The organism is Streptomyces sp. a15 (assembly GCF_059026085.1).
Window position 1 is genome coordinate 170,630 of sequence record NZ_JBWLKM010000006.1, and the last position, 57,119, is coordinate 227,748.

Annotated in this window: 51 protein-coding genes, 3 tRNA genes and 1 pseudogene (2 of these 55 running past the window's edge); 25 read left to right on the forward strand and 30 right to left on the reverse strand. The window is 68.9% G+C overall.

Annotated features, from left to right (window positions below; translation table 11 throughout):
- On the forward strand, positions 1-826 hold the 3' portion of the coding sequence (locus AC5P09_RS09765) for a hypothetical protein (RefSeq protein ID WP_493873451.1). It extends 23 nt beyond the left edge of the window; the window shows 826 of its 849 coding nt (coding positions 24-849); its start codon lies beyond the left edge, outside the window; its stop codon occupies positions 824-826.
- Between the two features lie 95 nt (positions 827-921).
- Here AC5P09_RS09765 and AC5P09_RS09770 read toward each other — a convergent pair whose 3' ends face one another.
- A complete protein-coding gene (locus AC5P09_RS09770; protein ID WP_493873452.1) occupies positions 922-2,460 on the reverse strand; it encodes a terminase large subunit domain-containing protein in 1,539 nt (512 codons plus the stop codon).
- Complete coding sequence (locus tag AC5P09_RS09775; RefSeq protein WP_493873453.1) at positions 2,457-2,993, reverse strand: hypothetical protein; 537 nt, start codon at positions 2,991-2,993, stop codon at positions 2,457-2,459. The genes AC5P09_RS09770 and AC5P09_RS09775 overlap by 4 nt, the downstream gene beginning before the upstream one ends.
- Positions 2,994-3,349: 356 nt before the next feature.
- Between AC5P09_RS09775 and AC5P09_RS09780 the strand changes: the two genes are divergently transcribed.
- From AC5P09_RS09780 to AC5P09_RS09800, 5 genes are all read left to right on the forward strand, one after another.
- Entirely contained in the window at positions 3,350-4,828 is a 1,479-nt protein-coding gene (locus AC5P09_RS09780) for an ATP-binding protein (protein ID WP_493873454.1), read from the forward strand.
- A 78-nt stretch (positions 4,829-4,906) separates the two neighbouring features.
- Positions 4,907-7,681 (forward strand): Z1 domain-containing protein, encoded by a 2,775-nt coding sequence (locus AC5P09_RS09785; protein ID WP_493873455.1) that lies wholly within the window; start codon positions 4,907-4,909, stop codon positions 7,679-7,681.
- The gene (locus AC5P09_RS09790) at positions 7,678-8,688 is read left to right on the forward strand and encodes a PD-(D/E)XK motif protein (protein WP_493873456.1); all 1,011 of its coding nucleotides are present in this window, start codon (positions 7,678-7,680) and stop codon (positions 8,686-8,688) included. Before AC5P09_RS09785 ends, AC5P09_RS09790 begins: the two co-directional genes overlap by 4 nt.
- On the forward strand, positions 8,681-10,690 hold the full coding sequence (locus AC5P09_RS09795; RefSeq protein ID WP_493873457.1) for an AIPR family protein: 2,010 nt from the start codon (positions 8,681-8,683) through the stop codon (positions 10,688-10,690). Before AC5P09_RS09790 ends, AC5P09_RS09795 begins: the two co-directional genes overlap by 8 nt.
- 65 nt (positions 10,691-10,755) lie before the next feature.
- Positions 10,756-11,388, forward strand: a complete 633-nt coding sequence (locus AC5P09_RS09800; protein WP_493873458.1) for a hypothetical protein — start codon at positions 10,756-10,758, stop codon at positions 11,386-11,388.
- 137 nt (positions 11,389-11,525) lie between these two features.
- Here the strand turns inward: AC5P09_RS09800 and AC5P09_RS09805 are convergent, their stop codons facing one another.
- Positions 11,526-11,714, reverse strand: coding sequence for a hypothetical protein (locus AC5P09_RS09805; RefSeq protein WP_493873459.1), 189 nt, complete (start codon positions 11,712-11,714; stop codon positions 11,526-11,528).
- Positions 11,715-11,769: 55 nt separating this feature from the next.
- Between AC5P09_RS09805 and AC5P09_RS09810 the strand changes: the two genes are divergently transcribed.
- On the forward strand, positions 11,770-12,243 hold the full coding sequence (locus AC5P09_RS09810) for a very short patch repair endonuclease (protein ID WP_493873519.1): 474 nt from the start codon (positions 11,770-11,772) through the stop codon (positions 12,241-12,243).
- Here AC5P09_RS09810 and AC5P09_RS09815 read toward each other — a convergent pair.
- The 4 genes from AC5P09_RS09815 to AC5P09_RS09830 form a co-directional block, all read right to left on the reverse strand.
- The gene (locus tag AC5P09_RS09815; RefSeq protein ID WP_493873460.1) at positions 12,230-14,164 is read right to left on the reverse strand and encodes a DNA cytosine methyltransferase; all 1,935 of its coding nucleotides are present in this window, start codon (positions 14,162-14,164) and stop codon (positions 12,230-12,232) included. The genes AC5P09_RS09810 and AC5P09_RS09815 overlap by 14 nt on opposite strands.
- Before the next feature lie 483 nt (positions 14,165-14,647).
- Positions 14,648-15,109, reverse strand: coding sequence for a hypothetical protein (locus tag AC5P09_RS09820; protein ID WP_493873461.1), 462 nt, complete (start codon positions 15,107-15,109; stop codon positions 14,648-14,650).
- A 71-nt stretch (positions 15,110-15,180) separates the two neighbouring features.
- Positions 15,181-16,626: a methyltransferase domain-containing protein gene (locus AC5P09_RS09825; RefSeq protein WP_493873462.1), complete on the reverse strand. Its 1,446-nt coding sequence runs from the start codon at positions 16,624-16,626 to the stop codon at positions 15,181-15,183.
- A complete protein-coding gene (locus AC5P09_RS09830; RefSeq protein WP_493873463.1) occupies positions 16,623-17,285 on the reverse strand; it encodes a ParB N-terminal domain-containing protein in 663 nt (220 codons plus the stop codon). The genes AC5P09_RS09825 and AC5P09_RS09830 overlap by 4 nt, the downstream gene beginning before the upstream one ends.
- 129 nt (positions 17,286-17,414) lie before the next feature.
- Between AC5P09_RS09830 and AC5P09_RS09835 the strand changes: the two genes are divergently transcribed.
- Positions 17,415-17,756, forward strand: a complete 342-nt coding sequence (locus tag AC5P09_RS09835; protein ID WP_493873464.1) for a hypothetical protein — start codon at positions 17,415-17,417, stop codon at positions 17,754-17,756.
- Between the two features lie 399 nt (positions 17,757-18,155).
- On the opposite strand, the gene AC5P09_RS09840 is transcribed toward AC5P09_RS09835, so the two are convergent.
- The 4 genes from AC5P09_RS09840 to AC5P09_RS09855 all read right to left on the reverse strand — a co-directional run bounded on the left by AC5P09_RS09840 (position 18,156) and on the right by AC5P09_RS09855 (position 20,965).
- Positions 18,156-19,073, reverse strand: coding sequence for a methyltransferase (locus AC5P09_RS09840; RefSeq protein WP_493873465.1), 918 nt, complete (start codon positions 19,071-19,073; stop codon positions 18,156-18,158).
- Between the two features lie 10 nt (positions 19,074-19,083).
- Positions 19,084-19,401: a hypothetical protein gene (locus tag AC5P09_RS09845; RefSeq protein WP_493873466.1), complete on the reverse strand. Its 318-nt coding sequence runs from the start codon at positions 19,399-19,401 to the stop codon at positions 19,084-19,086.
- A gap of 60 nt (positions 19,402-19,461) precedes the next feature.
- Positions 19,462-20,631, reverse strand: a complete 1,170-nt coding sequence (locus AC5P09_RS09850; protein ID WP_493873467.1) for a ParB/RepB/Spo0J family partition protein — start codon at positions 20,629-20,631, stop codon at positions 19,462-19,464.
- Between the two features lie 163 nt (positions 20,632-20,794).
- On the reverse strand, positions 20,795-20,965 hold the full coding sequence (locus AC5P09_RS09855) for a hypothetical protein (protein WP_493873468.1): 171 nt from the start codon (positions 20,963-20,965) through the stop codon (positions 20,795-20,797).
- 336 nt (positions 20,966-21,301) lie between these two features.
- Between AC5P09_RS09855 and AC5P09_RS09860 the strand changes: the two genes are divergently transcribed.
- Both AC5P09_RS09860 and AC5P09_RS09865 read left to right on the forward strand, forming a co-directional pair.
- Positions 21,302-21,829: a hypothetical protein gene (locus AC5P09_RS09860; protein WP_493873469.1), complete on the forward strand. Its 528-nt coding sequence runs from the start codon at positions 21,302-21,304 to the stop codon at positions 21,827-21,829.
- A 5-nt stretch (positions 21,830-21,834) separates the two neighbouring features.
- Positions 21,835-22,605, forward strand: a complete 771-nt coding sequence (locus AC5P09_RS09865) for a hypothetical protein (protein ID WP_493873470.1) — start codon at positions 21,835-21,837, stop codon at positions 22,603-22,605.
- Here the strand turns inward: AC5P09_RS09865 and AC5P09_RS09870 are convergent.
- Entirely contained in the window at positions 22,594-23,553 is a 960-nt protein-coding gene (locus AC5P09_RS09870; RefSeq protein ID WP_493873471.1) for a recombinase family protein, read from the reverse strand. The genes AC5P09_RS09865 and AC5P09_RS09870 overlap by 12 nt on opposite strands.
- 489 nt (positions 23,554-24,042) lie before the next feature.
- Between AC5P09_RS09870 and AC5P09_RS09875 the strand changes: the two genes are divergently transcribed.
- A complete protein-coding gene (locus AC5P09_RS09875; protein WP_493873472.1) occupies positions 24,043-25,626 on the forward strand; it encodes a site-specific integrase in 1,584 nt (527 codons plus the stop codon).
- A gap of 127 nt (positions 25,627-25,753) precedes the next feature.
- Here the strand turns inward: AC5P09_RS09875 and AC5P09_RS09880 are convergent.
- The 3 genes from AC5P09_RS09880 to AC5P09_RS09890 all read right to left on the reverse strand — a co-directional run bounded on the left by AC5P09_RS09880 (position 25,754) and on the right by AC5P09_RS09890 (position 26,157).
- Positions 25,754-25,827 (reverse strand) — tRNA-Ile (locus tag AC5P09_RS09880).
- A 178-nt stretch (positions 25,828-26,005) separates the two neighbouring features.
- Positions 26,006-26,078, reverse strand: a tRNA-Asn gene (locus AC5P09_RS09885).
- Between the two features lie 6 nt (positions 26,079-26,084).
- Positions 26,085-26,157: transfer RNA gene (locus tag AC5P09_RS09890), tRNA-Asn, on the reverse strand.
- Positions 26,158-26,316: 159 nt separating this feature from the next.
- Between AC5P09_RS09890 and AC5P09_RS09895 the strand changes: the two genes are divergently transcribed.
- From AC5P09_RS09895 to AC5P09_RS09910, 4 genes are all read left to right on the forward strand, one after another.
- A complete protein-coding gene (locus tag AC5P09_RS09895) occupies positions 26,317-26,622 on the forward strand; it encodes a YtxH domain-containing protein (protein WP_266439867.1) in 306 nt (101 codons plus the stop codon).
- 118 nt (positions 26,623-26,740) lie between these two features.
- Positions 26,741-28,195, forward strand: a complete 1,455-nt coding sequence (locus AC5P09_RS09900; protein WP_493873473.1) for an FGGY family carbohydrate kinase — start codon at positions 26,741-26,743, stop codon at positions 28,193-28,195.
- A 167-nt stretch (positions 28,196-28,362) separates the two neighbouring features.
- Positions 28,363-30,096 (forward strand): ABC transporter ATP-binding protein, encoded by a 1,734-nt coding sequence (locus tag AC5P09_RS09905; protein WP_493873474.1) that lies wholly within the window; start codon positions 28,363-28,365, stop codon positions 30,094-30,096.
- Positions 30,096-32,024 carry an ABC transporter ATP-binding protein gene (locus AC5P09_RS09910; protein WP_493873475.1) on the forward strand — a complete coding sequence of 643 codons (1,929 nt, stop codon included), beginning with the start codon at positions 30,096-30,098 and terminating at the stop codon, positions 32,022-32,024. Before AC5P09_RS09905 ends, AC5P09_RS09910 begins: the two co-directional genes overlap by 1 nt.
- Before the next feature lie 99 nt (positions 32,025-32,123).
- On the opposite strand, the gene AC5P09_RS09915 is transcribed toward AC5P09_RS09910, so the two are convergent.
- The 5 genes from AC5P09_RS09915 to AC5P09_RS09935 all read right to left on the reverse strand — a co-directional run bounded on the left by AC5P09_RS09915 (position 32,124) and on the right by AC5P09_RS09935 (position 39,113).
- Positions 32,124-33,413, reverse strand: a complete 1,290-nt coding sequence (locus AC5P09_RS09915) for an RNA polymerase sigma factor (protein WP_493873476.1) — start codon at positions 33,411-33,413, stop codon at positions 32,124-32,126.
- Positions 33,414-33,520: 107 nt separating this feature from the next.
- Entirely contained in the window at positions 33,521-35,422 is a 1,902-nt protein-coding gene (gene dnaG / locus AC5P09_RS09920; RefSeq protein ID WP_493873477.1) for a DNA primase, read from the reverse strand.
- Positions 35,423-35,469: 47 nt separating this feature from the next.
- Entirely contained in the window at positions 35,470-36,735 is a 1,266-nt protein-coding gene (locus AC5P09_RS09925; RefSeq protein ID WP_493873478.1) for an NAD(P)/FAD-dependent oxidoreductase, read from the reverse strand.
- 135 nt (positions 36,736-36,870) lie between these two features.
- Positions 36,871-38,166 (reverse strand): deoxyguanosinetriphosphate triphosphohydrolase, encoded by a 1,296-nt coding sequence (locus AC5P09_RS09930; protein ID WP_493873479.1) that lies wholly within the window; start codon positions 38,164-38,166, stop codon positions 36,871-36,873.
- Between the two features lie 140 nt (positions 38,167-38,306).
- On the reverse strand, positions 38,307-39,113 hold the full coding sequence (locus tag AC5P09_RS09935; RefSeq protein WP_493873520.1) for a sirohydrochlorin chelatase: 807 nt from the start codon (positions 39,111-39,113) through the stop codon (positions 38,307-38,309).
- 341 nt (positions 39,114-39,454) lie between these two features.
- Between AC5P09_RS09935 and AC5P09_RS09940 the strand changes: the two genes are divergently transcribed.
- Entirely contained in the window at positions 39,455-40,177 is a 723-nt protein-coding gene (locus AC5P09_RS09940; RefSeq protein ID WP_493873480.1) for a SanA/YdcF family protein, read from the forward strand.
- A 103-nt stretch (positions 40,178-40,280) separates the two neighbouring features.
- Positions 40,281-42,440 (forward strand): molybdopterin oxidoreductase family protein, encoded by a 2,160-nt coding sequence (locus AC5P09_RS09945; protein WP_493873481.1) that lies wholly within the window; start codon positions 40,281-40,283, stop codon positions 42,438-42,440.
- Positions 42,441-42,446: 6 nt separating this feature from the next.
- Here AC5P09_RS09945 and AC5P09_RS09950 read toward each other — a convergent pair whose 3' ends face one another.
- From AC5P09_RS09950 to AC5P09_RS09980, 7 genes are read right to left on the reverse strand one after another with little or no spacing between them, the layout of a single operon-like run.
- Positions 42,447-42,926, reverse strand: a complete 480-nt coding sequence (locus tag AC5P09_RS09950) for a GAF domain-containing protein (protein WP_493873482.1) — start codon at positions 42,924-42,926, stop codon at positions 42,447-42,449.
- A 19-nt stretch (positions 42,927-42,945) separates the two neighbouring features.
- Positions 42,946-44,358 carry an alkaline phosphatase family protein gene (locus AC5P09_RS09955; RefSeq protein WP_493873483.1) on the reverse strand — a complete coding sequence of 471 codons (1,413 nt, stop codon included), beginning with the start codon at positions 44,356-44,358 and terminating at the stop codon, positions 42,946-42,948.
- Complete coding sequence (gene eboE / locus AC5P09_RS09960) at positions 44,355-45,512, reverse strand: metabolite traffic protein EboE (protein WP_493873484.1); 1,158 nt, start codon at positions 45,510-45,512, stop codon at positions 44,355-44,357. Before eboE ends, AC5P09_RS09955 begins: the two co-directional genes overlap by 4 nt.
- Positions 45,513-45,519: 7 nt before the next feature.
- Positions 45,520-46,374 (reverse strand): TatD family hydrolase, encoded by an 855-nt coding sequence (locus AC5P09_RS09965; protein WP_493873485.1) that lies wholly within the window; start codon positions 46,372-46,374, stop codon positions 45,520-45,522.
- A gap of 2 nt (positions 46,375-46,376) precedes the next feature.
- Entirely contained in the window at positions 46,377-46,970 is a 594-nt protein-coding gene (locus AC5P09_RS09970) for an EboA domain-containing protein (protein ID WP_493873486.1), read from the reverse strand.
- A gap of 58 nt (positions 46,971-47,028) precedes the next feature.
- On the reverse strand, positions 47,029-47,874 hold the full coding sequence (locus AC5P09_RS09975) for a sugar phosphate isomerase/epimerase family protein (protein ID WP_493873487.1): 846 nt from the start codon (positions 47,872-47,874) through the stop codon (positions 47,029-47,031).
- Positions 47,871-48,836: an SCO3242 family prenyltransferase gene (locus tag AC5P09_RS09980; protein WP_493873488.1), complete on the reverse strand. Its 966-nt coding sequence runs from the start codon at positions 48,834-48,836 to the stop codon at positions 47,871-47,873. The genes AC5P09_RS09975 and AC5P09_RS09980 overlap by 4 nt, the downstream gene beginning before the upstream one ends.
- A gap of 241 nt (positions 48,837-49,077) precedes the next feature.
- Between AC5P09_RS09980 and AC5P09_RS09985 the strand changes: the two genes are divergently transcribed.
- Entirely contained in the window at positions 49,078-49,398 is a 321-nt protein-coding gene (locus AC5P09_RS09985) for a hypothetical protein (protein WP_493873489.1), read from the forward strand.
- A gap of 15 nt (positions 49,399-49,413) precedes the next feature.
- Here the strand turns inward: AC5P09_RS09985 and AC5P09_RS09990 are convergent, their stop codons facing one another.
- Positions 49,414-49,848, reverse strand: a complete 435-nt coding sequence (locus tag AC5P09_RS09990; protein WP_493873490.1) for a gamma-glutamylcyclotransferase family protein — start codon at positions 49,846-49,848, stop codon at positions 49,414-49,416.
- A gap of 178 nt (positions 49,849-50,026) precedes the next feature.
- Between AC5P09_RS09990 and AC5P09_RS09995 the strand changes: the two genes are divergently transcribed.
- Complete coding sequence (locus AC5P09_RS09995) at positions 50,027-51,676, forward strand: M4 family metallopeptidase (RefSeq protein ID WP_493873491.1); 1,650 nt, start codon at positions 50,027-50,029, stop codon at positions 51,674-51,676.
- A 70-nt stretch (positions 51,677-51,746) separates the two neighbouring features.
- Here AC5P09_RS09995 and AC5P09_RS10000 read toward each other — a convergent pair whose 3' ends face one another.
- Positions 51,747-51,995, reverse strand: coding sequence for a hypothetical protein (locus AC5P09_RS10000; RefSeq protein WP_493873521.1), 249 nt, complete (start codon positions 51,993-51,995; stop codon positions 51,747-51,749).
- Positions 51,996-52,124: 129 nt separating this feature from the next.
- Positions 52,125-52,499 (reverse strand): annotated as a pseudogene (locus tag AC5P09_RS10005) (ATP-binding protein); the annotation flags it as partial.
- 155 nt (positions 52,500-52,654) lie between these two features.
- Between AC5P09_RS10005 and AC5P09_RS10010 the strand changes: the two are divergent.
- The 6 genes from AC5P09_RS10010 to AC5P09_RS10035 form a co-directional block, all read left to right on the forward strand.
- The gene (locus AC5P09_RS10010) at positions 52,655-53,542 is read left to right on the forward strand and encodes a helix-turn-helix domain-containing protein (RefSeq protein ID WP_493873492.1); all 888 of its coding nucleotides are present in this window, start codon (positions 52,655-52,657) and stop codon (positions 53,540-53,542) included.
- Between the two features lie 3 nt (positions 53,543-53,545).
- The gene (locus AC5P09_RS10015; RefSeq protein WP_493873493.1) at positions 53,546-53,752 is read left to right on the forward strand and encodes a DUF397 domain-containing protein; all 207 of its coding nucleotides are present in this window, start codon (positions 53,546-53,548) and stop codon (positions 53,750-53,752) included.
- A 78-nt stretch (positions 53,753-53,830) separates the two neighbouring features.
- Entirely contained in the window at positions 53,831-54,280 is a 450-nt protein-coding gene (locus tag AC5P09_RS10020; RefSeq protein ID WP_493873494.1) for a hypothetical protein, read from the forward strand.
- Positions 54,281-55,095: 815 nt separating this feature from the next.
- Positions 55,096-55,917, forward strand: coding sequence for a YhjD/YihY/BrkB family envelope integrity protein (locus AC5P09_RS10025; protein ID WP_493873522.1), 822 nt, complete (start codon positions 55,096-55,098; stop codon positions 55,915-55,917).
- Positions 55,918-56,348: 431 nt separating this feature from the next.
- Positions 56,349-56,879, forward strand: coding sequence for a hypothetical protein (locus tag AC5P09_RS10030; RefSeq protein WP_493873495.1), 531 nt, complete (start codon positions 56,349-56,351; stop codon positions 56,877-56,879).
- Between the two features lie 114 nt (positions 56,880-56,993).
- Positions 56,994-57,119, forward strand: the beginning of a protein-coding gene (locus AC5P09_RS10035) for a class F sortase (protein WP_493873496.1). The gene runs 495 nt beyond the window's last position; only the first 126 of its 621 coding nucleotides appear in the window; its start codon is at positions 56,994-56,996; its stop codon lies off the right edge, out of view.

Consider the following 57,119-nt stretch of genomic DNA (forward strand, 5'->3'; position numbering starts at 1 on the left):
TTGGTCCCCAGCGGACAATCCGTACTCGATCGCGCTCTCGGAATCGAGCTGGCTGCGTGCCACGGTCGCTTTGACCGTGGCACGCATGCACGGTGACGACGTCCCAGTCGGCTGGTTCAGCTCCCGGCAGATCGACGCGCGAACACTGGTCGTCGCCCTGCGGCAGCTCCTCGCCGCGGCCAAGCTCGAACGGCTCGCCCTCACAGACCTCGGCATGGATCCCGCGGTGATCAGCGCACTCGATGACGCCGAGCAGGACTTCCTTGACGCCCTGCCGAACATCAAGCACGTCCGTGACGGCCTCACTCACTTCGAAGACTGGGCCCTCGGCAAGGGTGGTGGGCCGCAGAAAGACGCCCGTAAGACCGCTGATCCACGCGACGTAGCCCGCGACTTCTGGAGCTTCGGCTACGACCCGGTCACCGACACCGTCGCCATGGGGCCGTTCACCATCTCCGTCAGCGCGGCAGTCCCCGCCGCCAACGCACTGTTCGATGCGATCTACGCCGCCACACGCGCGGTCGACCAGCGAAGCGCGGCCGAGCTACGGGACCAAGTCGTCCGGGCGCTGACCGACGCGACGATTTCCTGCACTCCTCCGCAGGGCCCGGTCCTCGTCTCGCAGGGCCACGACATGCGAGTCTGGCTCTCCCTCAACCTCAGCAGCGTTCCGGAGGCAGAACACAAGGAACTGGCGGAGCGCGTTGCCGCGGTGATGGCTAACGCCGGGCTGCGGCTGACGTCCTCTGCGTTCCCGGAAGCCCAGGACGTCGCTGCCCGCCTGGTTGTTGACGAGCCGCTGCGCGTGGAGAGGAACGGCCCGTAGATCGGCAAGTCCCCAGGTAGGCCACCGGGGGCCATATCCTCCTGGGCAGTTTCCTCTTGGGGCCGTTTTTCGGTCGTGCGCCTACTCTCGCCAGTTCAGCGGCGGCCGTCGAAGCGGTCGTCATCGGTGTCAGTGGACAGGGTGTCGAGCTGGTCGGGGTCGGCCAGTTCGGTCAGTCCGTGGACAGCGGCGTCCATGCGATCGGGGCTGTCCATACCCTCGACCCAGGTGACCATCTGACCTTCCAGCTCGGGGTATTCGCCAACGTGGTGCACGAGCTGCTGTTCGTACAGCTGTGCCACGGGAGCCGCCCGCAGGCGTTTGCCGACCTTGGCGGTGACCTCCAGGATCATGGGCATGAGGAGCCCCTTGGTGACACCTTCGCGGCGCAGCTGCTCCCACGCCTGGGTGACGATCTGCCGCGCCATGTCGCCGCCGTAGTTCTTTTCGACCACGATCGCGTCGGCCTTGAGTTCAAGGGCGAGACGGCATGCGGCCAGGCCCCAGTCGTTGGCGCCCATGGAGCCGGATCGGTCGGCGAGGACGTACAGCTGCCGGTCGAAGTCGCGGCCGACGCCGATGACGCCCGTCTCGTCGCCAACCGTGGACTCTCCGCCGGCGGGGTCGACGGCGACGACGATGCGCGCCATGTCGAGGCCGGAGAACTGGACGGCGTTGATACGGGCGGTCTCGATCCACTCCCGCCTCCAGACGCCTCCCTCCGGCGGCCGGGGCTTCTGCAAGTAGAGGGCGGCCCAGACGCGTTCGCCAACTCGCTTGCGCGTCTTGGCGTGGTGGGTGACGTCGAAGCGTTCGGGCCACAGCGCCTCGCCAGGAGCGCGGCCGAGCGGGTCGTCGAGGCTGTCGGCGATGGCGGGCAGGTCGATGACCCGCCAGGCGTCGCGCTCGGTGGCGAGGATGCGTCCGGCGAGGTCGTCTTCGTGCCACCGGGTCTGGATGAGGCAGATAGCGCCGACTGGTTCGAGTCGGGTCTGCAGTACCGAAGTCCACCAGTCCCAGGCGCGCTTGCGCATGGTGGGGCTGTCGGCGTCGGCCATGTCCTTGACCGGGTCGTCGACGATGGCGATGTGTGCGCCGCGTCCGGTGAGGCCGCCGCCGATACCGGCCGCGAGGAGGCCGCCTTCGCCGCCGACGATGTCGAAGCGGTTAGCGGCCTGGCTGCCTGCCTTGAGCTGGATGCCGAGGTCGTCGCCCCAGGTGTTGATGGCGTCCCTGATCCACCGGCCGTGATCGTCGGCCAGGTCAGCGGAGTAGCTGGCGATCATCATGCGGTGGCCGGGGTTGCGCCGCAGGTACCAGAGCGGCGCCCACCGGGAGGCCCGCCGGCTCTTGCCGTGCCGCGGGGGCATGGTCAGCATCACGCGGTCGCATCGGCCTGCGGCCATGTCGATGAACGCGCGGTCGATGAGATCCAGGTGCGGGGCCTGCATCTCGCGCCCGCCGGTGAGGACGGCGGCGAGTGCACCTGGCGAGCGGTCCATGGCGAGTTGGCGTTCGACGCGCATCAACTCGGCGCGCAGCGTGGGAGATGCGGCCCGTGCGATGGTGCGGCGCTGCGCCGGTGGAAGGGTCGCGTAGTGGGCGATGACGCTTTCGTGATCGCGCGGGGTCATGCGCCGTCCGGATCGGTGAGCGCGATCAGGGCGTCGAGTTCGTCGACGGTCACGTTTTCGACCTGGACCGGTCCGCTGTCCGGGCCGGGCAGTTCCGTGCGGACGGGCATGTCGAGGCCGAGCAGCCGTGCGCGGCGCTCCATGATCCGCAGGGTGCGGTCGATGGCGGCGAGGTCCTGGTCCCGGACGGCTTTCTTGTAGGCGACGAAGAACAGCCGGTCGAGGCGGTCGGCTTCCAGTGCGCGCAACTCGTCTACGTCGTCGTTGAGTTCAGCACGGCGGTCGGCGAGTGCGGTGCGGACGTCCCGACAGGCGGCATGAATCAGGGCCTCGTTGGTGGGCGGGTCCTGGTCCTTGCGGTACCGCTCGACTCCGTAGCCCTGCGGGTAGGCGATGCCGTCGGAGTTGACGGTCGGGTCGGCGGCGAGCTTGCGGGCGATCGTCAACCAGTCCACGCCAGCGAGGCGCAGATCGATGGCGTCCGAGCGGCGGCGCGCGATGGCCGCACGCGCGGCTTTGTCGGGGCGTCCCACGGCGGGGGTCCTCCACAGCTCCGGTGCGCCCCCGCGCCCGCCACCATGATCGCACCGTGCGCTTGCCTTCTACACCCGCGGCCGGGCGCAAAACTGAACACTCGGGTGCGGGGCTCCCGTCGTCTGCGCTCCATCGTTTTGCCTCCGCGGCATGGGGTTGTCCAGGAGCACCCGGGTCCTACGCCGATAGCTCCAGTACCATCGGTTTTGGGTGGGGGCCTGTCGTGTGCGACGGACTGAGTACGTGGTGGGGCGTCCCCCGAATCTGGGGTGCTCGCCGCTCGGTTCCGCTGGATCTCCGGGACGACTGCACTCCAAGGAATGCTCGTAACGGGGAAGCAGGGCTGGATCCACTCATGACGTACGACATCGCGGCTCCCGAGCCCGCGGGAATGGTGGCTTCGCTCAGCTCCCTGGGGTACTCGCTGCCGGCGGCGATCGCGGACCTCGTGGACAACAGCATCTCGGTGGAAGCCCGAAACATCGACGTCGAGTTCGCCTGGGCAGGACGGGACTCATGGATCGCGGTGGTCGATGACGGATGGGGCATGACCGCTGAGGAACTCATCACGGCAATGACCGTGGCTGCTCGGGGGCCCGCGACATTGCGCTCCTCTACGGACCTGGGCCGCTTCGGCGTCGGTCTGAAGTCGGCCTCGTTCTCGCAGTCGAGGCAGCTCACCGTGGCCACCGCCAAGGCCGGTGGGGAATGGCACACACGCACCTGGGACCTCGACGTCGTCGAGGAGACCGGCGAGTGGCGGCTGCTCCACGGAGCCGACGACGCCACGACTGCCGTGCTGGACAGGGTCCGGCGTGCCGCCAGCCACGGCACGATCGTGCTCTGGCGACGGCTCAACGGCTACCACGGCGGTGACGTCAGCGAGGACGACGAGCGCACCCAGAAGCAGTTCTACGCCGAGGCTGCCCGCACGGAGTCGCACCTCGGAATGGTCTTCGCCCGCTTCCTCACCGGGAGTCGGCGCCGGAATCTGCGAGTGTCCGGAACCTCCGTGGAACCCTGGGATCCTTTCCTGGGCAACCACCCTTCGGTCCAGCGGCTCCCCACCGAGGAGCTCCCTCTAGGTGGCAGTTCTGTACGAGTCGAGGCGTTCATCCTCCCGAGCGCGCACAGGCTCACGCAGGAGGAGTACGACAGAGCCGCAGGACCACAAGGGTGGCTTGACCAGCAGGGTTTCTACGTCTACCGCCGTAACCGCCTGATCCTGGCGGGCGACTGGCTGGGGCAGAGAGGCATGCGCCGTGAAGAGAAGTACAACCTGGCGCGCATCGCCGTCGACATCCCGACCGAGACGGACGCCGAGTGGGGCGTCGACGTAAGGAAGTCGAGTGTCGTCCCGCCCGTCGGACTGCGTCCCCACCTTCACCGCATCGCACGGCAGGCCCGGGCGAGGGCTGCGGATGTGCTACGGCACCGTGGTCAGGTTGCCGCGCGTACCCACGGTGATCCTTTGTCGTACGCCTGGAACGTGCGCCGACCGGACGGCAAGGTCACCTGCAAGATCAACCGCAGCCACCCACTGGTACAGGCTGCTCTGAGACATGGCGGCAACAGCACGGCAGACGTACGGGCGTTGATCCGGCTCTTGGAGGAGACGGTGCCCGTGGCTGCTCTCCGTGTGATGCACGAGACGGACACCAGCGACGACCCGGAACCGTTCGGCGGACCCGGGCCCGCCGACGAGGCGGCGACCGAGGTCGCCCAGCGAATCTACGAGTCGCTCGTCTCGGGGGGCCGCTCGCCCGCTGCCGCGCGCGAGAGGTTGCGGACCATGCCTCCCTTCGACCAACTGAAGGGCTTCTGGAGCGGATGAGCCGGACGAGCCCCCAGGCTGTTGTCGGTGCTCGCCCCTACCCTGCTCGTACCATCTACGTCCCGCTGGAGGTCCCACGTGAGCACCGTTCCTGACGACCCCATGGCCAAGGCCAAGCGCCTGGTTCTCGGGTTTCTGCCACAGGACCGTCAGCCGAAGACAGAGGAGGTACAGAACGCGGTCAACGTCATCTTCGGAATGCTGGCCGCACAGGGAGAATCCCTTGACCGGGACCAGCTGGCCAAGGAGATCGAGGCCATGACCGCCGTGTTCCAGGAGCGGTCCTCGGGCCTCACGGACTCCAAGGGCCACGAGCCGTGGCTGCCGGAGGCGAAGAACGACCGCGACTGGGACTTCTGGGAGCGATACCGGCGCTACCTCGAGGACGTGGTGAGCCTTCCGCCGTGGGTTGTGAGGCGGCTGGACCAGAGCTCCGACGAGGTGTTGAGCCAGCTGGAGGATCCACGCCGCCCTGGTTCCTGGAGCCGCAAGGGACTCGTGATCGGCCAGGTGCAGTCAGGCAAGACCGGTCAGTACATCGGGCTCGCCGCAAAGGCGGTGGACGCCGGCTACCGACTCATCGTGGTGCTTGCCGGCATCCACGACGACCTCCGCAGCCAGACACAGCTGCGGATCGACGAGGGACTCCTGGGTTTCGACACCCAGCACTACAGGCGGTCCAACGAGGTCGGAAAGTCCCGGCTCATCGGCGCAGGCCGGATGCCACTCGCGAAGAAGCTCGACATCGCCTCACCGACGAACAGCACCGCGAAGGGGGACTTCGGCAAAAAGACGGCGTCCCACACCAACTTCCCTCTGGGCAGCTTCCCTGTCGTTCTCGTCGTGAAGAAGCACTGGAAGCTTCTTGAATACGTGCGTAACTGGGTGATCGACGTTCACGGGACCGAGGACGAGAACGGCAAGAAGGTCGTGAAGGATCTTCCCTTGCTCGTCATCGACGACGAGGCTGACAACGCCTCGATCGACACGACCAAGGACGACGACGCGGACCCGACGAAGACCAACGCCGCGATCCGCGACCTCGTCAACGTCTTCGACCAGTCCGCGTACGTCGGATACACAGCCACGCCGTTCGCCAACATCTACATCAACCCTGACGGGAACAACGAGAAGGTCGGGGAGGACCTCTTCCCTGCGAGCTTCATCCGCAGTCTCCCCTCGCCGTCCAACTACCTTGGGCCCGAGCGCGTTTTCGGCCTCCAGGTTGACGACGATGACGAGGAGGACACACCGCCTCTGCCGCTGGTGCGCCACGTGAGGGACGCCGAGGTCTGGCTCCCCGACAAGCACAAGTCGGGCCAGGTTCCGGGCGCAGAGCTGCCTCGATCCCTACGCGAAGCAATCTCCTCGTTCGTGCTCGCGTGTGCGGCCCGACGCGCCAGGGGGCAGACGAGGGTGCACAACTCGATGTTGGTGCATGTCACTCGTTTCACCTCGGTGCAAGGGCTGGTCCGGGACCAGGTCGACGACCACGTGCGTCTCTTGGTCGACACGCTCCGGGACCGCTACGGCAGGGGCCCCGCGCTGCGTGAAGAACTCCGAGCTCTCTGGGAGCGGGACTTCACCCCCACCACGGAGCACTTCCCGACCGACGAAGCCGAGCGCCTCACCTGGGATCAGGTTTCGGCCGAACTCCTGGATGCCATCCGAAAGATCCAGGTCAAAGCGATCAACGGCACGTCCAAGGACGCCCTCGACTACTACGAGAGCCGCAGGAGTGGACTCTCCGTGATCGCTGTGGGCGGACAGAAGCTTTCCCGTGGCCTCACCTTGGAGGGTCTGACTGTCAGTTACTACCTGCGCTGGTCGAAGTCGTACGACGCCCTGCTCCAGATGGGGCGTTGGTTCGGGTACCGACCGAAGCACGAGGACCTGTGTCGTCTCTACACGACCCCAGAACTCCAGTCCGCCTACGTGGAGGTGACCGCCGCGACCGACGAACTGCGCCGGGAAGTCGAGGAGATGGCCACGCTCGGCCTCGAACCGACAGAGTTCGGGCTGAAGGTGCGGTCCTCATCTCTGGGGCTGACAGTGACCACACCCAACAAGATGCGCAAGAGCACGAAGATACTTCTCAGCTACTCCGGTGAGGGGCCGGAAACCGTGATCTTCAAGCTCGCTGACCGGACCGTCGCCCACAACTTCAGGACTCTTGAAGACTTCGTCCGACGACTCGACAGCACCACCGAGCCCAAGCCGACGGCCAAGGGCGACAACCTGCAGTGGGAGGGAGTTTCTCCTGAGCTGGTCTCCGAGTTCCTCTCCGACTACGAGACCGACCCCATGGCTCAGCGGGTCCGGCCGAGGCTCATCGCGAAGTACATCGACCAGTGCGCGAAGGTGGGAGAGCTGGCCGACTGGACGGTGGTTCTGGTCAGCAGCACGACGTCGAAGTGGCCGAAGGAGATCGCTGGACACACCGTCGGCGCTGTGAAGCGAGCCGCGCTCAAGGATGACTTCGAGATCGAGGGCAGGTACACGATTCGCCGGGTCATCAGCCCTCAGGACGAGCTGATCGGTCTCGACGAGATCCAGACGGAGAGGGCACGCGAGGCCGCGCGAAAGGCTGCGGAGGAGGCGGGAAAGGCGGCGCCCCCGCAAAACCCGTCGGGCACGTACATCCGGCGGCAGCGCCGCCCCGATCAAGGCTTGCTGCTGATCTACCCCGTCATGCCCGTCAACAGGGACGGCGTCGCGGTGTCGACCACACCTCTCGTGGGCTTCCAGGTGAGCTTCCCACACTCGAAACACCAGTCAAAGACCGAGTACGTTGCCAACTCCGTCTGGCTCCAGGAGGACGTTTTCTCGATCGTCGAGGAGGACGAGGCGTGACCGTCACGGAGGACGCGTGGCGCGAACTGGAGAGCCCCCAGGACGCGCCGGGGCGTTCCAGCCTCCGTCTGTATCCGGAGTCCCCGCTCGACATCTTCCTCTCCGTCTCCCACCCAGGCCGACAGCGCATGTTGGTCCTCCGAGCGGACGCCCGCTCCGCAGACCCGATCGTGCGGTCGGTGGGTCGCCTTCCCAAGGCTGCCGGAATCGAGATGAACCTGAGCGCGGTGTCCCGGGTCGAGTACGAGCTCCAAGTGATCCTCACCACGGACGAACTCCGTGAAGTCTTCAACCCTCTTGTCAGCGACGTCGCCGACACGGTGAGGGTCGCTCCGGCCGCTGCCGATGCCCTGGCTGCAGCGGTGGACAGGTTCGGGAGGTGGCAGGACCTCCTCCGTGCCGTCAGCAGGGACGGACTGAGCGCCGAGGTACGCCGAGGGCTTTACGGCGAACTACTGGTTCTGGGCGACGTCCTCCTTGCCTCGCTGGCCCAGACCTCGGCCGTGGAAGCATGGACCGGTCCCACGGGAGCCAACCAGGACTTCCAGCTCCCCGAGGTGGCAATCGAGACTAAGGCCAGCGTCGCGAAGCGTCCTGGGAGTATCCGGATCGCCAGCGAGCGACAGCTGGACGGGGCCGCGACCCCGGCCCTGCTTCTCGCCTTCGCGCAGCTCGACGAACGACGCGGTGGATCGGGAGAGAGCCTGAACAGGAGAGTGGAGGGTATACGACAGCAGCTCACGAGTCCCGCCGCTCGAACCCGGTTCGAGGGTCTGCTCATTCAGGCCGGCTACCTCCCCGGACACCGCGACCTCTATGAAGAACCCCGCTACACCCTCCGCGAGCTTCGGTTCTGGCATGTACGGGAAGGCTTCCCCAGGCTGGTCGAGTCGGACCTGCCCGAGGGAGTCGGCGACTGCACGTACAACGTGAGCACCTCGGGTCTGGGCGCCTACCGCGCCACGGCCGACGAGGTGAGGGAACTGATCGGGGGATCCCATGACTGAGCTCGACTTGGCCGAGTTCTCGCGGAGCCTCGTCGCCGACATTCAGGCGACGGCTGACGCCGAGGGGACGACCACCCCGGAGGCGTTCACACGGCGGGTCTTCGAGGACCTTGAGCAGGCCGGCATCGTGTCCAACACCTTCACCGCCTACCACAAGATGCACGGGCACGAGGTTCACGGCTACGGCATCGGCGAGTCAGGCGAGTCCCTGGACCTGTTCGTGACCGACTTCCAGCTGGCGCCGCTGGAGACCAAGCTCACGAAAGCGCAGACCGAGACGTCCTTCAGACGGCTTCTGGCGTTCGTACAGCGTTGCCGGGACGGGCTGCAGCAGCACATCGACGAGTCCTTCGACGTGTACGACATGTGTGCGGCGGTCGAGAAGGCCCTAACCGAGGTGCAGCGGATCAGGCTCTTCCTGCTCAGCAACCGGGTGAGCACCTCGACCGAGGTCCCGGTCTCGCACTTCGACGGCCTGCCGGTGACCCACGAGGTGTGGGATCTGGCGCGCCTGCACCGTCACGCGACGTCGGGCGCCCTCGGCGAGCCCATCATGGTGCCCTTCAGCCCCCCGCTTCCCTGTGTCTCCGCCCCGAGTTCGGAAGAGGACCACTCCGTGGTCCTGGCGGTCATACCCGGAGAGTTGCTCGCCGAGTTGTACTCGGAGTACGGCACCCGGCTCCTCGAACTCAACGTCCGTTCCTTCCTCCAGACACGCGGAGCGGTCAACCGGGGTATCCGGGAGACCCTGCTGCACGCACCAGGCAGATTCCTGGCCTACAACAACGGGATCACCGCGACCGCGTCGCAGGTCGACTTCGTGAGGGGCCCGGACGGCGAGCCGTCCCACATCTCCGGAGTACACGGACTCCAGATCGTGAACGGCGGTCAGACGACAGCCTCGCTTCACTACGCCCGGAGCCGCGACAAGGCCGATCTGTCCCACGCCCGGGTCCAGATGAAGCTCACGGAGGTGGCACCCGAGCGGCTCGCGGAGATCGTTCCGAAGATCTCGGAGTACTCCAACACGCAGAACCGAGTGACGCAGGTCGACTTCAGCTCCAACCACGACTACCACGTGGACATGCAGCGCATCACCCGCTCCCTGTGGGCTCCCGCGACGGACGGCAGCGGCCAGGAGACCCACTGGTTCTACGAGCGGGCGCGCGGCCAGTACACGGACGAGCTGGCGAAGGCCCGCACCCCCGCCAGGCAACGGCAGTTCAAGAAGCTGAACCCCACGAAGCAGAAGTTCACGAAGGCGGACCTCGCCAAGTTCGTCCACTCCTGGAACCAACTGCCGTACCACGTGAGCCGCGGAGCACAGAAGAACTTCGTCGAGTTCATGGTCAACCTCGACGAAGCGCCGCCCCGCGTCGACGTCCAGTACTGCCAGCGGGTGATCGCAATGGCCATCCTGTTCAAGGCTGTGGACCGGATCGCCGCCATCCACGGAGCCGGCAGCCACAAGAGCATGATCACCACTTACACCGTGGCTCGCCTGTCCCTGGCGACGGACCGACGGATCGATCTCGACCGGATCTGGCGAGAGCAGGGCGTCTCACTGGTGTTGGAGGCCGCGATCCACGATCTCTGCCCACGCGTCATGCGGGCGGTGACCACGCCCCTTGAGGGAAACCACGTGGGCGAGTGGGCCAAGAAGGCGGCGTGCTGGGACGCTGTGTCAAGGGTGCCCTGGACGATTCCTCGTGCTCTGGTGTCGGAGCTGTTGGACCATTCGCTGGACGAGGCGGCACTCGCCGGCGGCGCCGGTGGTCACGAGGGCGCGGCCGACGCGGTAGCACTGATCCCCTCCGACGAGTGGTTCTCGATCGAGCGATGGGCCAAGGAGACCCGCAACCTCGAACCCTGGCAGCGACAGCTGGCCCAGTTCGTCGGCAGGCGCCTCGAACTGGAGCAGGAAGTTCCCGAAACGCAGGCCGTCCAAGCCCTGCACGCTCGTACCGAGGCACTGCGGCTGGGATTCACGCCCCAGCCGTAGCCGGTGGTTCGCACCTCATACGAGAACCACTCACATGTCAGAAGGCAGTTCGCCAGGATAGGGCCATGATTCCCGAGTTCGATGTGGACATCCGTCGCGACTACGACCTGGAAACGCTACTCACGGGCTTGAGCACAGAGGAGGTGGCCAGGGGCTTCACGGATCACCACGAGTACAAATGCCTGGGGCTCCCGAGCTGGGAAGAGGCCGCAGAGTGTCTGACGGAGGAGGCCGCCCTCCTGGAACGAGCGGGGAGGTCTGAGGAGCCCGACGGGATGGAGGCGATTCTTGACGAGTTGCACGACGCCGACGACGTCGGCTATGCCGAACTGATGGCGTACACGTTCCGCTGGAACGACATCGGGGTGGCAGGGCTCAGTCTGGCGCTCAGCGCCGCCCGGATTGCAACCTTCTACTCCTGCTCAAGCGGGCTCAACAAGCGTCATCACGCCAAGTATCCAATGGTTGGTGCTGTGCCCGATCCTGAGCGCGCTGGCCTGCTCGCCCGACTGATCGAGGAAAACGGCTGCGGCATCGATCAGGTGTACGGGCGATGGTACATCTACGGGCGCTCCGTCAAAGACCTGCAGGTTCTCGGCAGGGCGGTCCTGGTTGCACGCGATGCCTTCGATGCCCTGCCCCAGCCATCGTGGACCGAAGGGCTCGCCGAGTTGATCGAGGAACTCGCGGACGAGTAGAGCCGCTGATGGCCTGCCGTAATCCCGGCAGCGGCAACCGGCCCCCGTTCGTCGGCAGTCTCGAACCGGAGGAGCAAAGTCCCGAGACGTAGGCCGTTCTGGCCTGTGGGTTCGCACCTCAGCGGTGAAGCCGCCACTCAGAGTGTTCCCTTCTCGATCAGGTCCCTGATCGCGTCCTCGGCCCTCTTGAGTACGATGCGACCGTCGCCGTCACTAAAAGCAACAAGCCCAGTACCAGGTGTGATGCCAGCTTCTGCGAGCAGGCCGAGCGGCAGCTCGACACGCCCCTGGTCATCGACATGGAGTTCGGCTGGTTCTCGGATCATGGGGAGAGTGTGGCACTCTCCCCTCGGAGAACGTCTACAGGCTGGGGCTGTGAGCATGGCCGGAGGCGGCAGGACGCCGGACCAGCAGTGGGTTGCCACTGCTAAGGGGGAGCACCTCCGCGGCAGGCGCGTGAGGGACACCAAGCCGGAAGTGGCACTCAGGAGCGCAGTACACCGGCTGGGCCTCAGGTTCCGTCTCCACAAGCGGGTGGCACCACGGTGCACTGCCGACTTTGTACTCCCCCGATATCACCTAGCGGTTTTTGTCGACGGTTGCTTCTGGCACGGCTGTCCAGATCACTCTCCCGCGGAGTTCCGAGGGCCCAACGCCGCTCTGTGGCAGGAAAAAATCGAGACCAACAAGAAGCGGGACCAGCGCAACACCGAGCAGGCCGCGGCCGCCGGGTGGACTGTGATCCGCGTCTGGGAGTGCGAGATCCGACGCGATGTCCAGGGGGCGGCAGAGCGGGTGGCGGTGATCGCCGACACCGGCAAGGCGGCGCTCCGCAGGCCGGTCACGCCTCGGTGACGGCTGCCAGTGTCAGCAGATCGTCTGCTTCCCGCCGGGGACAGTACGCGGCGAGCGGACACCCCGAGCACATGGGTCGCTCTTCCCGGCAATGATCCAAACCGATAAGACGGATCGCTCCCATGCGGAGCGGTGCTTCCTCTCCCGCCCCCACGAGCTTCACGAGGTTGACGCGGCCCTCACTGAGCCGGTTCGGGTGATCGGTGTCGACGTCGTTTATCCGCGCGGCCACCCGCAGCGTCCCTTGCGCGGCCAGCATGAGGTCCTCTCCGATCAGCAGTCGGTAGAGGGATGCCTCGGCCGGCTTCATGGCCAGCTTGGCAGGTACGTCGAACCGCTTGTTCCACTGCCAGTCGTAGGGCTTGTCCACCAGCGGCGCCAAGCGATCGACTCGGGCTCGGACAGGCGCCGTTGGCGCAGCATCGACCAGCTTCTTGAAAAGAGTCGCGGTGAGCCGCTTCGACTTTCTGACCAAGGCCATCATGTCGGCCATCACGGCCGGCTTGGCCTTCGCTCCGGAGAGTATGGCCACGACGGCAGCATGAAGCGGCACAGGGTCCACGCTGGGGAGCTGATACCAGTCCCTGCCGTCGCGCCGCTGTTCCGCCCACACGGTGAGGGCGCTCCGGACCTCCCGCCAGTGTGGCCGGAGCCCGGCAGTCTCCGGAGCCGCGTCAGCGACGGGCTTCAGCACCGTCGCGGCGGCTGCCCCCAGCAAGGGAGGTACGGCGTTCCCGATCTGCCGGAAGGCGTCACTTCGGGTACCGGCGAAACGGAACCGGTCCGGGAACGTCTGAACGCGCGCAGCCTCGCGCACGGTGAGGGTCCGCAGCTGCTCCGGGTGGATGTACCAGTAGCCGTCCTTGGCGATGTGCGCGGTGATCGTACGGCTGAGTTCGTCCCAGGCCAGCTTCTTGTACTTGTCCGTATAGTTCGTCGCGCTGTACCGCTGGTACTCCATCTCCTCCTTGGTCAGCTTCTTGTGGAGATCCGAGTACTTGGTGTCGGACTCCATGACCTCGAAGATCCGATAGTCGTCTTTACGGACTCTCCGGGTCATGTGGTCCCAGATCACTCCACGAGGCGCGTCTTCCCGCATCCTCGTGGCGAAATCGGACAGTTTGCGCGGCTTTTGGTACTTCAGGACCCGCTGTCCAACTCGCTCTGTCGGGACGACCTCCAGCTCGGGCAGGTCGCCGATGGCGTCGCGAAGGGTGGTGCGCTGCAGGTCGGGCTTCTGCCAGGCGAACTGGTCGACGTCGTTCCGGGCCAGGAGAATGAGACGCTTCCGATGCTGGGGGACTCCGTAGTTCCACGCGTCGACAAGTCGCACCTGCGTCGCGTAGCCCAGGTCCTCCAGTTCATCCTCGATCGTCCGGATGACAAAGAAGTCGTCATGCAGTCCCATGTCGGGGACGTTCTCCATGAGGACCGTCCGCGGGCGGATCCGCTTGACCATGTCCAGGTAGGCGCTCCAGAGCTCCTTCCGGCGGTCCTCCGGGTCACGACCGTGGTTCTTGACGAGGTCGCGAATCTTGTTACGCCCGGCCCGACTGAAGGGCTGACAGGGAGGCCCTCCCGCCACAAGGTCGATCTTGGCAGGCTTGAGGATCTCCTCGAGCCTGTCGCGCTCAGCGGGGTCACCGAGGTCCATCTTCAGGCTGAGGCCCGAGAAGTTCGCCCTGTGCGTGTCCAGCGCCGGGTCGTCGAAGTCCACGGCGGCCGCGATGGTCCAACCTGCCTGCTTGACGCCGAAACTGAGGCCGCCTGCACCCGAGAAGAGGTCGACAGCCAGCCTCTTGCCTTTACCGAAGCCTTCAAGCCACTCCGAGAAGCCCTCGGGATCGCAGCTGTTCTCGTCCGGATCGAGCTTGAGGTAGTCGCTGCGTTCAAGGGGTACGCCGTACCATCCCTTCTTCACAGCACAACCCTCCGTACGCCTGACATGAACGAGCACCAGGAGATCACAGATGCCCTGGTGGAAGCAACGATTCCGGCATGTTGATCAACGGAACTACCTGGGGTGACTGCCCTTGTTCCCCTCGGGTGCCTGCGACGAAATGCGCAGACTCCCAGACAGTGACTCTCGGACCAGCGTTCCGTTGCACGCCGCAGCGATCGATCATAGTGGAACCCGCCGACAGCGTTGCAGGCAGGGTCGGTTCGGGACGCCACCGCCTTCACTCGACCTAGCTAACGACACCGAGAGACTGAAGACACCTTCGAGTTGCTGCGACGGCACCGCAAGGACCCGGGCACCGCTGCCGCCAACCGCACGGAGCGCCGGATCCTGTTCGGGGAGGACCACTCGCAGACCCCGTTGAGACGTCTGGTGACGGGACGCGAACGAGCCAGAGTTGGATCGGGCCCAGAGCCGGAATCCAACTCCGAGCCCGAACGGATGTCACAGCAATGACATCTGCTCACCTTCCCCGGGACGCCGCGGCGGCACGTACTCGGGTGGGGCGTTCGGCGCGTTGCGCTCCGTCCGGAGCCACCAGGCGAACTGGTAGTTGCGGCAGGTGCGGAATCGATAGGACTTCCGGCGTGGTTCGCTCTCTGGAATGTTGTGCTCGCCCCATCCGGTGATGGGGCGAGCGTTGTCGAGGTGCACGTACAGGCCAGGCACCAGGGCGGGCCCGTCCCACTGCTCTCCGGGTGCGCCCTCGAAGGCAAGGTGCGCGTTGTCGCTCCACTTCCACGGGTTGGGCAGCGCGCACAGGTACCAAGCAAGGGGCGGGTTGTGTTCGGGGAGTTCGATCGTCTGGTGCCGGCGGCTGATGTCGAGCCGAGGGCGGTCGGGCTGGCCAAAGCTGCGCAGGCAGTGTTGGTCGAGGGCTACGTGCCGCACGCCTGCCAGCCACATGATGTGGTACCGAGTTCGTGATTCAATTTGGATCTGTATTCGCCGTGACATCCGTTCCCCATTTACCCGTTTCAATTGGCGAGAGATTCATTTCTCTCTACTACCAATTTTATCAAATTTCCCACCAATTCCAGGTGCCTGTCATGCCGGAAGCCATTCGGGTAAGGCATGTTGAATTCCTCTTCGAATGCCCTCTCGTATTCCTGCTTGGGGAGCGCGATGGGGCGGCGGCAGGTGGCTTTGATGTTGGAGCCGCTGAGGTCGGTGACTTGCACGTCCCCGAAGTATTGGCGGAGGAGCGGCTCCAGGGTCTCGGGCGTGTGGAAGCGGAGCTTCTGCCATTTCCCCTTGACGAAGTTCATCTCGACGTTGTCCTCGTCGAGGAAGCTCATCTTCGTGGTGGCTGTCTGGGAGGTGACCCGTTTGGCCTGCTCGTCCCGTAGTTCGCGAGCGAGGTTACGGGTGCCGAGGCATACGACCCCGTCCGTCGAGCAGAGGGCGTTGACGGTGGTCATCACCCAGTGCTGGTAGTCGAGGGTGGTGGTGGCGTTGATGACGGAGTCGAGGACCACCACGTCGTACAGGCCGTTGGCCTGGGTGTCCTTGTCGATGTCGCGGATCATGCCGACGACGGCCCGGATGTCGACGGCGTACGAGCCGTCTCGGCAGCGGTAGGGCTCGTAGTCGTGGATGTTGAAGCCCTTGGCGCGCAGGTGCTTGGCGTAGTCGCCGTACCCGGCGCCGAAGTCCACAACGCGATGGGTGGGCTTGAGCCAGGGGGTGACCAACTGGTCCCAGGTCTCGGAGCCGTAGGCGAGCTTTCCGGCCTTGGCCTTGGAGGAGAACTTGCGGAGCCTCTTGGGCTGAACGATGTGCTGGTTCCACACCGGAGCCTTGCTCTCGATGGCGGTCCAGTCGTAGACGCCGTACTCGCCGGTGAGGTCGGCGTGGAGCTGGGCGGCGTCGGCCGACGTGACGGTCCAGGCGAGGAGGTCGAAGCGGTTGATGGAGGCGACGACGGCGTATTCGGCGTTGAGGACGATGCGGCCCTGGTCGTCGATGACGACGCTGCCCCAGGGGCCGTGGCCAGCGGTCATGTGCCCGATGGCGTTGACGAAGGAGAGGTTCTTTCGTTCCGCGACCCGGATGGACTGCCATGGGATCCACGACCAGGCGCCGATGACGCCGGGCTCGGCGTAGACGATGCTGGCCTCGGTCTCGACCCGGTTGTGCAGCAGGTTGAACTGGATCTCGTCCTGCAGCCTGACCTTCGTGCCGAGCATGACCGCGGGCGTGTGCGTCAGGCCGATGGCCTGGAGGCCCTTGGTTCTCTGGTGGCCTGCGACCAGAGTGCCATCTGCGTTGAGGATGACGGGCTTCACAACGCCGTGGCGGCGCAGGGACGCCTGAAGCCGGACGAACGCCTCCTCACTGAGGCGGCGCGGGTTGTAGTCGGCGGGGCGAAGCCGGTCGAGCGGGTACGCCTCGTAGAACGTCGTGGTGGGGGCGCTGCTCATGCCGCCTCGCCCTCCTCGTGGGCCTGCTGCAAGACGTGCCAGCCGAAACCGAGGTCGCTGTTGGTGTCGTCCACGAACTTCGTGTAGATGGCGTTGAGGGCCTCGACCTCTTCGGAGGTGATCCGGACCCGTTTGGACTCCCACTGGAGGTAGCCCCACTGGAGGTAGTCGACGGTGGCTGCGGCGCCTGTGCCCGCGCCGTCGGAGGTGAGTTCCAGCGTCTCGGGAAGGGAGGTGTCGTCGAGGAGCCGGTCTACGCTCTCCCGGTCGTAGCCGGTACCGGCCAGGTCCGGGATCTCGGAGAGGATCTCGGCCAGGAGCACGCTGTCGTATCCGGCGAGGTCGTTGGTCCGGTTGTCGACGATGACGATGCGGGCCGCCGCGTCGTCGTCGACGTCGACCCAGGTGACGGCGATCTGTCCCCAGCCGAGCTGCTGGGCAGCCGCGTACGTGTGGTTGCCCGCCAGGATCTCGTTGTGGCGTCCCGTGTGGGTGCCCTTGTTGACGACGATCGCGCGGTACTGGCCGTTGACGGTCAGCGATTCGGCGATCGAGGGGAGGTCACCGTTGCGGGGGTTCCGGTAGTAAGGAGTGAGGTCCTCGGTGGGGACGGCGAGCGGCAGGAGCAGTTCGGGGATGTTGGCGGGCGTCGGGGTCACTGGGCGTCCCTTGTGTAGGCCGTTCCCCGCGCCCTACAGCTAGTTCAGACTAGACGATCACGCTGGGCCGCGGCGGTCGCCGGGGCGAGGGTTCAACTGGTCCGTTCGTCGCCGACCGCCCACCCATCGGTGGACGTGGTGGATGGCGGCGGCGACCAGCCCGCAGGCGGGGAATGCCAAGAGGCTGGCGAGAAGAGCCCCTCCGCCGCCGAGCTGTACAACGACCCAGGCGACAACGGCGATGGCCGCCATGAGCAGGACGGCCATCGCGTCTGCGACAAGGCGCAGGAGGGTGTGCATCATCGGTTGTTGCAGCCGCAGATGCCGGTGGGCAGGCACCAGGAATCACAGGATCGGCACCACACCGCACCAGGTACGGGAGGTGTCCGGCGGTCCGGTTCTGCGGGCGGTGCCTGCTTGGTGGTCATGCTCCATGTCGCTTTCTTCGTCGGGGAGTTGTGGCTGCTTTGAGTTCCGCGAGGTGCCGGGCCACGTCTGGATCCGGGTCTCCTGATACTTCGAGGCCAGGGTCACGTTCAGCGAGAGCCCTGATCGGTGTCCCGTCCCGCTCGACGAGGAGACGTTGGTACAGCTCGCGATCTTCTGGGTGTCCGGCGAAGTCCTCTGTGTTCATGGCGCTCCTGAGTGCGCGGGGACCCGCCCTCGGCGTGAAGCGGGGGCGGGTCCGGTCGTGATCGTGGATCTTGGCGGCGCTCCGGCGGCTCCGCTCGGGCGCGGGGCCGGTGCCTGGCGGGTAGGGCGCGGGGGATTGGCCACCCGCCAGGCACCGAAGGGGAGTGCCGCATGCCACGGCACGTTGGTGAGCCGGTTCCTTCGCTGAGGCCGCCCCCACCAACGAGATAGACCGTATCACGCAGCAGTGTTGGGATCTATTCCTTGCCATGGTGCAACCCCGTACTCGAATCCGTCGAGGGGCGCTGTGCCGTGGGCTGTCGGCGCATCCGTGAAGAACAGCCCCTGCTGGGTCGCTGTGGGCTTTGCAGTGAAGTCCTCCGGCCTGGGCGCCTGGGGGTTGAACTGAGAGGGCGGCGTGGGCTCTCGGACCGGGATGACGGCGACCACCGTGGACACACCGATCGGGAATGCGTCGTCGGGCAGTTCCGTGATCGTCCCTCGCGCCTCCTGAACCCGCGCCCGGAAGTCCTTGGCCTTGCGGTCGCTCCGGTAGGGGAGGCTGCCGTACATGACCGCCACGACTAGACCGCCCGGCTGGACGAAGCGCAACGCCCGCTGGACGTGCCGGATGTCCTGCCGGTCAGCGAACGGCGGGTTCATGATGACCCGCTGGTAGCGGCGCTGCACCTTCACGCTAAAGAAGTCGGCGGCCGTGACCTCGCGGGCGTAGTCGCCGGCGCGGATGTGCTCGGCGCGAGCGGTGTCGAGTTCGATGCAGTCGACAACGGCACCGCGGGCAGCTGCGGCCTTGGCGATGGCGCCGCGTCCGGCCGACGGCTCCAACACCTCGCAACCGGCTTCGAGTTCCGCCAGGTCCAGGAGCTGTTCGACAAGGGGCGCAGGTGTGGGGAAGTATCCTCGGTCGACGTCGGTGATCACCTCGCCCGTGGCTAGCAGTCCGGCGATGGCGTCGGCCGCGGCGAAGGGGAAGATGTGGGCACGCTGGTAGCGGTTCCAGGTGCCGCCGACCGCCTGAAGGGCCAGGTTGACCCGGTCGTACAGTTTCCGGTCGAGCGTGCCGTTGAGACGGAGCGTCAGACCGTCGACTGTGGCGGAGCGGATGACCTTGAGAACGTCGGTATCTATCTTCACGGTCGCGTCCTCACTCGCTGGCGGTCTTGGCCGTGGCGGCGAGCAGTGCCGCTTCCAGCTCGACTAGACGGGCCGTGACCATGAGGTGAGTGCGCACGTACACCGAACTACCGGCACCCTTCATGAGGTCGGAGGCGGCGATCAAGGTGAGGTTGTATGCCTCGTTCAGGGCGGCCCCGTCATTGTCACGGCGGGCCTTGAACAGGTGCGCCGCAGCCTCGCGGACGAGTTTGGCCACCTCGGAGTCGTACTCCTCAAGGGCGTTGGCCGAGGCCGGCACGTCGAACAGGTTGTGGTTGATGTTGCGCATGGTCCGGATGTCGTTCATCGCTGTGGGGCTCCATAGAGAAGGGGGCGGCCCACTGGGGGCCGCCCCGGGACGGACGGGTCAGGCTGCGACGGCGACCGGCTCGGCCACCGCCTCGGCCTCGGTGTCGTCCTCCTCCGGCTCCGCCGGGCTCTCGGGCTCCACGTCGGCGGCCGGGGCGGCCTCGGTCCCCGCGTCTGCGTCGGCGGCCGGGGCGGCCTCAGGCTCCGGGGCGGGCTCGGCCCGAGTCTCCGGCTCGGTGTCGCCCGCAGCCGGGTCCACCTGGGCGAGCACTGCGTCGGCCTCGGCCACCAGGTTGGGCGCTGCGGCGGCGGGGTTGACCATGATCTCGCTGGCGTCGGCGTGCGCCTTCGCCTGACGGAGCTGGAAGCGGGCCTTCTGCACGACGTCCGCGACCCGGTCCATCTGCTCAAGCCGCTTGCCGACCTCCCCAGCCAGGGTGCGGGCCAGCTCCATGGGGTCCGCCTTACCGATGCTGTCCAGCAGCGCCCACATCCCCTCGATGGCGTCGAGGTCGCTCTTGGTCTTGGCCTGCGCGCGACTCCGCTCGGCCTTCTCCTCGGGCGTCATCTCTTCGACGTCGACCATGGAGTCCTGCTTGGCCGCCTTCTCCTGCTTGCGCATGGCGTAGGCGATGTGGACGAGCTGGTTGTCGTTCTTGTCGCCCTTCTTCCAGTCCTGGAAGACCGCCTTCTGGTTGTCCTTCGAGAGCGCGGCGATCTGGACCGCCGCCTGAGTGCCGATGTGCCCGAGGTCGACGGCCGCCTGAATCTCGGGGCGCAGAGCGAGCAGGGCCAGACGCTGGTTGACGAACTGGACCGACTTGGAGAACGCCTTGGCGACACTCGCGGGCGTGGCGCCCTCCTCCTCGTCCAGGACCTTCTTGAAGCCGCGCGCCTCCTCCAGCGGGAGCATGTCCTCGCGGTTCAGGTTCTCGGCCATCGCCTTCTTGAAGGAGTCCATGTCGCTGATCTCGGTCTCACCCTCGGGCAGCAAGATCTTCGCCTCGATGGTGATGTTGTCCGCGAGTTCGTTGGCGCGGAAGCGGCGCTCGCCGGCCACGAGCTCATAGCCCTCCGCCACCTTCCGGACGACGATCGGCTGGAGCAGGCCGTGCTCCTTGATCGACTCGGCCAGCTCGTTCAGCGCGTCCTCGTCGAAGGTCTTGCGGGGCTGGTTCGGGTTGCGGTGGATCTGACGCATCTTCAGGGCGGCGTACTTGTGCGACATTTTGATCTCCAAGAGGTCGGTGGGGGCTTCTTCTTTCCCCCTTCCTTCTGGTTCTATTCTATATGCATTCACGGGGGAGGTCCACAATTTTCGAGGAGTTTTTGCAGGTCAGACGCGTGGGAGCGGGCCCCTTGCTGGGCCCGCTCTCGACTACTCGCATAGGTCAACTTGCAGTAGCACCACTCACGCGCTCCACGTTATAGCCGACCCGCTTCGGATCGACGACCGCCAGAGCCCCAAGCAAGCCGAGCGCCGCCTCGTCATCCAGAACGACGTTCCCCGTGCCACCCGACTCCTCCAGTCGGGCCAGCACTCGATCCAGCTCGATCCCCACCCGCATCCTCCTGGCATTACAGCGTCCCGCCCCGTAACGAACCGCCCACTTAGATCCCCACACAAGCGAGTTAGCGGCACACATCGAGGTCCATGTGGGCGCCTGTCGCGATCCTGCACCGTAGGAGGCGAAGTGGGGTGGCACCCCCGCATGCCGAGCACGCGCTTACTACGCTTTACGTTATAGATCTTGCTTCGAGCGTTACCTATTGTCAACCAACATAGACATTGCACTGCATCAGCAGCCACTGCCGCCCCGCAGCGATACTGAGTGCGCACACGTCCACCGTCCACCGCCAGGTCGGGCCTGCCCGCATCACGAGGAGTAGCCAGCACAATGCCGCTCGGCCCGGACACTCCCCTCTCCAGCAAACTCGCCGTACTGCTCAGCAGGAAGCGCGGCGCGGATGGGAAGACACCCAGCACGCGCGTCATCGCCGCCGCCACGGCCGAGACCCCCGGCGGCAAGCCGGCGATGACCCACCAGGTCGTGAACGACCTCCTGAACGGGGTCAAGGCGAACCCGTCGAGCGCCCAACTGGCCGGACTCGCAAGGGCATTCGACTGTCCGGTAGCTTACCTACTCCCCGGTTACAACGGACTGACGTCCCTATCGGTCTACGAGGAGTATCAAGACGCACGCGAGGCACTTCGACTCATCCACGACCTGGGCGAAGCCGGGGCTGCCGAACTTCTGGAGGCCGCCCGTGAGATCCGTCTGCGACACGGACACAGCGATCTCAATGTCCCGGAAGTGCCCGAGCCTCCTCCCCCAGCCGCGGAACCACCGCGGCCCGGCAGGCGGAGGCGTCTCAGCTTCACCGAAGCAGCCGAGCGCGCCGTCTCAGACCTGGAAGGAACCTGAACCAAATGGACGGCATAGTCTTCGGCTTATGCGCTCTGATCGGCCTGGTGGGCACCGTGCTCTCTGCTCGGGAAGCCTGGCGTCAGCGTGACCGAATCGACTACCGCGTAGCCCGTTTCACCCGAGCCGTGGCCATCGGCATCTGCACGGTGGGCGTCACCCTCGCCGTTCCGGCGATAGAGGACGTGATCGAGTCTGCTACCGGCATGAACAACGCCGCGAAGCTCGGGGCGCACATCTGCGCAGTCGTATGGTGCGGCAGCCTTCAGCTGATGCTCGTGGACTGGTCCTACAACCACGAGGTGTTGAAGGCCAGCCTGTACGCACGTGTCGCCTTCGGGGTATGCGTCCTCGCGGCGATGCTGCCCCTGTTCGTCGGCACCACCGACGAGACAGTGGAGTTCACGACCGAGTTCGCCACGGTGCCAGGCGTCACCGTCTACCTCCTGGTCTATCTGGCGTACGTGGCGATCACCTGCGGCGAGATCGCGTTCCTGTGCACCGGGATGACTCTCGTTGCCCGGCGCGCAGGACACGCTTGGACGGCTCGCGGCCTCGCCCTGTCGGCGATCTCCGCGCTCCTCGGAGTGGCCTACGCCGCCAGCAAGGGGTCATACCTGGTGACCCACTATCTGGGCCATCCGTGGCCGCTGCGGTACGAGGAGATCGCTTCCCCGCTCCTGGCCGGGCTCGCCGTGATCTCGCTGATCACGGGGCTGACCATGGCGATGGTAGGCAGGCGGCTCGCATCGCGGGTGGCGGCCTCAGCCACCTGACATGCTGGACAGCTTGCGCCAGTGAAGGACGACTCGTCCCGGCTCGATTGTCCGGACGCCGCGGGCGCTCGCGGGGAACACCTCGATCTTCTCCAAGAGAAGCAACGTGATGGCTCGCTTCGACGCGGTGGGTGCGCTGTTCCACCACTTGACCAGGTCCTTGGCATGGCCGAGTGAGAAGTTCGCCATCTGCTCCGCGTAGCGAAGGCGCGGACGGATGTCCTTGAGGTTGACCGCGATCTCGCGCTCCCCGGCTACCAGTGCCTCGCTGCTGATCTCGCGGTTGCCGTAGAGCCTCCCAAGCTCCGACTGGCGGCCCTCCAGATCCCTGATGTCCCGCGTGAGGTCCTCAACCTGCTTGCGCACGGCGGCCTGGGCCTTGGCGATCGAGGCTCGGATGCCGGGCTTGAGGAGTTCCGCCACGACGTATTCTCCGACGTGGTTCTCCAACAGCTCGGCATCGATCCGGACCTCACCGCAGCCACCGTGCCCGTTCTTGTCCTTCGGGCGGCAGCGGTATCCGGGCGTACCCGAATTGGTACGGGCGCCCCCGAGATCCTGTGTGCACTTGCCGCACGTGCTGCCCCCGCCAGTCAGGAGGTAGTCGTACGCGGGCTCTGCATCCTTCGTACTGCGAGCCTTCTCCCGCTCTAGAAGAGCCTCGAACTCTTCGCGCGTGATAACTCCGGGGTGACCCGCGTCGACGAGTTCGCCGTCATCGTCGTAGCGCAGTCCGGCGATCGCCGGGTTGCGGAACAGCCGTCCGACCGACGCGTCCTTCCACTCCCCGCCGAGCGTTCCCCGGTAGCCCTCGCCGTTCGCCCATACTGCAACGTCCTGGTTGGACTGATTGCTCAGCGCCCGGCTCACCATCTGGCGGAGCGGGTCCACTTCGTCGTCACGTAGCCGACGACGTGAGGCGTCATCGAAACCGTAGAGCCGTGGCATGCGGTGGTCCGTTCTCGTCTCGTGCGCCCGTAGCCGCCTGATCCTAGGCCACGGCATATGTCGAGCTATGGCCCAGCGAGACCGACAGACTCAGGGCTACACAGATCACTGCACCAATGGCGTCACCCCGAGTACTTGCCAGAGTGCAGCAGTGGGGACTCTCACCGTGCCGCCCAGGGGGAGCGTCTGCACGGGGAAAGACCCCTCCTTGATCAAGTTGTAAGCCTTGTGCGTGCCGATCCCGAGTGCTCGCGCAGCCGTCGCAACGTTCACGGTGGGCGGCAGCGCGAGTAGTTCCTCCAAGGTCATCGAACTGACCCCGGCGTCCGTAGCTACAGATGCGTCCTTCGTTGTCATTCCCGTTGTCGCGTTCTCCCCCACGCCAACGTGCCATAAGGATACGCCAACACTGGAGTGTTGGGGCAAGATAGGCATTGGTTCGACAAGGACCGGCACAAAAGATCCACATGCCACGACGCGGGGAGAAGCGTGTCAGACATCAGCTACTTCAAACGCTGCCAGTGCAAGGCGCCGGCGACGGACGACGAGGGGGAGCCCATATTCAAGACCGACGGTTCACGGAAGATGAAGGACATCGGCCAGTCCTGCCCCAAGCTCACGAGCAAGGGCCACGGGACGTGGTACTTCGCCTTCGACGTAGATCCCGGAGAGGGGGGCAAGCGGCAACGCGCGCGGCGGGGCGGGTTCGCGACCAAGGACGCGGCGAAGGAGAAGGCCGCCGAGGTGTACCGCGAAGCTTTCGGCGGGACCGACGTGCTCAGCGATACCACCGTCGGTGAAGACCTGCGGTCCTGGCTCAAGCGTAAGAGGAGCCTGGCCCGTACCACGCGCCACGGCTACGAGGAGCACATCGACCTCTACCTCGAACCGCACCTCGGTCACGTCAAGCGGCGCGACCTCAGGCTGCGCCACATCGAGGCCATGTACGACGCGATTGAGCGTCAGAACGCCGAGCGGCTGCTCCACCACGCCAAGGTGGTCGAACTGCAGGAAGCTCGGGACGCCGCCTACACGACCTGGGTGCGCGCCGCGGGCAAGAAGGAGGAGCGCCGTGTCGCACGCCGTGCCTACCTGGATGCCAACGCCGCGCTGCGGGAGGGTCGCAAAGGCAAGCGGAAGATCACCAGCGCCGCGACGATGCACCGGATCAACGCCACCCTTAGCTCATTCCTGGGCATCGGCATCAGGCGAGGCGAGTACTCAACCAACTGGGCCCAGCTCGTCGAACTTCCAGCAGCCAAACGGCCCAAGCCACTGGTGTGGACACCAGAGCGGGTCGAACAGTGGAGACGGACGGGCGAGAAGCCAGGCCCCGTCATGGTCTGGACCCCGGAGCAAACGGGCCAGTTCCTCGACTTCGTGAGCGACGACCGGCTCTACCCCCTTTGGCACACCTTCATCTTCCTCGGCCCACGACGCGGTGAGATGTGCGCCCTGCCGTGGCCGGAGGTGCACCTGACGAGCCGCTGGCTCCGCGTCTCTGCTCAGATCGTCGAAGTCGCGTACCTGCTGTACGGCGAACCCCCGAAAGCCGACAGCGTCCGCACGATCTCCATGAGCGCAGAGTCGGTGGAGGTGCTTCGCGAATGGCGGATCACCCAGGAGAAGGAACGCACGCAGTGGTCCGGTGCGCAGGCTTGGACCGAGTCGGACCGGGTCTTCACCCAGGAGAACGGCGAGCCGTACCACCCGGACTGGATCAGTCGGCGCTTCAAGAGGCTGGTCGAGCTGTCCGGGCTTCCACCCGTCCGCCTTCATGATCTGCGCCATATCTCCGCCACTCTGTCGCTACTCGCGAAGAACGACATCAAGGTGGTGCAGGAGCGACTGGGCCACAGTTCCCGTCAGATCACGTCGGACACGTACACCAGCGTCCTGCCCCAGCTGATGACCGCCGAGGCGGAGTCGACCATCGCCACGGTGCCCCGCGCCGAGCGCAAGGCCAGCCCCAAGAAGAAGGACCAAGACGGGGCTGAGACCTCTGAGGACTCCACGGCAACCCCCGAGGCGGAGGATTCGGCCCCTGAAGAGGGCCCCGCGCAGGCGGCGTGACCCTCTGGCCCCTGGCTGGCCCCTGGATCATGATTCCTTGATCCACTAGAGCCGCCAAGATCCCTCAAGTCGCCCAGCCCCCCAGCTAAGTTGCTGGTCAGAAGGTTTCTCCTCGCGTAGCGAAGAGTGGGGCGGGTGGGACTCGAACCCACGGCCGACGGATTATGAGTCCGCTGCTCTAACCGGCTGAGCTACCGCCCCATAGCGGCGTGTCGCGTACATGTGTGCGCGCCGTCTGCCGCAGCATAGCCGCTCATACGATCTCCTGCTTCGGGTGGTCGGCTTCGCACGCAGTCCACGAGCACGAGGACTGCGGCCGCGCCATGCCCGGTTCCCCGGGACATGAAAAAGGACCCCTACGGGGTCCTCTTTCAGCATGCTCTCCCGACTGGACTCGAACCAGTAACCTGCCGGTTAACAGCCGGCTGCTCTGCCAATTGAGCTACGGAAGATCGAAGCTCCCCCGACTGGACTCGAACCAGTAACCTGCCGGTTAACAGCCGGCTGCTCTGCCAATTGAGCTACGGAGGATTGCCTCGTTGCATCGAACGTGGCTCCCTGGGTATTCGCCAGGGGGCGGGCGGTCGCTGCGACACATACATTAGCGCAAGCAGGGGGGTGCTCCGCCAATCGGTTCCCCCCTGGCACCGATGCCGCACCGGAGACCTACACGAGGGAAGGGTGGCCGCCATGCGCTACCGGCTCACGTTCGTCGTCGGACTCGCTCTGGGTTACGTGCTGGGCACGAAGGCCGGACGCGAGCGCTACGAGCAACTGAAGAAGTCCGCACGCCAGGTCGCGCAGAACCCCGCCGTCCGCAACACCGCGGAGACGGCGGCGCAGCAGGGCCGTCAGTACGCGGGCAAGGCGTACCACGTGGTGAGCGAGAGGGTCGGCGACCGGGTCCCGGACTCGGTGGCCCAGCGGGTCCGCTCCCTGCGCGAACGCAACACCAACGGCACAGCAGAGGACGACTGGGGCACGAGCAACACCTGACAGCACCTGTGTGCGGGGGCGCGCGACCAGCCACAACGTGCCCTCGCCCGACCATCCGCACGTACCCCTGCGGCGCCCATGGCCGCAACCGGTGCGGCGGTACGGCAGAATTTTGGCCATGGGGATAGTCGCCGGGTTGGACAGTTCGCCCGATTTCACTCGTATCGTCGTCTGTGACTCTGACACGGGTGCCGTGCTCAGGCAGGGCTACGCACCGCATCCGTTGGAGAACGCCGACGGCGGTTCGCGGCCTTCCGATGTCGATCCGCAGGCCTGGCTGCTGTCCCTCGGTGAAGCCGCCGGCGGCGGGCTGCTGGAGGGCGTGCAGGCCATCGGCGTGTCCGCGCAGCAGAACGCGGTGGTGCCGCTGGACTCCCAGGGCAACACGGTGCGGCCGGCGATGGCCGGCGCGGACAAGCGGGCGCAGGTCGCGGCGGCCGATCTGGTCGACGCGCTCGGCGGGCGCGAGGCGTGGGCGCAGGCGGTCGGCAGTGTGCCGCAGGCCGCGCAGCCGGTGGCCAAGCTGCGCTGGCTCGCCAGGACCGAACCCGAGGCCGCCCAGCGCACCGCCGTCCTGCTGCAGGCCCACGACTGGCTGGTGTGGCAGCTGCTCGGGCGCCCGGTGAGACGGACCACCGATCGCGGTGGGGCTTCCGGGACCGGGTACTGGTCGGCCGCCACCGGCGCCTACCGGTCCGATCTCGTCGAGCTGGCGCTCGGTCACCAGGTCATGCTGCCCGAGGTGATCGGGCCCTCCGACGCGGCCGGTACGACTCCGGAGGGGCTGCTGATCTCCGCCGGGACCGGCGAGACGATGGCCGCCGCCTTCGGGCTGGGGCTCGGCCTGGGGGATGCGGTGGTGTCGCTCGGGGCTTCCGGGTCCGTGATGGCCGTGCATCCCGACGCGCTGGTCGACCAGAGCGGGATGATCACGTCTTTGGCGGACGCCACCGGCATGCACCTGCCGGTCGTCACCACGCTGAACGCCGTACGGACGTTGCGCGGGGCCGCCGAGATGCTGGGGCTCGCCGATCTGGAGAGCCTGTCCGACCTGGCGATGAAGTCGACGCCGGGGGCGCACGGGCTGGTGCTGCTGCCCTATCTGGAGGGTGAGCGGACGCCGAATCTGCCGCACACCGCCGGGACGCTGGCGGGTCTGCGGCGCGAGTCGATGAAGCCGGAGCATCTGGCGCGGGCCGCGTTCGAGGGCATGCTGTGCGGGCTCGCGGACGCGCTCGACGTGATGCGCGGCCGGGGTGTGGAGGTGCGGCGGGTCTTCCTGCTGGGGGCGGCGGCCGAGCTGTCCGCCGTGCAGGCCTCGGCGCCCGCGCTGTTCGGCGCGCAGGTCGTCGTACCGCAGCCGGCGGACTACGCGGCGATCGGCGCGGCCCGGCAGGCCGCCTGGGCGCTGGGGGTGTCGCAGGGGACCCTGGACCCGCGTACCCCGCCGGCCTGGCAGGGGGCGGCGGCGCAGGTCCTGGATCCCGGTGACGAGCTGGCGGTGGGACAGGCCGTGCGGCAGCAGTTCGTGTCGGTGCGGGAGCAGACGCATCCGGGGGCGTTCCGGTCGTAGGAACGGTCGTAGGAACGTAAGACTCCGGTATGAGCCGGGCCCGGAAGGCCGTACGAAGCACTGCTGTCGGCTTAATCGGTTGAGGTAACACGGGTGGAGTGTCCGACGATAGGGGCCAGGGGCAACCAACCCACCCCGCCCCCACCGCCGACTCCGAGAGACCGAGCGTGCTCATACGACTTCTGCGGACCTATCTCAGGCCCTACAAGAAACCCATCACCCTGCTGGTGCTGCTGCAGTTCCTGCAGACCTGCGCCACTCTCTACCTGCCCACGCTGAACGCGGACATCATCGACAGCGGCGTCGTGCAGGGCGACACCGGCTACATCCTCTCGTTCGGCGCCGTGATGATCGGTATCTCGCTGGTGCAGGTCGTGTGCAACGTCGGTGCCGTGTACTACGGCGCGAAGACCGCCTCGGCGATCGGCCGGGACCTGCGGGCCGACATCTTCGACCAGGTGCAGTCCTTCTCGGCGCGCGAGGTCGGCCAGTTCGGCGCGCCCTCGCTGATCACGCGGACGACCAATGACGTCCAGCAGGTCCAGATGCTGGCCCTGATGACGTTCACGCTGATGGTGTCGGCGCCGATCATGTGCGTGGGCGGCATCGTGCTGGCGCTCGGACTGGACGTACCGCTGTCCGGGGTGCTCGTCGCGGTGGTGCCGGTGATGGGCATCTGCTTGACGCTCATCGTGCGCGCTCTGCGGCCGCTGTTCCGGTCCATGCAGGTGAAGCTGGACACGGTGAACCGGGTGCTGCGCGAGCAGATCACCGGCAACCGCGTCATCCGCGCCTTCGTGCGGGACGAGTACGAGCAGCAGCGCTTCCGCAAGGCCAACGCCGATCTGACCGACACCGCACTGGCCTCCGGCAACCTGCTCGCGCTGATGTTCCCGATGGTCATGACGGTGGTCAACCTGTCGTCGATCGCGGTGGTGTGGTTCGGCGCGCATCGCATCGACGGCGGGGAGATGCAGATCGGCGACCTGACCGCGTTCCTGGCCTATCTGATGCAGATCGTGATGTCCGTGATGATGGCCACCTTCATGTTCATGATGGTGCCGCGCGCGGAGGTCTGCGCCGAGCGCATCGAGGAGGTCCTCGGCACCTCGTCGAGTGTGGTGCCGCCGAAGGCACCGGTGCTGGAGCTGCGCCGGCACGGGCATCTGGAGCTCCGCGGGGCGGGCTTCCGCTATCCGGGGGCCGAGGAGCCGGTGCTGAAGTCGATCGACCTGGTGGCGCGGCCGGGCGAGACGACCGCCGTGATCGGTTCGACCGGCAGCGGCAAGTCGACGCTGCTGGGGCTGGTGCCGCGGCTGTTCGACGCGACCGACGGCGAGGTGCTCGTCGACGGCGTGGACGTGGCGACCATCGACCCGGTGCTGCTGGCGAAGACCGTCAGCATGGTGCCGCAGCGGCCCTACCTGTTCGCGGGCACGGTCGCCACCAACCTGCGCTACGGCAATCCGGACGCGACCGACGAGGAGCTGTGGCACGCGCTGGAGGTGGCGCAGGCCAAGGACTTCGTCGAGCGGCTGGAGGGCGGGCTCGACGCGCCGATCGCCCAGGGCGGCACGAACGTGTCGGGCGGGCAGCGGCAGCGGCTCGCCATCGCCCGCACCCTGGTGCAGCGGCCGGAGATCTACCTCTTCGACGACTCCTTCTCCGCCCTCGACTACGCGACCGACGCGGCCCTGCGTGCGGCACTGGCCCAGGAGACCGCCGAGGCGACCGTCGTGATCGTCGCCCAGCGGGTGTCGACCATCCGGGACGCCGACCGGATCGTCGTCCTCGACGAGGGCCGGGTCGTCGGGACCGGACGGCACCAAGAGCTGATGGCGGACAACGAGACCTATCGGGAGATCGTGCTCTCCCAGCTGACGGAAGCGGAGGCTGCCTGATGGCGGGGCCTGCAGGACGGATGATGGCCGGGACCGGCCCCGACCACCATTCGATGGACTTCAAGGGGTCGGGCAAGCGCCTCATGGCCCAGTTCAAGCCCGAGCGGCTGACCATCTACGCGCTGCTGATCTGCGTGACGGTGAGCGTCGCTCTGTCGGTCGTCGGGCCGAAGATCCTCGGCAGGGCCACCGACCTGGTCTTCGCGGGAATCATCGGCCGGCAGATGCCGGCCGGGTCGAGCAAGCAGGAAGTCCTCGACTCGATGCGCGAGCGGGGCGAGGGCTCCGTCGCCGACATGCTCCGCAGCACCGACTTCACCCCGGGCAAGGGCATCGACTTCGATGCCGTCGGCCAGGTGCTGCTGCTCGCGCTCGCCGTGTTCGTGGTGGCCGGTGTGCTGATGCTGGCGGCCACCCGGCTGGTGAACCGGGCGGTCAACCGGACGATGTACCGGATGCGCGAGGACGTGCAGACCAAGCTGTCGCGGCTGCCGCTGTCGTACTTCGACAAGCGGCAGCGCGGTGAGGTGCTGTCCCGGGCCACCAACGACATCGACAACATCGGGCAGACCCTGCAGCAGTCGATGGGCCAGCTCATCAACTCCCTGCTCACCATCATCGGTGTGCTCGTGATGATGTTCTGGGTGTCCTGGCTGCTGGCGCTGGTCGCGCTCGTCACCGTTCCGCTGTCGTACGTCGTCGCCACCCGCGTCGGCAAGCGGTCGCAGCCGCACTTCGTGCAGCAGTGGCGCACCACCGGCAAGCTGAACGCGCACGTCGAGGAGATGTACACCGGGCACGCCCTGGTGAAGGTGTTCGGCCGGCAGGAGGAGTCGGCGCAGCAGTTCGCCGAGCAGAACGAGGCGCTGTACGAGGCCGGGTTCAAGGCGCAGTTCAACAGCGGGATCATGCAGCCGCTGATGATGTTCGTGTCGAACCTGACGTACGTCCTGGTCGCGGTGATCGGCGGGCTGCGGGTGGCGGCCGGTGCGCTGTCCATCGGCGATGTGCAGGCCTTCATCCAGTACTCGCGGCAGTTCTCGATGCCGCTGACGCAGGTCGCGTCGATGGCGAACCTGGTGCAGTCGGGGGTCGCCTCGGCCGAGCGGGTCTTCGAGATCCTGGACGCGGAGGAGCAGGGCGCGGACCCGATGCCGGGCGTGAAGCCCGAGGAACTGCGCGGGCGGGTGGCGCTGGAGCACGTGTCGTTCCGGTACGACCCCGACAAGCCGCTCATCGAGGATCTGTCGCTGAAGGTCGAGCCGGGTCACACGGTCGCGATCGTCGGGCCGACGGGAGCCGGCAAGACGACCCTGGTGAACCTGCTCATGCGGTTCTACGAGGTGTCCGGCGGCCGGATCACCCTCGACGGCGTGGACATCGCGCAGATGTCCCGGGACGAACTGCGCTCCGGGATCGGCATGGTGCTCCAGGACACCTGGCTGTTCGGCGGCACGATCGCCGAGAACATCGCGTACGGGGCGTCCAGGGAGGTCACCCGGGGCGAGATCGAGGAGGCAGCGCGTGCCGCCCACGCGGACCGGTTCGTGCGGACGCTGCCCGACGGCTACGACACCGTGATCGACGACGAGGGCAGTGGGGTCAGCGCCGGTGAGAAGCAGCTGATCACCATCGCGCGGGCGTTCCTGTCCGATCCGGTGATCCTGGTCCTCGACGAGGCGACGAGTTCGGTGGACACCCGGACCGAGGTGCTGATCCAGAAGGCGATGGCGAAGCTCGCGCACGGGCGTACGTCGTTCGTCATCGCGCATCGGCTGTCGACGATCCGGGACGCGGACACGATTCTGGTGATGGAGAACGGGTCGATCGTGGAGCAGGGCGCGCATGCGGATCTGCTGGCGGCCGACGGGGCGTACGCGCGGCTGTACAAGGCGCAGTTCGCGCAGGCGGTGGCCGAGGTGGACTGAGCGAGTTGCCCGGCGTCGGGGTGCCGCTGTCTGTGGGTCGGGAGCCGCCCCTGCGGCACGACTGCCCGCAGCTACGTATGCTGCAGCGGCACCCGGCGCTCAGTCCAGGTAGCCCCTCAACTGGTCTGCGAAAGCGTGGTCACGGAGTTTGTTCAAGGTCTTCGACTCGATCTGGCGGATCCGCTCCCGGGTCACGCCGAAGATGCGGCCTATCTCCTCCAGGGTGCGCGGGCGGCCGTCGGCGAGGCCGTAGCGGAGTTGTACGACCTTCCGCTCCCGCTCCCCGAGGGTCGACAGCACCGCTTCCAGGTGCTCCCTGAGCAGCAGGAACGCCGCGGACTCGACGGGTGATGCGGCGTCGCCGTCCTCTATGAGGTCGCCGAGGGCCACGTCGTCCTCCTCGCCCACGGGGGCGTGCAGGGAGACGGGTTCCTGGGCCAGGCGCAGGACCTCGCTGACCCGCTCCGGGGCCAGGTCCAGGTGGGCGGCGACCTCTTCCGGCGTCGGTTCGTAGCCCCGTTCCTGGAGCATGCGGCGCTGGACGCGGACGACCCGGTTGATCAGCTCGACGACGTGGACCGGGACGCGGATGGTGCGGGCCTGGTCGGCGAGAGCGCGGGACATGGCCTGGCGGATCCACCAGGTGGCGTACGTGGAGAACTTGTAGCCGCGGGCGTAGTCGAACTTCTCGACGGCCCTGATCAGGCCCAGGTTGCCCTCCTGGACGAGGTCGAGCATGGTCAGTCCGCGGCCGACGTACCGCTTGGCGACGGACACGACCAGCCGCAGGTTTGCCTCGATCAGGCGGCGCTTGGCCATGCGGCCCATCACGACCAGCTTGTCCAGGTCGAGGGCCAACTGGCTTTCCATGTCGGGGGTGTTGCTGAGCTTCTCCTCGGCGAACAGGCCGGCCTCGACGCGGCGGGCCAGTTCGACCTCCTCGGCCGCGGTGAGCAGCGGGATGCGGCCGATCTCCCGCAGGTACTGGCGGAACAGGTCCGAGGAGGGGGCGCCGTTGTCGGCGCGGCCACGGGGCGGCTCGGGAACCTCGACGGGTTCGGGGGCCTCGGCGCTGTCCAGCGCGTCGGCCGGCGGGGCCTCGGGCTCCGCCTCGGGGTGGTGCACGGCACGGTTCTGCGGCGGGACCGCGACCAGCGTGTCGGTCTCCGTGTCCGGTTCCGTGCCGTCGGTACGCGTGTCGGTCTGGGCGAGGGTCTGGGTCTGCACGGGGGCGACCTCCAGGATGATCGCTGCTGAGGTGTGCGGCAGCGCTGCTTCGGGAGCGGAGTCGACGGCCTCGCCGCTGTCCGTCCCGTACGCGATGAGCGGAACCGCGGGGGTGTGGGATCCGTTGGGGACGGATCGGCCGCGCTCCGAGGACTCAGGCACCGGAACCCAGTGTGGAGTACGACACATCGCCGCCACGAGGGGCGTGCGGGGACTTTTTGAGTCCGGTCCGTGACCGGGTGGTTACGGGTGACGTTCGCCGTCCGGCCTCAGAGTGCCGCGGGGCCCTGTTCCTGGAGTGCCCTGTCGTACCGCGTGAGGATCATCATCTCGTTCTGGATGGCGGCGACCTGGGCCGGGTCCGCGTTGTGGCCGAGCCTGGTCAGGGCGCTCTGGAGATCGGGGATACGGCGGGCCACCGCCCTGCGGCGTACGGTCACCAGCTGTTCGCCCGCGTAGTTCTCGTCGACCGTCTTGCGCATGATCGCCTCGACCGCGAGCTCCGTGACCATCGCGCGCACGGCGTCGTCCGGGGCCGCGTCACGGACCCGGACCAGGTACTCCTGCGGGTCCTGGGTGCCGTACTCGGCGCCGCCCGCGTCCATGATCGCCTGGCGTACGGCCGCGTAGGGCGGGGCGGTGAACTCGTCGATGCCGTACGCGTCGAAGGCCGGGGAGACCAGCTCGGGGCGTTGGAGGGCGAGCTTGAGGAGCTCGCGCTCGGTGGCGTAGACGGGGTTGCGGAGGTTGAGCGCCGGTCCTGACACGGCGGGCCGGGACGGGGCGTCGTACTGCTGTCCGCGGACCCGCTGCGGTGCCGGGCCCTGGCCGCCGCGGTCGCGGGCCCAACGGGCCAGCTGGGCGACCCGCTTGACGACGAACTGGGTGTCGAGGATGCCGAGCATGCCGGCGAGCTGCACGGCGACCTCGTGCTGGGCGCCGGTGTTCTTGATGCGGGCGACGATGGGGGCGGCCTCGTCCAGGGCGGCCGCCCGGCCCGCCGGGGTGTCCAGGTCGTAGCGGACGACGATCTGGCGCAGCGCGAACTCGAAGAGCGGGGTGCGGGGTTCGACCAGGTCGGCGACCGCCTCGTCGCCCTTGGCCAGGCGCAGGTCGCAGGGGTCCATGTTGTCGGGGGCGATCGCGATGTACGTCTCGGCGGCGAACTTCTGGTCGTCCTCGAAGGCGCGCAGGGCGGCCTTCTGGCCGGCCGCGTCGCCGTCGAAGGTGAAGATCACGCGGGCCGAGCCGTTGTCCATCAGCAGACGGCGGAGGATCTTGATGTGGTCGCTGCCGAAGGCCGTACCGCAGGTCGCGATCGCCGTCGTCACTCCTGCCAGGTGGCAGGCCATGACGTCCGTGTAGCCCTCGACCACGACCGCGCGGCTCGACTTGGCGATGTCCTTCTTCGCCAGGTCGATGCCGTAGAGGACCTGGGACTTCCGGTAGATCGCCGTGTCGGGGGTGTTGAGGTACTTGGGGCCGTTGTCCGTCTCGTAGAGCTTGCGGGCGCCGAAGCCCACCACTTCCCCGCCGATGTCGCGGATGGGCCACATCAGGCGGCCGCGGAAGCGGTCGATGGGGCCGCGGCGGCCCTCCTGGGAGAGGCCGGAGAGGAGGAGCTCCTTGTCGGTGAAGCCCTTGCCGCGGAGGTAGCGGGTGAGGTGGTCCCAGCCCTGGGGGCTGTAGCCGACGGAGAAGTGCTCGGCGGCGGACTGGTCGAAGCCGCGCTCGGCGAGGAACTTGCGGCCGGTCTCGGCCTCGGGGCTGGTGGCCAGCTGCTCCACGTACCACTGGGCGGCGACCTTGTGGGCCTCGACCAGGCGGATGCGTTCGCCGCGCTGGTGGGAGGGGTTGTACCCGCCCTCCTCGTAGCGCAGCGTGATGCCGGCCTGGGCGGCGAGGCGCTCGACCGCCTCGGAGAAGGAGAGGTGGTCGACCTTCATCACGAACGTGATGGTGTCGCCGCCCTCCTGGCAGCCGAAGCAGTGGAAGAGCCCCTTGCTCGGGCTGACCTGGAAGGACGGCGACTTCTCGTCGTGAAAGGGGCACAGGCCCTTGAGGTTGCCGCCGCCCGCGTTCCGTAGCTGGAGGTACTCGGACACCACGGCGTCGATCGGGACCGCGTCCCGTACCGCCTTCACGTCCTCGTCGTTGATCCGTCCTGCCACGCGTGAATTCTAAGGGTGCGGTGTGACAGTCGATCGCCTTCGTCGGGTCACGAGGCCAGGCTGTCCAGCGGAACGTGCGGGTCCGCGAGCGCCTCGGTGTCCACCTGAGCCTTGGTACGAATCAGCTGCTGGATGGGCTCTGTGACGTCCCACACGTTCACGTTCATCCCGGCCAGCACCCGGTTCTCCTTCACCCAGAAGGCGATGAACTCACGCTTTCCCGCGTCCCCCCGGATCACCACTTCGTCGTAGGACCCCGGGGGCGCCCAGCCGCTGTACTCCATCCCCATGTCGTACTGGTCGGAGAAGAAGTAGGGCACGCGGTCGTAGGTGAGCTCGCGGCCGAGCATCGCGCGGGCCGCCGCCGGACCGCCGTTCAGGGCGTTGGCCCAGTGCTCGACGCGCAGCCGGGCGCCGTAGAGGGCGTGGTGGAAGGAGGCCACGTCGCCGGCCGCGTAGATGTCGGGGTCGGAGGTGCGCAGCTGTTCGTCGACCATGACGCCGCCGCCGTGCGCGCGCTCGGCGATCCGCAGCCCCGCCGCCTCCGCGAGGCCGACACGCGGGGCCGCTCCGACCGCCGCGAGGACGTCGTGCGCGGGGTGCTCCTCGCCGTCGTCGGTGCGGGCCGCGAGGACCACGCCGTCCTGGCCGACGATCTCGGTCAGCCGGGCGCCGAAGTGGAAGCGGACGCCGTGCTCGCGGTGCAGCTCGGCGAAGAGGTTGCCGAGCTCGGGGCCGAGGGCGCCGTGCAGCGGGGTCGGCTCGGGCTCGACGACGGTGACCTCGGCGCCGTACTCGCGGGCCGCCGCCGCGACCTCCAGGCCGATCCAGCCGGCGCCGGCGATCACGATGTGGCCGTTGTCCCGGCCGAGGGCGGCCAGCACGCCCTTGAGGCGCTCGGCGTGGGCGAGGCGCCGCAGATGGTGGACGCCCGCGAGGCCGGTGCCCGGGATGTCCAGGCGGCGTGGCTCGGCGCCGGTGGCCAGAAGGAGCTTGTCGTAGCGGACGACGGTGCCGTCCTCGCCGAAGCGGACCGTCTTCGCGGTGCGGTCGACGGCGTCGACGGTCTGGCCGAGGTGCAGCTCGATGTCGTTGCGCGCGTACCAGGCCGGTTCGTGCACGAAGACGCTGTCGCGCTCCTCTTTGCCGAGGAGGTAGCCCTTGGACAGGGGCGGGCGCTCGTACGGGTGGTCGCGTTCGTCGCAGATCAGTATCACGCGGCCGGTGAAGCCCTCCGCTCGGAGCGTCTCGGCCGCCTTCGCGCCGGCGAGACCGCCACCGACGATGACGAATGTCTGATCCGCGTCGACCACTTGATGCCTCCTCGTAAGGGTGCCGCCACATGCGAGCGTCCCGCACGCAGCGTGATGCGGGAAGAGGGAGTGCCCCGTTCAGGCCACGGAGGGTCACGTTCGGGCTTGTTTCACGTCACTCCTACCTCGGCAGTCTCATAGGTGCCCCGTCAGGTGTGCGTGAAGCGAGCGGGCCGAGGCATCGGTCAGGGACGCGATCTGGTCGACGATCACCCGCTTGCGCGCGCGGTCGTCGGACGCCCGGTCGAACAGGGCGCGGAACTGGGGGTCCAGGCCGTCCGGCGCGCGGACGGTGAGCGCCTCGGCCAGCTCGGCGACCACGATCCGCTGGTCGGCGCGGAGCCTCTCCTGCTCGGCGCGCTGCATCACGTACCGGTCGGCGACCGCCTTGAGGACCGCGCACTCGAGGCGGATCTCGTGGGGTACGACCAGTTCGGCGGTGTAGCGGGTGAGCCGCCCGGTGCCGTACGCCGCGCGCGTGGCGGCCTCGGCGGCGAGGCAGAAGCGGCCGATGAGCTGGCTGGTGGCGTCCTTGAGACGGGCCTGGGCGACGGCCGAGCCGTCGTAGCCGTGAGGCCACCACTCCTGGTCCTGGAGGCGGTCGAGGGCCTCGGCGAGTTCGGCGGGGTCGGTGTCCTCGGGGACGTACCGGCCGATGGCGACCGCGAAGACCGCCCGGCGTTCCGGTTCGGCGTGCAGGCAGTTGGGGTCGATGTGGCCGGCGTGCAGGCCGTCCTCGACGTCGTGCACGGAGTACGCCACGTCGTCGGACCAGTCCATGACCTGGGCCTCGAAGGTGGTGCGGGTGCCGGGGGCGCCCTTGCGGACCCAGTCGAAGACGGGGCGGTCGTCGTCGTAGACGCCGAACTTCGGGGACTTCGGGTCGGTGGGGTGGGCGCCTCGGGGCCAGGGGTACTTGGTGGCGGCGTCCAGGGTGGCCCGGGTGAGGTTGAGGCCGACGGAGCCGTCGGCGGTGAAGCGCTTGGGCTCGATGCGGGTCAGGAGCCTCAGCGACTGGGCGTTGCCCTCGAAGCCGCCGCAGTCGTCGGCGAACTCGTTCAGTGCCACTTCGCCGTTGTGGCCGAACGGGGGGTGGCCGAGGTCGTGGGAGAGGCAGGCGGCCTCCACCAGGTCGGCGTCGCAGCCGAGGGCTGCGCCGAGTTCGCGGCCCACCTGGGCGCACTCCAGGGAGTGGGTGAGGCGGGTGCGGGGGCTGGCGTCCCAGACCTGGCTGCGGGTGCCGGGCGTTACCACTTGGGTCTTGCCGGCGAGTCTTCTGAGCGCGGAGGAATGGAGTACGCGGGCTCGGTCGCGTTGGAAGGCGGTGCGGCCTGGGCGTTTGTCCGGTTCGGTGGCCCAGCGGTCGACTGACGTCGGGTCGTAGCCGGGGGGTGGGATGTGGTTCTTGTGTGCGGGGTCGGTGCCTTCCATGTCTCGACAGTAAGCGCAGGTGGTGAAAATTGGGGTGCGCCTTCTCGTCTGCCGAGTCCTGTTGTTTCGCGGGTGCGGGTGCGTCGTGGCTTGTCGCGCAGTTCCCCGCGCCCCTAGGTGGACATCCCCGTCCGGCGCCTTTAAGCCGAGGCCAGTGCCGGTGCCGTTGTCATCGCCGTTGCCAAAGACTGGTCGTAGCGGTGCAGTACCAGGCGGGCCATTGCCGGGTGGGTGCCCAGGGGCGCCGCGGCTATCCACCTGGCCGCTTCCGCGCACTGGGTGGCGAAGAGGCCGGGGGCCGTGAAGTAGGAGGCCACCGCTACTCGGTCGCGGCCTCGGGCTGCGAGGGCGCGGATCGCCGTGTCGACCGTCGGGGCAGCGGCGGAGGCGTAGGCCGGGACTACCGGTACGCCCAGGCGTTCCGCGAGGAGGTGGGCCGTGCGGCCCGTGTCGATCGCCGCCTCCGGGTCGCGGGAGCCGGCCGCGGCGAGGACGACCGCGCTGGAGCGGCGGGTGGTGTCGTCCATGCGGGTGCGCCAGCCGGCCTCGACGAGGCGGGCGTGCAGGGTCTCGACGAGGAGGGGGTGCGGGCCGAGCGGGGCGGCCACGCGCGTGTGTGCCCGGGCGGCGGCGGCCATCTCGGGGATGTCGCGCTTGACGTGGTAGCCACGGCTGAGGAGCAGCGGTACGAGGACGGCGTCGCCGGTGCCGAGGGAGGCGAGCGTGTCGGGGAGCAGGGGCTCGTTCAGCTCGATGTGGCCGAGGTGCACGGGCAGACCGGGACGCAGCTCGCGGACGCGCTCGATGAGCGTGTGGACCGTGCTCAGTGTGCGCGGGTCGCGGCTGCCGTGGGCGACCAGGACGAGCGCGGGCGGCTCGGGGCGTCGGCGGCCGTCGAGGGAGACGAGGCCGAGCTGGGTGGCGAGCTGGCTGCTGATCCGGTTCATGATGTGCGCCGTACTGTCGAGGTCGGCCCCCGGAAGCGGCTGGGCTCCGATGGGGAGGGTCGTGGTCTTCTCACGCGGAGTCTTCTCACGAGGAACGTTCGACTTGCTCGTCTTGCTCGTCGCCGTCATGAACCGATAGTGGCGGCGGGAGGTTGCCACCCCGTTGCACGGGAATGACGGGTGTTTTCGGGGGGTTCACGGTGGGGTGCAGGGGGTGTGTGAGGTGTTGTGACCTGCGGTTTCCCAGGCCGGAGTGAAGCTGGTCACGTAGGTGTGGGCGAACCGGGGGGCCTTACAGGACGTCTCTGACTGTCGAAAGCCGACCGGGGAGGGACCGTCCGATGCGACTGCCGAAGCCGCGCAGAGTGCTGCTCGGGCCGCTGCTCAGACAGCTGCACAGGCCGCGTCTGCCGCGCACCCGTGCCGGGCAGCGGCGGCTGGTGCAGGCCGTGATGGCCGGGTGTGTGCTGGCGCTGCTGCCGGCGACCTGGATGTACGCCGTGACGGGCGACCGGCTGCGGACGGCGGCGGACGTGCCGCGCACCGAGGTCGCCGTCGTGTTCGGGGCCGGGCTGTGGGACGGGGAGCCGTCGCCGTATCTGGCCCACCGGCTGGACGCGGCGGCGCAGCTGTACCGGGAGAACCGGATCGAGGTCGTCCTGGTCACCGGTGACAACAGCCGCGAGGACTACGACGAGCCGGACGCGATGCGCACGTATCTCACGCGGCACGGCGTGCCGGACGGGCGGATCGTCAGTGACTACGCCGGCTTCGACACCTGGGACTCCTGTGTCCGTGCGAAGAAGATCTTCGGCGTGGACCGGGCCGTGCTGATCAGCCAGGGCTTCCACATCCGGCGGGCGGTCGCGCTGTGCCAGGCGGCGGGGGTCACGTCGTACGGCGTCGGGGTCGACGCGGTGCACGACGTGACCTGGTACTACGGGGGTGCCCGGGAGATCGTCGCGGCCGGGAAGGCGGTTCTGGACGCCGTCTTCCGGCCGGATCCGCGCTTCCTCGGGCCGAAGGAACCGGGGGTGACCGACGCGCTCGCCGGCGGTCGTTGACGACGCGCCTCACGGCGGCGGACCGGCGGCGGGGAGGTCGCCGTGCCGGGCGCGTAACAGGGAGCCCCCGTCCGCGTAACACGGCGGAAGCACGCTGAGAGGCATGCAGAACACCGCGACGCCCACGCACTGCCCGTACTGCGCCCTGCAGTGTGGGATGAATCTGACGGCCACTCCGGACGGGACCGTCGAAGTGAGCGAGCGCGCGGATTTCCCGGTGAACCGGGGCGCGCTGTGCGGCAAGGGCCGTACCGCGCCCGCGGTGCTCTCGTCCGGGGTGCGGCTGACCTCCCCGTTGGTGCGCTCCGAGGGCACGCTCGTGCCCGCCTCCTGGGACGAGGCACTGGACCGGATCGCCGAGGGGCTGTCCCGCACGCGTACGGAACATGGTCCGGACGCGTGCGGGGTCTTCGGCGGGGGCGGCCTGACCAACGAGAAGGCGTACACGCTGGGCAAGTTCGCGCGCGTGGTGCTCCGGACCTCCCAGATCGACTACAACGGGCGCTTCTGCATGTCGTCCGCGGCGGCGGCCGGCATCAAGGCCTTCGGCCTGGACCGCGGCCTGCCCTTCCCGCTGGAGGACATCCCGAAGACGGGCTGCGTGATCCTCGTGGGGTCCAACCTCGCGGAGACCATGCCGCCGTCCCTGAGGTTCTTCAACGAACTGCGGGAGAACGGCGGCACCCTGATCGTCATCGACCCGCGCCGCACGAAGACCGCCGAGCAGGCGGACCTGCACCTGGCGCCCCGGCCGGGGACGGACCTGGCGCTGGCGCTCGGGTTGCTGCACCTGGTCGTCGCCGAGGGGCGGGTCGACGAGGAGTACGTCCGCGAGCGGACCACCGGCTGGGAGGAGGCGCGGGCGGCTGCGATGGCGCACTGGCCGGAGTACGTGGAACGGATCACGGGGGTGTCCGTTCCGCAGCTCCGCGAGACCGTGCGGATGTTCTGCGAGCCCGAGTCGGCGATGGTGCTCACCGCCCGCGGGCCCGAGCAGCAGTCCAAGGGCACCGACACCGTGGGAGCCTGGATCAACCTGTGCCTGGCGACCGGCCGCGCGGGGCGCCCGCTGTCCGGGTACGGCTGTCTGACCGGGCAGGGCAACGGGCAGGGCGGGCGCGAACACGGCCAGAAGGCCGACCAGCTGCCCGGCTACCGCAAGCTGGACGACCCGGCGGCACGCCGGCATGTCGCCGGGGTGTGGGGCGTGGACCCCGACAGCCTTCCCGGGCCGGGGCGCAGTGCGTACGAGCTGCTGGACGCGCTGGGTACGGACATCAAGTCGCTGTTGCTGATGGCCTCGAACCCGGTGGTGTCCGCGCCGCGCGCCGCCCACATCGAGGAGCGCATCAAGTCGCTGGACTTCCTGGCGGTGTGCGATGTCGTGCTGTCGGAGACGGCCGCCCTCGCGGACGTCGTCCTGCCGGTCACGCAGTGGGCGGAGGAGACGGGCACCATGACCAACCTGGAGGGCAGGGTGCTGCTGCGCAAGCAGGCGATCACCCCGCCCGAGGGCATCCGCAGCGACCTGGAAGTGATGCACGAGCTGGCCGCCCGGCTCGGCGTGGAGAAGGGCTTCCCGACCGACCCCGAGGAGGTCTTCGAGGAGCTGCGCCGGGCCAGCGCGGGCGGGCCGGCCGACTACTCCGGGATCACCTACCGCAGGCTCGCGGAGGAGAACGGGGTGTTCTGGCCGTGCCCGGCGGCCGAGACCGACGACTCCGAGGACGCCTCCCTGGATGCCCGCGGAGCCGACGACCCGGCGCAGGAGCAGGACGACGACCTCGCCGCCGCCGTGCACCCCGGCACCCCCCGCCTCTTCCTCGACCGCTTCGCGACCCCGGACGGCCGGGCCAGGTTCGTCCCCGTCGCGCACCGGGCCATCGCCGAGGAGCCCGACGACGAGTACCCGGTGCTGCTGACGACCGGGCGGGTCGTGGCGCAGTACCAGTCCGGCGCCCAGACCCGCCGCGTCGACGAGCTGAACGCCGCCGCCCCCGGCCCCTTCGTGGAGCTGCACCCGCGGCTGGCGGAGCGGCTCGGCGCGGCCGAGGGCGACCCGGTGGCCGTGGTCTCCCGGCGGGGCCGGGCGGTGGCGCCGGCGCGGATCACGACCGCGATCCGCCCCGACACCGTCTTCATGCCCTTCCACTGGTCCGGCGAGGGCCGCGCCAACACGCTGACGAACCCGGCCCTCGACCCGACCTCCCGCATGCCGGAGTTCAAAGCGTGCGCGGTACGGCTGGAGGCCGTACGCGGGTGAATCCCGCTATGCGGCCTTGAGGACCGTCGCCGCGTCCGCCCCGTAGGCCGCGAGCTCCGCCTCGGTGAAGTCACGTGTTTCCATGAAGCCGAGGCCGACCACCGCGAGCAGCCGGGTGTCGTCCGCCGGATCGAAGACGGGGAGCGTGAGGGAGCCCTTCGCCCGGGCGGCGCGGCCGCCCGGGACGGCGACCCCCGTCGTGTCGGTCTGGAAGTCGGAGACGGCGACGGGCGCCCGGCGCTCGGCGGCGGTTCCGGCCATGCCCTTGCCGACGGGGATGACGGCGGTGTCGTTCTGCACCGACGGCGGCAGGTTGTGCGCGGCGACGAGCACGATCTCGCCCTCCGTCGCGGCAGGCCCGGACAGATGGACCGATCCGACGAAGCCGCCGTTGCGTTCGACGAAGGCGGCGAGCCATTCGCGCACTTCGGGGCGGGCGTTCTTCAGGGCCGTCTCGTTCAGCGTGGTGGGGGTGGAGGTGGGCATGGGGGGGGCGCCTAACTTTTCAGAGTCCCGCGAGGCGCAGGAGCAGGGGTTTGATCTCGGTCGCGGCGAACTCGGGCCGCGCCGGGCCGGGTTCGGAGCACAGCAGTACGGGGCTGTATTCCGGGTCGTCGGGCAGGCGGCCGTGGCTGCCGCGTACGCCGGACGGGTCGAGCGGGACGGTCCGCAGCCGGTAGCGGAAGCCGAGCTTCTTGCGGGCGACCTGGCCCACGGCCCGCAGCTTCACCGCCGGGACCGTCTCGTCGTAGAGCAGCTCGGCCGGGTCGTAGCCGGGCTTGCGGTGGATCTCGACCTGGCGGGCGAAGTCGGGGGCGCGGTCGTCGTCCAGCCAGTAGTAGTACGTGAACCAGGCGTCGGACTCGGCGACCGCGACCAGCTCGCCCGAACGCTCGTGGTCCAGGCCGTGTGCCGCTTTGCCCGCCGCGTCCAGGACCTGGTCGACGCCGTCGAGTTCACCGAGGATCTTGGCGACCTCGGCCTCGTCCCCCGGATCGCGCACGTAGACGTGGGCCACCTGGTGGTCGGCGACGGCGAAGGCGCGCGAGGTCCAGGGGTCGAGGTACTCCATGCCGTCCTGGGTGTAGACGTCCAGGAGCCCGGCGCGGCGCAGGGCGCGGTTGATGTCGACGGGCCGGGAGACCGGGGTGATGCCGTACTCGCTGAGCGCCACGACGGTGGCCCCGGCGGCGAGGAAGTGGTCGATCAGCGGGCGCAGGGCGTCGTCGAGTCGGCGAGCCTCGCGGGCGGTGGCCGCCGAGTCCGGTCCGGTGCGCTGCGGCTCGTAGTCCAGTTGCGGAATGTAGACGAGGGTCAGGTCGGGGTCGTGCTCGTCGAAGACCTGGCGGGCGGCGCCGAGGATCCACTGGGTGGAGGGCATGCCGGCGTTCGGGCCCCAGTAGGTGAACAGGGGGAACGGGCCCAGCCGGTCGGTGAGTTCGTCGTGCAGGGACGGCGGCCAGGTGTAGCAGTCGGGTTCCTTGCGGCCGTCGGAGTAGTAGACGGGGCGTGGGGTCACCGTCCAGTCGACGTCGGCACCCATGGCGTACCACCAGCAGATGTTGGCGACCTTGTAGCCGGGCTTGGTCCTTCGGGCCGTGTCCCAGATCTTCTCGCCGCCGACGAGGGCGTTGTGCTGGCGCCACAGCAGGACCTCGCCGAGGTCGCGGAAGTACCAGCCGTTGGCCACCGCGCCGTGCGTGGACGGGGGTTCGCCGGTGAGGAAGGTGGACTGGGCGGTGCAGGTGACGGCGGGCAGGGTGGTGCCGAGGCGGGCCCGGAAGCCGCGGTCGCCGAGGGCGGCGACGGCGGGCATGTGCTTCAGCAGGGTGGGGGTGAGGCCGACGATGTCGAGGACGACGAGCCGGTTGGTGTTCGGGGGTTCCGAGGTGTGCGGCGTTCGCGGGGCTTCGGTCATGAGGGGTCCTCCTTGAGGCCGAGGGCGGTCAACCGGTCCCTGGCCCAGGCGAGTTCGGCGGCGATGCCCTCGGCGAGGTCCGCGGGCGGGCGGGGCAGCACGGACCAGGTGTAGGTCTCGACCTCGATGTGGTCGCAGACGGCGGTCGGTCCGCCGAGGAGTCCGTCGAGGACGGTGGTGAGCTGTCCGGCGGTGGTGCGCAGCGGTGGCTCGGGGTCGGTGTGCAGCGGGGCGTGGAAGTGCACCCGCCAGGATCCGGTGTCGTCGGGGAGGCCGCCGGCGAGGGCTTCCGGGAGGTCGTCGACTCCCTCGACCGACCCGTGGGTTGTCGTGCGGGTCTGGTGCAGGAACCGGCGCTCGGCGAGTTCGCGCAGCGCGGTGCGGGCGTCCGGGTCCGCCGGGTCGGGTGCCTCCACCGCGCAGGACGCCTGGAGCTTGACGACCGGCAGGCCGCCCTCGGCGAGCCGGCCGAGCGCCTCGTCCGGTTCCTCGAACTGCACGGCGAGATGGCAGGCGTCCAGGCAGATCCCGAGGTGTTCGTGGTCGAGGTCGCCGAACTCCCGTACGGCCTGCTCGGTGGTCTCCACGACGCAGCCCGGCTCCGGTTCGAAGCCGACCCGGACGGGGCGGCCGGTCCACGCTTCGAGCCCGGCGAGCCCGATGGCCAGCCGGTCCAGGGCGCGGCGGGCCGCGTCGGAGCGCTCGCGGGGCCACGGCGTGCGCCAGCCGAGCGGCAGGGTGGAGACGCTGCCCCGGCGGGCGTCGTCCGGGAGGAGGGCGGCGAGGACGCGGGCGCAGTCGATGGTGTAGTCGAACCGCGCCTCGTCCGCCCAGTCGGGAAGGTAGACGTCCTTCTTGACGACCTCGCGGTGGAATCCCTCGTACGGGAAGGCGTTGAGGGTGACGGTTTCCAGGCCGCGCGCGGTCAGCTCGGCCTTGAGTCTCGCCAACGCGTCCGCGTCGGCGGCGAGTTCGGTGACGGCGGGGCGGGCCAGCCACAGCCCGATGCCGAGGCGGTCCACACCCAGGCGCTCGCGCACGGGCTCGGCGTAGCGGGAGAGCTGGCCTATGACGCCCTCCAGGTCCTCCGCCTGGTGGACGTTGCTGCAGTACGCGAGGTGGACGGGGGTGCCGTCGGGGTGGCGGAAGCGCACGGGCGGTTCACTCTCCCCCGCGTTTGATGGAGTTGCCCTCGAAGCTCGACGCGTCGTCGGGCTTGGGTTCGTCCAGGTCGAGGCGGCCGCTCTGTCCGTAGAAGGCGACCGGGTTGCGCCACATCACGAGGTCGACGTCGTCCTCGCCGAACCCGGCGGCGAGCATCGCGTCGGCCGTCTTCCGCGTCTTCAGGGGGTCCGAAGTGCCCCAGTCGGCCGCCGAGTTGATGAGGACGCGGGCCGTCCCGTGCTCCTGGAGGATGCGGACCATCCGCTCCTCGCTCATCTTCGTCTTCGGGTAGACCGAGAAGCCCGCCCAGCAGCCGCTGTCGAGGGCCATGGAGACGGTGAGTTCGTTGAGGTGGTCGAGGACGACGAGCTCGGGTGCGATGCCGGACTCCCGGACGACGTCCAGCGTGCGCCGCGTCCCGGCCGCCTTGTCGCGGTGCGGGGTGTGCACGAGGGCGGGCAGGCCGTGCTCGACGGCGAGCTGGAGCTGTGCGGCCAGGGCCTCGTCCTCCTCCTTGGTCATCGAGTCGTAGCCGATCTCGCCGACCGCGACGACCCGGTCCTTGGCGAGGTAGCGCGGCAGTTCGTCGAGGACGGGGCGGCAGCGCGGGTCGTTGGCCTCCTTGGGGTTGAGGGCGATCGTGCAGAAGTGCTGGATGCCGAACTGGGCGGCCCGGTAGGGCTCCCAGCCCAGCAGCGAGTCGAAGTAGTCGTAGAAGGACTCGGGCGAGGTGCGGGGCTGGCCGAGCCAGAAGGCGGGCTCGACGACGGCCCGGACTCCGGCCGCGTGCATCGCCTCGTAGTCGTCGGTGGTGCGGGAGGTCATGTGGATGTGGGGGTCGAAGATGCGCATGGTCAGGGGGCTCCATGGGGGAGGAAGGCGCTGATGAGGGGGCCGATGTCCGCGGGTACGGGGCGGTCGGCGGCGCGGCGTTCGGCGGCGAAGTCGGCGAGCATGCGGGCGAGTTCGGCGTCCGCGCGGTCGTCGAGTCCGGCCACGCGGGCGAGTGGGATCTCGCAGAACACGCACTTCAGAACGGCCTGCCGGTACTCGTCCGGTGGGAGGTGGGCGGCCGCGTACGGGCCGAGGGCCGCCTCGATCAGCGTGGTGTCGTTGCCCCGCAGGGTCTGCCGTACGAGGTCCAGGCACCGGCCCTGGTCGTCGAGGAGCGGCAGGGCCCTGAGGACGGCCCGCTGTTCGGCGGGGTCACCGTACCGGTGGAGCGCTCCCACCTCCTCGGCGAGGGCCTGGCCGTGCAGGGGCAGCGCGGTCAGGAGCAGGGCGCGGGCGGCCTCGTCGACGGTCCGGCCGTCGGGCAGCGGTTCCCGCCCGCAGTGGCGGCGCACGGCCGGGAACAGGGCCCGGATGGCGGCCGGGTCGGCGGCGACGCGGGCGACGGCGGCATCGAGCCAGGCGCGGGCGTCGGGGGTGAGGGGGAGGGAGGGCATGGGCGCGTGTACCTCTGTGGGGTGGAGGGGCTCAGGTGCCGTGGGGAAGGGGGGAGCCTCAGGAGGCGAGTAACCCGGCCTCGGCCGCGCGCAGGAAATCGATCGAGCGACGGGCGACCTCGGGGGCGTCCAGGGAACCGCCCTGGATCTCGACGGACACCAGTCCCTCGTGTCCGAGTGTGTGCAGCGCCGCCAGCACCGGCGGGAAGTCGATGTCGCCCACGCCGAACTCCAGATGCCGGTGGACGCCGCGCACCATGTCCTCGATCTGCACGTTCAGCAGGTACGGCGCGGCGAGCCGCACGCACTCCAGCAGTGGCCGTTCCTCCACGCAGTGGGCGTGCCCGACGTCCAGGGTGATGCCGAACAGTTCGTGTACGCCGACCAGTCGGCGCAGTCGCAGACACCGTTCGACGGTGTCGACGAACATGTACGGCTCCGGCTCGAAGGCCAGGGCGACCCCGTACGCCTCGGCCGTCTCCAGCACCGCCCCGACGCCCGCCGCGAGGCGCTGCCACACCGCCGTCTCGGACACCCCGTCCGGGGCCGGGCCACTGCACAGGTGGACGGTGGGCGAGCCCAGTTCGGCCGCGATGCGCACGGCGCGCCGCAACAGGTCGATCCGCCGTTCCGGTTCCGAGGACATCAGCGTCGGCTGGTGCTTGGCCCAGGCGTCGAGGAAGTACGGCGCCCCGGTCTCGACGGTGACGTCGAGCCCTTCGCGCGCCAACTCCTTCCCCACCATCGCGACTTGCCGGCCCAGGTCCCTGGCGTACGGATCGAGGTGGTGGTGGTCGAGCGTGAGGGCGACGCCGTCGTAGCCCAGGTCCGCGAGGACGCCGAGCGCGTCGGTCAGCCGGTGGTGGGCGAACCCGTTGGTGCCGTAGCCGAATCTGAGGCTCATGTCGGCGACACCCGTCTCGCCAGCCGCAGCGCCAGGGGATGTACAGCGCCGAGGACGGCGGCGGCAGCGGGCGCGCCGCCGCGCGCGGTGAGCGCCGTCTGCAACGGGACCATGGCCATGATCCCGGCCCCGACCGCCCGCCGTACGGTGCCGCCGCGCGGATCGCGTACGGCGAGCGCCTGGGCCCGGCCGTAGGTTCCCAGGTAGGCGAGGGCTCCGGCAGCGGCGACGGCGGTACCGGCCGCGGCCCGGCGGGGTGTCGCCCGTGCCGACCGCCCGAGGGGCCAGGCGCTCGCCACCGCTGTCGCCGACGAGACGGCGAGCGTGGCCGCGGGCAGCCGCGCCGGGGCGCCGGAGATCTCGTGGCGGCTGAGCAGCGTGAGCGTGTAGGTGTGCAGCCCGGTCAGGAGCGCGGGGACGGCCGCGCGGCCGAGCGCGCGAGCGGTTCCGACGGTGTCGGCTCCTCCGCCGGACGCGGGCGATGGCACCTTCCCACCGCCCGCCACCGCCCCCGCCAGCACGTCCAGTGCCCGTGCCCCGGCCATGGCCGCCGGTCCCGCCGGGGTCGACTTCAGTTTCAGGTCGTACGCCCACACCAGCGCGGTCAGCGGCAGGGCGGCGGCGAGGCCGCGCCGGCCGCCCGAGAGGGTGGCGAGGCCGAGGCCCGCGGCGGTCAGACCGGTGGCGACGGACAGGGCGGTCCGGCGCGGCACCCGGCCGGAGGGTATGGGGCGTTCGGGCCGCTCCACCGAGTCGACGGCGGCGTCCGCGTAGTCGTTGAGGGCCATACCGGCCCAGTAGAGGCACACGGACGAGGCCATCACTCCGGCCGTCCGCAGACCGAGTGGGCGTCCGGCCGCCGTCGCACCGACGAGGACGTCACCGGGCACGCTGAGGGCGGCCGGGGCACGGACGAGACTCGCCAGGTCCGCCGCGCGGGGCACCGCTTTCCGCTCGTTCATGCGGCGATCATTGCCAAGATTGTTTGAAGTTTCATACTGCGCAATGAGGAGGTTGTGTGTGACATACGCAACAGCGGAACGGAGTTGCCGTGATTCCCCGGCCGGGCAGATGAGGAGGCCATGACGCACATCCACGGCCACCGCTGAGCCATTCCGCACTCACCGTCGACTTCGACTTCGACTTCGACTTCGACCTCGACGAGACCACCCCGAACGTCAGCTGGAGCTGGTGCGGGAGGCCGTGCGGACGCACAAGGAGATCCGCGGGGATCTGCGGTCAGCCGTGTCCTTCTGGCCGCTCGGGCTGCCGGGGTGGACCGACGAGTGGGTGGCCCTGGGAGTGCGGGCGCCGGTGCAAGGGGCGACGTATGTGGCGGTGTGGCGCAGGGGCGGGGAGGCCGAACGGGTGCTCTCCGTACGGCACTTGGCGGGGGCCGAGGAGCTGAAGGTCGAGGTCCTGCATTCCGCCGGCAAGGCGTCGGCGGAGTGGGAGGGGAGCGGGGGCGGCCTGCGGGTGCGGCTGGCCGACGCCCCGTCGATGGCGCTGGTGAGGCTTACTTAGCCCGCACGGCTCGGTTCAGCCCCGCACCAGCCAGTCGCCGCTCCCGATGGGCTTCCCGCGGGCGCGCAGGCGGGCGGCCACGGGGGGTGCGGCGACGTACACCCAGGCCCGGACGGTGCGCCCGCCGCCGTCGAGGGTCACCTCGCGCGCCACGCGTTCGTAGAGGCTGCGCGGGTCTCCCGGTGTGTACTCCTCCAGCCGGTCCAGCGCGACCAGCAACTCCCCGTACGCCTCGGGCAGCGCGGTGACGACCTCGCCGCGCACCACTCCCCCGCGGCCCTGCGCGCACCCCTCCACGGCATAGGGGTAGCCCGGCCCCTCGTACAGCACCGCGCCGGTGAGCCGGCCCGGTTCCTCGGAGCGGATACGTCCGCACAGGAAGCGGTCGTGGTTGGGCTCGCCGGGGCGGAGGGTGCCGTAGACGAAGAAGGGCAGTTTCGGGGCGCTCACAGAAACGATTCTCTCCTCTCACACACCTGCGCATCCGCGCCATAGACATGACATGTCATGGCCACTTAAATCTTGGTCAAGATCCGTTCAATTCCCCCTCCATTTCCCACGTCCCGCGCCACCCCCACGTTCCGCGCGCCCCCTTCACGCCCTTTCGGGCGCCTTCCCGAGGAGACCGATGAGCCGGATACGGCCGTACGTCCGAGGTTCCCGTCGTCTCACCACCGCCGGCGCTGCCGCCACCACCGCCATCCTGCTGGCCGCCGCGCTCTCCCCCGCCGCCGGCGCGGCCGACCGGCCGAGCCGGGCCTCCGCGATCGAGAACGCGGCGTCGGTGCTCGCTGACCGGGCCGCGGCGCTGGGGCTCACCTCCGCACAGGACACGACCGTCCGGGACGTCGTCGTGGACGCGGGCGGCACGCAGCACGTCCGCTACGACCGCACGTACCGTCACATCCCCGTCCTGGGCGGCGACTTCGTGGTCCACCTGTCGCCCGACGGCAGCTACCGCGGCGCCGACCGTGCCACCAGGAGCACGGTCTCGCTCGCGAGCGTCACCCCGAAGCTGTCCGCCCCGAAGGCCGCCGACCTCGCGGTGAACGCGCTGCGCGCCGCCCACCTCGGCGAGACCCTGCGGAGCATCACCGCCAAGCCGCAGCTCGTCGTCGACGCCCTGCACGGCACCCCGAAGCTGGCCTGGCGGACGAACGCCGTGGCGCAGGACTCCCTCGGCAACCCGACCGCCCGGACGATCCTGACGGACGCCGCCACGGGCACCCAGATCGACGCCTGGGACACCCTCGAGACGGCGTCGGGCGACGGCAAGTCCCTGTACGGCGGCACGGTTCCGCTGGAGACGACGCTGTCGGGATCGACGTACCAGCTGAAGGACGCGACGCGCGGGAACACGTACACCGGCGACGCGGCGAACCAGAACGACCTGTGCGTCCTGGGCATCTGCCTGAGCCGGGCCCCCTCGACGGTCTTCACCGACGCCGACAACCACTGGGGCACCGGCACGGACGCCGACCGCGCCTCGGCGGCGGTCGACGCGCAGTACGGCACCGACGTGACCTGGGACTACTACAAAAACGTCCACGGCCGCAACGGCATCGCGAACGACGGCAAGGGGTCGTACAACCGCGTGCACTACGGCACCCGGTACAACAACGCCTTCTGGGACGACAGTTGCTTCTGCATGACGTACGGGGACGGTGACGGCACGCAGCTCGGGCCGCTGGTGTCCCTCGACGTGGCGGGCCACGAGATGTCGCACGGCGTCACCTCCAAGACGGCGGCGCTGACGTACTCCGGCGAGTCCGGCGGCCTGAACGAGGCCACGTCCGACATCTTCGGCACGCTGGTGGAGTTCTACGCCGACAACGCGTCGGATCCGGGCGATTACCTGATCGGCGAGAAGATCGTCCGCTCCGGCTTCGGACGCGACGCCCTGCGCTACATGGACAAGCCGTCCAAGGACGGCGCCTCCGCGGACTGCTGGACCCCGACGGTGGGCGACCTCGACGTCCACTACTCCTCGGGCGTCGCCAACCACTTCGCGTACCTGCTGGCGGAGGGCAGCGGCACCAAGACGGTGAACGGCGTCAGCCACAACTCGCCGACCTGCGACGGTTCTTCGGTCACCGGGATCGGGCGGGCCAAGCTGGGGGCGATCTGGTACCGGGCGTTGACCGTCTACATGACGTCGTCGACGGATTACGCGGGTGCGCGGACGGCGACGCTGAGCGCGGCGAAGGATCTGTACGGGGCGGGGAGCGCGGAGTACGGGGCGGTGGCCGCGGCGTGGAGTGCGGTGGGCGTGGGGTGAGTCGGGCTGACAGCTGAGGTGGCCGCCTCGGTCCTTGGGCCGGGGCGGCCGTTGCCTTGCTTGCGTCAGTTCAAGCGACGCCCCGCCTCCCGGCCTCGTCCGCCGCCAGCCGCTCCAGGAGCGCGTCGGCCGCCGGGTCGGGGACGGCTTCGAGCATCCAGTGCCGCATGACGGCGTGGATCTCGTCCACTCCGGCCTCGCCGACGGCCCGGTCGAACTCCTCACGCGGCCCTCCCGGGAGGGCCGCGCGGATACCGGGAATGCTGTTGGGGACCTCGACCTCGACGCCGTCGACGAAGGTCTTCAACGGTTCGGCCATCGTCATCCTCCTAGGTGGCGGGGCTTCGCTGCCGTCACGGTAGCGGGCCGACACTGCCTGCCGTACGACGTCCAGCTCACACCAGACGGCCTTGCCGACGGTCAGCTCGCAGACGCCCCAACGGTCGGCCACGTGTCCGACGATCAGCAGCCCACGCCCGAACATGTCATCGGCGGTCGCCTCGCGGAGGCTTGGCCGTAGCTCCCCCTTCGGGTCGGACACGGAGATCCGCACGACGCGTTCCGTGAGAGTGAGTTCGACGCGGAAGAGGCGGTCGCGCAGGCACCCGTGGAGTACTGCGTTGCCGCCCAGCTCGGAGACCAACAGGGCGGTGTCTGCGGCGAGTTCCGGGTGTCCCCAGTCGATGAGGAGGCGGTGGGCGCGACGACGGGCGAGGGTGACGCTCTTGGGGAGCGGTGTGTAGTCGAGGCGATCGTGATGGAGGGGTTCTTCGGGGGCGACTATGTCGCTCACCTCCGGGCAGGGGCGAGCGGCGCCAGGCATCAACTGACGCCACTCTGCGGTCGGTTCACCACGTAACGTAGCGACCCGACCTCACCTTGTTCAACCTCTTCCCGGTAGATGTCCACCGATCGGGTTTGCTATGCCTGCCCGCGCGCAGCAGACTGGCCGCGCACAGCACCGAAGGAGCAGCCAGGGTGACAGCGAGTCAGGCAAGACAGGGCAACAGCACCTCCAGCGTCCTCGGACGCAGACTCGGCGCCGAACTCCTCAAACTCCGTACCACGGCCGGCTTCACCCAGCCCCAGGCCGCGAAGGCACTCTCCGCCTCGACGGCCAAGGTCGCCAAGATGGAGGGCGGCTGGGTACCCGTGCGCGACCCGGACATCCGGGCTCTGTGCGAGCTCTACGGAGTCCGCGACCCCGGAACGGTCGGCGGCCTCCTTGAACTGGCCAAGGTCGACCGCGAGCGTCGTAAGGCCAAGGGCTGGTGGGACGACTACACCATTCCCGGCATCATGCAGGAGTACGTCGCGCTGGAGAGCGCTGCGACGGCCATCAAGGCATGGCAGCCTGCGTTCGTTCCCGGACTGCTTCAAACGCCAGAGTACGTACGGGCGTTGAGGGAGAGCCCAGCAGCAACGGTCACCAAGAGTCCCGAGCCCGACGACGAGTTCATCGCGGCACGACTCGCTCGCCAACGTCGCCTGTCCGACGATCCTCCACTGTCACTGAGGGCGGTGATCTACGAAGCCGTTCTCCACAACGTCCCCGGTGGCTCGGCGACAGCCAAGGGCCAACTGGACGAACTCGTAAAGGCGGCCGCGTTACCGAACGTCAGCCTGCGTATCTTTCCCTTCACCGCCGGTACGCACTCGGGCCTCAACGGTTCGTTCAACATCATCTCCTTCGCCGCCCCGGGGGCCATGGACGTCGTCTACGTCGAGGCCCCCTTCGCCCAGCGGTGGGCGGAGGGCGGCGAGGCCGCTGCTGCCTACGATGAGTTGTTCGAGAGAGTCACCGAATGCTCCCTCGGGGAGCGCGAGTCGGTGTCCTTCCTCCACAAGCTGCGCAAGGAACTGTGAGCCGTGCCTGAATTCAAGTACCGCAAGTCCAGCTACAGCGACGACGCGGCCGAGTGCGTCGAAATAGCCACCAACATCCCGACCACCGTCGCCGTACGCGACTCGAAGAACCCCTCCGGCCCGCGCCTCCGCATTCACCCCACGGCGTGGCTGGCCTTCCAGGCGTCGCTCACGCACGGTGGTTTGCGCCGAGCGGCGCGTAGCTTCTGAGGATGCTGGGCCGGTCACCGCGCAGGGTGGTGGCATGCGACAACAGCGCCTTCCCCGGCGTAGTAGCGAGGTACTGATATGCGCCGCGCCCGTCTGACCCCGCTGCTGGCGGCGGCCCTGACCGGATGCTCGCTTCTCGGCCAGGACTTGCCGTGCAGCAAGGCCGACGCGGACTCGCAGGTCTCCGCCGTGTGGCGGCCCGCCGACTTCGGCGGCCGGGACGCGGCGAGGGTCCGGCTGTGCGTGGACGGCATCTGCGAGGAGCGGACATCGGGCAGTCCCGACGCCCCCTTCGCCTCGCTGTCGGTCCGGCTCCCCGGCGACATCGGTGCGTCCACCGTGCCGGTGCGGCTCACCGTGACGTCCGCACAGGGCGGTGACACGATTGTCGAGGACAGCGCCCGGGCCAGGCTGACAAAGCAGCACCCCAACGGCGTGTCCTGCCCGCCCACCACCTGGACGGCGACGTTCCGTGCCCACGCCGACAAGGGCCTCACCTCACCCGAGGGCATGAAGCTCCAGGGGTGAGCGGCATCGGCCACCGGCACCGGCCACCCGCCGACCCCGCCTCATCGGGGTCCGCAGAGCAGTCGAGCGGTTGGATCGGGGAGGCAGCGGGAGAGGCGGGCGCCCGCCCCGGGGTCCAGGCAGCCGACCCAGGAGGTACCCGAGGTCTCCGGCAGCCTCTTCACCACCGCCGACCTCACCGGCCCGGTCGCCTCCTTCCTCCGCGACGGTCCTGGGCACGTCCCCTTCGAGCGGGCGCTGACCGGCCCTTTCCCCACCGGAGCCGACGATGGGCCCCGGCACGGGCAGCGCCCGCCCGTCGCCCCCGGTCGGAGAACCCCGGTGTCGAGCTCAGGCGGTCTTTCGGTATCCCCGTACGGATGCCGAGGCTCCTGAGCCGCTCGCACATCCGGAGCGGTAGGGGCACGCTGGAATCAGCCACTCGCGCTGCACGGGCTCGCCGGTGCGGGGACGAGCCGTACGCGGGTACGCCGGTGCACGGAAACTGGACGAGGTGACGACGGATGCGCCATCGGTTCGTGCTGCCAGTGCGCCAGGCTCGTCGGGGCCCTTTCGGCGAGGAGGGGAGCGGCGGGCATGACCCGCCTGGCGGAGCCCTCGGCCCGGTGGACCCTGTAGGCCCGGTGGACCCGGTGGACCCTGTAGAACCCGTCGGGCCGTCGGGTGCTCCGGAGTCGTCCGAGCCGTCCGAGCCGTCCGGCCCACCGCACGCCCCGGATACTCCTGAGCCGCCTGGCGCTTCTCCGGGCCAGGGCCCGCCCGGCAGGAGCAGTCGCGGGAGCCACCTCCGCGGCCGCTGGCACCGGCGGCGGGAACTGGGCCGATTCGTCCACGTCAGGAGTACGCGCGTATGGCAGCGCGGCAAGGAAGTGGAGCTGCTGCACCGGGCCATGGGCTTCGCGGCGCTGGGACTGGTGACGATCGCCCCGCTGCTGATCGTGGTCGCGGCGACCGCCCCGATCCAGGAACGCGGCTTCGCCCAGTGGGTCGTGGACGGCATGGGGCTGTCCGGGCGTCCCGCCGACGCCGTGCAGGACCTCTTCGCCGCACCCCGCAAGGTCCTGAGCACGATCAGCGTCCTGAGCGTGGTGTTGGTCGCGCTCTTCGGAGTGCCGTTCGCGGGCAGCGTCCAGACCGGTTACGAAAAGGTGTGGGACCTGACGGCCGGACGCTGGCACACCGTATGGCGACGCGCGGCGTGGCTCGTCGCGCTGACTGCCTACCTCTTCGCCGAAGCGCAGAGCGGGACCATCCTGGGGTCGGGAGCCCTGGGCTCATGGGCTCGCATCGGACTGTCCTCGTTGCTCGGCGTGCTCTTCTTCTGGTGGGGGCAGCGTTTCCTGCTGGGCGGCCGGATCCCCTGGCGCGCCCTCCTGCCGGGCGCCATCGCCACGATGGTGGGCCTCGGCGGTCTGCGGCTGTTCTCCTCCCTGGTCTTCTCCCCGCTCATCGTGAGCAACGCCGTCTCGTACGGTTCGGTCGGCACCGTCCTGATCGTGACGTCCTGGCTGGTCGGAGTCGGCTTCGTCGTCTTCGGCGGCGCCCTCGTCGGCCGCTACTGGTACGTCCACGAACCCCACCACATTCCGCACCCGCACTCGCACCCCCACCACCACGCCCACTCCCGTAAGCGCTGAACCCGGGGCGGGAGGATTCCCGTGCCCGCGGCGGTGGGGCGGCGTGCGGTGCGGGAGGTTCTCACCGAGTACGCGGGCGGCACGCGGAACTGACCTCCGCGGTCGACGGTCCGGGCAACCGTCGTCGTACGCGTCTCGTCGCCGTACGCGTCTCGTCGTCCTCGCGCCCGGCCGGTCGTCGTTCCCCCCGGGCCGGCCCGGTCACCCGTTCACACCCTCGCCTCACACCCATCGGGTTCTTTTTCCCCTCGCGCCCACCTCACGCCGGTGACCTGCTGAAACAGCAGACGGCAACCCTCGACGCGGGCCCCGCCCGACACCCGTTCACCCTATTTCTGACGCCCCCTCAGGAAGCGGTCTCGGCCCGGTGCCAGTTACCTCGGAAGGGCAGCGCCCCACCGAAGTGCACCGCAGAGCTCGAGGGAGCACCGATGCGACGTACCGCCCGTCTGCTGTCCGGTACCGCGTTCGCCGTCGCCGTCGCAGGCCTCGGCGCCACGCCCGCGTACGGCGGCGGCAGCGGCGATACCGGCGGCCTGGAGGTCTACCCGTCCTCCGTCGTGCCGGGCGGACGGGTCACGGTGAACACGGCGGACTGCGGGGACGGCGGTTCGGCGGCGGGCGACGCCAGCGCGGTGGGCGCCGGCACGTTCACGCTCGCGCCCAGCACGCACGAGGGCGACGCGAACGGGCAGTTCCGGGTGCCCCCGAGCGCACAGCCGGGGACGTACGAGATCGTCGCGACGTGCGCGGAGGACGGCCGGCGGGTCACGGGCGACCTGGTCGTGACGCTGACGTCCGCGCGCGAGCCGGTGGCGCCGCGGGGAAGTGTGAAGACGGGGGTCGGCGGCGCACTGGGCCCCGATCCCGTACAGACCGCGGCCGGCGTGGCGGCTCTCGCCGTCGCCGCCGCGGGCGGTACCTGGCTCCTGCATCGCCGGGCGAGAGGCGACGGGATCTGACGGACACCCTCCGCTGTCCGTCCGCCGGTACCGCAAGCCCCCTCTCCCTCCGGGTCCGACGCCCCTCGCGGCCCGGAGGGGGAACGGGTCCCGTTCAGGAGAGAGATCATCGCCATGCGCAGACTCGGCAACGCCGCGATAGCGACCGTCACCGCCGCGGCCCTGTGCTCCGGTGCGTGGCTGCTGCGCAGCGGCGCCGAGACGCACGCGCCGCCGCAGCCGACCGCGGCCGAGGCCCAC

Coding starts and splice junctions, on each gene's coding strand:
- AC5P09_RS09825 (WP_493873462.1), bottom strand. CDS start 16,626: ATGAGCAGCGCCCCCACCACGACGTTCTACGAGGCGTACCCGCTCGAC.
- AC5P09_RS09860 (WP_493873469.1), top strand. CDS start 21,302: ATGCCGCTCGGCCCGGACACTCCCCTCTCCAGCAAACTCGCCGTACTG.
- AC5P09_RS09970 (WP_493873486.1), bottom strand. CDS start 46,970: ATGCCCTCCCTCCCCCTCACCCCCGACGCCCGCGCCTGGCTCGATGCC.
- AC5P09_RS10000 (WP_493873521.1), bottom strand. CDS start 51,995: ATGGCCGAACCGTTGAAGACCTTCGTCGACGGCGTCGAGGTCGAGGTC.
- AC5P09_RS09930 (WP_493873479.1), bottom strand. CDS start 38,166: ATGGAAGGCACCGACCCCGCACACAAGAACCACATCCCACCCCCCGGC.
- AC5P09_RS09900 (WP_493873473.1), top strand. CDS start 26,741: ATGGGGATAGTCGCCGGGTTGGACAGTTCGCCCGATTTCACTCGTATC.
- AC5P09_RS09845 (WP_493873466.1), bottom strand. CDS start 19,401: ATGAACGACATCCGGACCATGCGCAACATCAACCACAACCTGTTCGAC.
- AC5P09_RS09780 (WP_493873454.1), top strand. CDS start 3,350: ATGACGTACGACATCGCGGCTCCCGAGCCCGCGGGAATGGTGGCTTCG.
- AC5P09_RS09950 (WP_493873482.1), bottom strand. CDS start 42,926: ATGCCCACCTCCACCCCCACCACGCTGAACGAGACGGCCCTGAAGAAC.
- AC5P09_RS09945 (WP_493873481.1), top strand. CDS start 40,281: ATGCAGAACACCGCGACGCCCACGCACTGCCCGTACTGCGCCCTGCAG.
- AC5P09_RS09895 (WP_266439867.1), top strand. CDS start 26,317: ATGCGCTACCGGCTCACGTTCGTCGTCGGACTCGCTCTGGGTTACGTG.
- AC5P09_RS09865 (WP_493873470.1), top strand. CDS start 21,835: ATGGACGGCATAGTCTTCGGCTTATGCGCTCTGATCGGCCTGGTGGGC.
- AC5P09_RS09935 (WP_493873520.1), bottom strand. CDS start 39,113: ATGAACCGGATCAGCAGCCAGCTCGCCACCCAGCTCGGCCTCGTCTCC.
- AC5P09_RS09980 (WP_493873488.1), bottom strand. CDS start 48,836: ATGAACGAGCGGAAAGCGGTGCCCCGCGCGGCGGACCTGGCGAGTCTC.
- AC5P09_RS10020 (WP_493873494.1), top strand. CDS start 53,831: ATGCGCCGCGCCCGTCTGACCCCGCTGCTGGCGGCGGCCCTGACCGGA.
- AC5P09_RS09870 (WP_493873471.1), bottom strand. CDS start 23,553: ATGCCACGGCTCTACGGTTTCGATGACGCCTCACGTCGTCGGCTACGT.
- AC5P09_RS09805 (WP_493873459.1), bottom strand. CDS start 11,714: ATGATCCGAGAACCAGCCGAACTCCATGTCGATGACCAGGGGCGTGTC.
- AC5P09_RS09975 (WP_493873487.1), bottom strand. CDS start 47,874: ATGAGCCTCAGATTCGGCTACGGCACCAACGGGTTCGCCCACCACCGG.
- AC5P09_RS09940 (WP_493873480.1), top strand. CDS start 39,455: ATGCGACTGCCGAAGCCGCGCAGAGTGCTGCTCGGGCCGCTGCTCAGA.
- AC5P09_RS09995 (WP_493873491.1), top strand. CDS start 50,027: ATGAGCCGGATACGGCCGTACGTCCGAGGTTCCCGTCGTCTCACCACC.
- AC5P09_RS09965 (WP_493873485.1), bottom strand. CDS start 46,374: ATGCGCATCTTCGACCCCCACATCCACATGACCTCCCGCACCACCGAC.
- AC5P09_RS09955 (WP_493873483.1), bottom strand. CDS start 44,358: ATGACCGAAGCCCCGCGAACGCCGCACACCTCGGAACCCCCGAACACC.
- AC5P09_RS10030 (WP_493873495.1), top strand. CDS start 56,349: ATGCGACGTACCGCCCGTCTGCTGTCCGGTACCGCGTTCGCCGTCGCC.
- AC5P09_RS09850 (WP_493873467.1), bottom strand. CDS start 20,631: ATGTCGCACAAGTACGCCGCCCTGAAGATGCGTCAGATCCACCGCAAC.
- AC5P09_RS09910 (WP_493873475.1), top strand. CDS start 30,096: ATGGCGGGGCCTGCAGGACGGATGATGGCCGGGACCGGCCCCGACCAC.
- AC5P09_RS09770 (WP_493873452.1), bottom strand. CDS start 2,460: ATGACCCCGCGCGATCACGAAAGCGTCATCGCCCACTACGCGACCCTT.
- AC5P09_RS09795 (WP_493873457.1), top strand. CDS start 8,681: ATGACTGAGCTCGACTTGGCCGAGTTCTCGCGGAGCCTCGTCGCCGAC.
- AC5P09_RS09810 (WP_493873519.1), top strand. CDS start 11,770: ATGGCCGGAGGCGGCAGGACGCCGGACCAGCAGTGGGTTGCCACTGCT.
- AC5P09_RS09820 (WP_493873461.1), bottom strand. CDS start 15,109: ATGTGGCTGGCAGGCGTGCGGCACGTAGCCCTCGACCAACACTGCCTG.
- AC5P09_RS09800 (WP_493873458.1), top strand. CDS start 10,756: ATGATTCCCGAGTTCGATGTGGACATCCGTCGCGACTACGACCTGGAA.